The organism is Streptomyces sp. Ncost-T10-10d, from assembly GCF_900091955.1.
Lineage (GTDB): Bacteria > Actinomycetota > Actinomycetes > Streptomycetales > Streptomycetaceae > Streptomyces.
Genome location: NZ_FMDF01000160.1, coordinates 1 through 57455, shown reverse-complemented (window position 1 = coordinate 57455; position 57455 = coordinate 1). Strand labels below are relative to the sequence as shown.

The following is a 57455-nucleotide window of genomic DNA, read 5'->3' as shown; positions in this document are numbered from 1 at the left end:
AGCAGGTGCGGGCGTCGGTCCGCTGTGGACGGGTCTAGGCTGCGGCCACGGCGTCGGAGCCGTGCGCCGAAGGGCGGTCGGTGGAACGCCGAACTCGCCCTGGAATCAGCGGAATATGACGGAGGAGCGGTATGGGGGTCATGGCGGATCGGGGCAACGGGAACGACGAGCGGCGGCGAACGGCCGATCCGGCCGAGCTGGGGTCCGTTCTGGCGCGCTATCGGGAACGCCCGACGATGGGCAAACTCGGCCTGACCGTCGTTCCGGTCGTCGCCTTCCTGCTGTTCGGCGGCATACCCGACTCCATGCCGGGCACCGGGCACCTCGTATTCGACGTCATCTGCCTCCTGTTGTTCGTCTGGGGCGTGTACGAGCTGACCCACTCCCTCGCCTCGTGGCTGATCCTGCACGAGGACGGAATCGTCTACCGGGGCCGACGCAAGGTGCGGTGGGCGCACCGCTGGGAGGATTTCAAGGACGTCGTCCTCTCTCACGAGGTGACGTACGTGGGCGGGTCCTCCCGGCCCATCTCGGACAAGATCGTCGCGCGCCTGTGGACGGCGACCGGCCAGGGTGCCCGTGAACTGTCCGGCAACTACTTCCTGACCGACGTCGGGGCGGGCCTTCTGCGCACGTTCCTGCGCTCCCCGGGGAACCTGACGCCGATGTTCGGCGAAATCATCGACCGCGTCGTCGAGGCGCGTGTGCGGCACGACGTGCACGAACTGGCCACCGAGGGCGGCAAGGTCCGGTACGACCCCTTCGAGATCGGCGATACCTACCTGCACGTCAAGGGCGCCGCCGACGAGATCCCGTGGGACGAGGTCACCCGGCTGACCGTGGACGAGGAACAGGTCGCCATCACCATTCCTCACTTGCGGCGCCGCATGGAGGGCATCAAGCTCAAGGCGGACGGTCGCCGGGAGAACTACCGGGTCGGCGGGGACAACACCCTGTACATCGAGACCAAGGGCCTGAGCAACTGCCGGAAGGCGATCATCTGGTCCGTCATGTCCCACATCGCGGATTCCCTCGACACGGAATCGCGCTGACCGTGCCTATGGGCAAGGCCCGCACGGCGCGCGCGGACCAGCTGATCACGCCGGCACCCGCCCGTGCCGTGTAGGCGTGCGGCTCGCCACCACCGCGTTCTTCGTGCCGAAGCTCACCTTGTTCCTGTACTCCGGCTCGCGCCGGTACGTCGCAAGGGTCCGGACCCGTGCCGGGCCCCGGCGGCGGCCGGTCGTCCGGTGGAAGTCCAGCCGTCAGGTCCGCGCCACCGCTCCCGCGGTTCGGCGTCCGGCGGGTGAGGGCATTGTCGTCGGCGTGGGTGAGACCGGTGCGATGTCCGACCGGGTGGGCCGGTCACTCGGTCGATCACCAATCGGTCAGATCCACCACGTACGTGCAGTGCGGGTCGTCCGCGCCCGCGGATGTGCGCCACTCCTCGCCGAGCAGTGAGGGCAGAGCGGCCAGCAGGGCGGTCAGCGCGCCACCCGGGTGTACGTCGGCGGTGATCACGCCGGAAACATCCTCGCTGTCCAGATAGAGACGCAGCGGGCCTCCTTCCATGAACAGGAACCCGCGCAAACGCGCCGCGTGCCGCTCTTCGGCTGACGGATATGCCAAGCATCTCAGGAGAGTGAAGGACCAGTCGTCAGGCGTGAACGGAGCTGCCTCGACAGTCGTCGGATCCACGCGGAGCAGGGTCATCCCCATGGTCGAGCCCGACTCTGCTCCGAGGGTAAATGTGTGTTCCGGTGTGCGCGCTGCGCAGGATGCCGACAATGTCGTGAGCGGTGAGCAGTTCATCGCCCGGACGGAGAGGGATTTCATAGGCGGTCAGCCGGTCGGGGGCGCGTTCGCCGTTGTCACCGAGAGCGACGCGGACCGCTGCGGCTGCCGAGGGCGCGGGCAGAACCCCCCCGCACGTGCTGATCACCGACCAGAGGCGCGTAGACCAGGTGCAGCAGAAGGCCTGCGATATCAGCCTGCAGCTCCTCGATCTCTTCCGTGTCTTCACTCACCGTGTTACTCATTCACCCAGTTCGGGCACTTACGCACGCCATTGCAATATGCCGTGATCACGCCGACTACTTGCCCGCGCCCTGCGTCGTACCGTCCGTCGTCCGTCTTGCGCGCGTACCGGACCTTGACGATGATCTTCACCCTTCCGTACTGACGATTCGAGGCGTACCCCCACATCGACGGTGCGAAGGCCGGGGCCTTCAGTGACGGAGCCACTCCGCGACCTCGACCACGTCCCCGACGCTCACCACGCCCTCGCACACCACCGCGTTCTTCGCGCCGAAGCTCACCTTGTTCTTGTACTCCGGCTCGCGCCGGTACGTCGCGAGGGTCCGGACCGGTTCCGGGCCCGCGCGGCGGCCGGTCTCCTGGTCGACGAGCGGGACGTTGCACCGCATCGCCCGTACCGAGTAGGCGAGTTCCGCAGTGCCGATGGTCATCCGGCGTACCCGGTCCTCGAAGTGCGGTTCGTCGTTGCCGGTCAGGACGATGTTGGCGCGGAAGCGGTCCATCGGGACGGGCGCGGCGTCGCCCCGGGTGGCGATACGGGCGTTGAGGCCGTCCAGGGAGGCCGTCGAGGCGACCAGCACCGCGTGGGCGTCCGCGAAGTTGACCTTGCCGGGGGTCTCACCCCAGCCGTCCCGGTCGAAGCCGGGCGCCACCCGTACCAAGCGGGACTTCGCACCGAGCGCATCGGAGAACCATTCCGCCGCCGCGTCCCCCTGGTCGGCGGCCTGGCCGAGCGGGCGGTCGAACATGCTGACGTCGCGGCGCGGGCCGTCCCGGTCGACGTCCAGCAGCAGCGGCTCGACGCCCTCGGCGGACAGGGCCAAGGCCGCCCCGTCGTGCAGGACGTCGACCCTGATCGCGGCCATCGGCGGGTGCGTACGCTGGCTGCGGAATGCGCCGTCCGCCGCGTCCACGACCATGAACGTCCGGTCGTGCTCAAGGCCGGTCGCGCCGGCCCGCGCGGACTGGACCGTGATCCCGGCGCAGCCCTTGACCGGGTAGTAGGCGAGTTCTCGAACAGTGATCGTCACGATGTCCCCTCCGGGGCAGCCGCTTCGAGGTCCTCGACGCTGCCGGACATGATGGTGCGGATGTGTCGGGTGAGGTGCTCGGTGGGCCAGTCCCACCAGGCGACGGCAAGGAGCCGGGCAATGGTCTCGTCGTCGTACCGGGTACGGATCAGCCTGGCCGGATTGCCGCCGACGATGCCGTAGTCGGGTACGTCACCGACGACGACCGCGCCGGCGCCGATGATCGCGCCGTGCCCGATCCGTACCCCCGGCATCACCATGGAGTTGTAGCCGAACCAGACGTCGTTGCCGATGACCGTGTCACCCCGGCCCGGCAGCCCGGTCAGCAGATCGAAGTGCTCGGCCCAGGAGCCGCCCATGGTGGGGAACGGGAACGTGGACGGGCCGTCCATCCGGTGGTTGGCGCCGTTCATGATGAACCGCACTCCGGTCCCCAGCGCGCAGAACTTCCCGATGACGAGCTTCTCCGGGCCGTAGTGATACAGCACATTGCGGGTCTCGAACGTGGTCGCGTCGTCGGGGTCGTCGTAGTACGAGTAGTCGCCGACCTCGATCAGTTCGGACTTCACCAGGGGCTTCAGCTGGACGACCCGGGGCTGGCCGGGCATCGGGTGCAGAACGGTGGGGTCGGCGGGAACGGAACTCATGGCGCCCATCATCGCATTCACCTCGCATGATGTAAGTTCCTTTTAGGAACTCGCGCGATATCGAGAGAGGAACCTGCCGTGACGCTGGCGCAGTGGACCGAGGTCGACGACTACTTCAACGGCCTGCTGGTGGGCCCGGACGAAGCCCTGGACGCGGCCGTCGAGGCCAGCGACAAGGCCGGGCTGCCGGCGATCCAGGTCGCCGCCAACCAGGGCAAGCTGCTGAACCTGCTGGCCCGGCTCCAGGGGGCGCGCACCGTGCTGGAGATCGGCACCCTGGGCGGTTACAGCACCATCTGGCTGGCTCGCGCGCTGCCCGAGGGCGGCAAGGTCGTGACGCTGGAGGCCGATCCGGCGTACGCGGAGATCGCGCGGGCCAACATCGAGCGCGCCGGGCTCGCGCACGTCGTCGAGATCCGGGTCGGCCGCGCTCTCGATACGCTGCCGGAGCTCGCGGCGGAGGGGCGCGGGCCGTTCGACGTCGTGTTCATCGACGCCGACAAGCCGAGCAACCCCGACTACCTGGCCTGGTCCCTGAAGCTGACCCGGCCCGGCAGCCTGATCGTCGCCGACAACGTCGTGCGCGACGGAGAGGTGGTCGACGGCGGGAGTGACGACCCGAAGGTGCAAGGTGTGCGCCGGTTCACCGAACTCGTCGCGGCCGAGCCGAGGTTGAGTGCGACCGCTCTGCAGACCGTTGGCAGCAAGGGGTACGACGGGCTGATGATGGCGCTCGTCACCGACGGGCGATAGCAGCGGGCGGGCGGGAAAAGCGTTCGACGGGTGTGGTGGGGCCGGTCATGATCGGGTGCATGAGTTTGCACATGATCGACCCGGTTCGCGTCGGTACGGAACGGATGGTGGGAGGGCGGCTGCTGGGCTGGGCCGAGTGGGGGCCGCGGGACGGGGTGCCGGTGCTGCTGTCGCCCGGTGCGGCCACCAGCAGGCATCTCGGGTTCGGTGCCGATGTACTGGACGGGCTCGGTGTGCGGGTGATCTCCTTCGACCGTCCAGGACTGGGGGTCTCCTCGCCCTTGCCGGGCCGCACGTTCGACGACTTCGTCGACGACATCCGCGCGTTCGCCGGCCTGCGCGACCTGGGCCGGCCCCTGATGGTCGGCAACTCGCAGGGGGCGCCTTTCGCGCTGGCGTGCGCCGCCGCCGGAGTGGTCGGCGCGCTCGCGGTGGTCTCCGGCGCGGACGAGGTCGCGGCGCCGTGCTTCGCCGACGCGCTTCCGGGCGAACTGCGCCGCCTCGTGGACCTGGTCGTGTCCGAACCGTCCGCCGCCGAGCAGGTCTTCGCCGGGTTCACCCCGCAGGCGATGTGGGACATGGTCATGTCCGGCAGCCCGGAGTGCGACCTTGTCGTGTACCGGCAGCCCGCGTTCGCCGCCGCCTACCGGCGTGCCCTCGACGAAGCCTTCGCGCAGGGAGCGACCGGGTACGCCCGGGACACCGTCCTGGCCATGGGGCACTGGGGGATCGAACTGTCGGACATCGCCGTACCGGTGGACCTCTGGTACGGGGAGAAGGACACCGGCCACTCGCCCGACCAGGGAGCCGAACTGGCCTCGCGCATCCCGGGCGCGGTCCGGCATCTGGTGCCGGAGGCCGGCGGCGCGGTGCTCTGGACGCATGCCGAGCAGGTGCTGAGCACGCTGCTGGAGCGCGCCGCTGTCCGTTGAGGCGTCGGACGCAGAGAAGGACCCTCGCCTGTCACGTCCAGGCGAGGGTCCCCCCTTCATCCGCCTGCCCGGTGAAGGTTGAGAAGACGATCACGAGGCAGGACGTATCTGCGCCTCCCGGTCAAGGGGCGAGCAGCAGTACGTCGGCGCGCTCCTTGGCGGCCGCGTAACGCTTCGCCACGTCCTGCCAGTTGACGACGGCCCACATCGCCTCGATGAAGTCGACCTTCTGGTTCTTGTACTGGAGATAGAAGGCGTGCTCCCAGGCGTCGAAGACCAGGATCGGAACGGAGCCCTGGCCGACATTGCCCTGGTGGTCGTAGACCTGCTCGACGATCAGCTTTCCGCTCACCGGCTCGTACGCGAGGACGCCCCAGCCGGAGCCCTGCGTGGTGGCCGCGGCCTTCGTCAGCTGGGACTTGAAGCCGGCGAACGAGCCGAACGACTCGGTGATCGCGTCCGCGAGGTCGCCGACACCGTCCGCCGCGAGGGGCTCGCCGCCGCCGTCGCCGGTCATGTTGTGCCAGTAGATCGAGTGCAGGATGTGGCCGGAGAGGTGGAACGCGAGGTTCTTCTGGAGCCCGTTGATCGCTCCCCATGCCTCCTTGTCGCGCGCCTCCGCCAGCTGCTCCAGGGTGTCGTTCGCACCCTTCACATAGGCGGCGTGGTGCTTGTCGTGGTGGAGCTCGATGATCTGCGGATTGATGACCGGTTCGAGCGCCGCGTAGTCGTACGGGAGTTCCGGAAGCGTGTACGTGGCCATGTGGTCGAACCTTTCAGCTGCTGTCCTGTTGTTATTGCAACCTATATGCAAGAGCAGGCTAACAGCAGGAGGGGGGTGGAGGTGATCAGTCCTTCGGACTAGGACGCCGGGGCGAGAGGCGGGGCCGGCCCGGCTGTGGCGCGGCTCATGGGAGAACCTTCCGTGGGGATGGGGCGCCGGCGAGGGCGGGGCCGGTCACTTCGTTCAGCCGGTGCAGCCGGGCATAGGTTCCGCCGCGCAGGAGCAGGTCTTCGTGCGTTCCGTACTCGACGACCCGGCCACGGTCCAGCACCACGGTGGATGTGGCGTCGCGGACGGTGAACAGGTTGTGGGAGATGACGATGGTGGTCCGCCCGGCCATGAGCCGGCGCAGCGGTTCCATGATCCGGCGGCCCGACCGGGCGTCCAGGCCGGTGGTCGGTTCGTCCAGGAGCAGTACGGGTGCGTCCCTGATCATCGCGCGGGCGATCGCGAGGCGCTGGGCCTGCCCGCCGGACAGTGTTCGGCCACGCTGGCCCACCAGGGTGTCGTAGCCCTCGGGCAGCAGCTGGATGAAGTCGTGGGCGTCGGCGGCGCGGGCCGCCGCGACGATGTCCGCCTCCGCGGCGTCCGGACGGCCGTAGGCGATGTTCTCCCGTACGGTGCCGTGGAAGACCAGCGTCTCCTGGAGGACCACCGCGACGTTCTCGCGCAGCTCGGACAGCTGGAGGTCCCTCAGGTCGGTGCCGTCGAGGAGGATGGCGCCCCGGTCCGGGTCGTAGAAGCGCAGTTGAAGCTTCCCGACCGTGGATTTACCGGCACCGCTCGCGCCGACCAGTGCCAGCGTCGTGCCGGGCGTCACGTGGAACGACACGTCCAAGAGCGCCCACCGGGACGTACCCGGATAGCGGAAACAGACGCCGCGGAACTCGATGTCGCCCCGGGCGCGCCCGATCCGTCGGGCGTGGGCGGCGTCGACGACCTGGGGGCGCTGGTCGAGCAGCTCGATGATCCGCTCGGCGGAGGCGGACGCCGCGTAGAACGTGTTGGCGAGGTGGGACAGGTCGCGGATCGGACCGTAGAGATTGCCCAGCAGCGCGAGGAAGACCAGCAGCCCGCCCAGGGTGAGCTGACCCTGCGCCAACTTCCACGTGCCCAGGCCCATGACGGCCAGCCCGCCGGCCAGCTCGATGACGTCGACGATCGGGCCGTAGACGGCGCGGATGCGCGCCGAGGTCATCGCCGCGCGGAACTTGCCCACACTCTCGCGTTCGAACCGTCGATCCTCCGACTCCTGCCGGTTGTACGCCTGCACCAGGGCGATGTTGCCGAGTGACTCCTCGGCGATCGCGCTGATGGAGCCGCTGCGCCGCCGCCGCTCGCGCGATGCGGCCTTGATCAGCCGGGAGAAGCGCCGGGCCGCCCACCAGAAGAGCGGCACGATGACGAGCGCGAGGAGGGTCAGGTCCCACCGCAGGTAGAACAGCAGACCGAGGAAGACGCCCAACCGGATCACGTAGTACAGGCCGTCCGCCACCCCCGAGAGGAGGAACGTCTCGACCGCGTCGACATCGCCGGTGATACGCGACAGCAGGTCCCCCAGCCGTCGCCGTTCGAAGAACCCGAGTGAGAGGCCCTGGACGTGCCGGAACACATCCGACCGAAGGGCCAGCAGGAAATGCTCACTGACCCAGGTGGAGGTCACGTCGTCGGCGAATCCCAGAACGCCGGAGCAGATGACGAGCCCTGCGTATGCCAGGGCGATCCAGAGGAAGGGACGCAGATCGCGCGGAACGAGGACGTCGTCCACCACGACTTTGAACAGCCAGATCTCGGCCGCGTCGATGACGGGTCCGGCCATGCTGAAGACGAGTACCGGAACGAGCCAGTGCCGGCCGCCGCGTGTATAGGGCCAGAACCGCCGGAACGCCTCACGCGGTGCCACGGGCGGCGCGGCGGCGACGACTGCGTCGGGGTCATCGGCCACCGACAGCAGCCGCCGCAGCACATGAAGCGAGACACGCCTCATAAGACGCGTTCCTCAAAGATTGCCGGCCGGGCGGACCAAGAGCCCGGGCCCGCCCGGCCGTCCTGCGCGATCACCAGCGGTGATCGCGGTGGCCGCCGTGACCGTGGCCGTGACCGTGGTCGTGGTCGTGGCCGTGGTCGTGACCACGGTGGCCACGATGGTCCCTTCCGTTGTCGTCGAAGCGCCGCGACGTGTCCCTCATGTCGTGACCGCTTCTCGCGGGGATGAGATGACTGAAGATCGCCATGAGCTTCCCTCCTGAAGAGGCTTCCAGATGGAATACGCTCCGGAGTGCTCAGGGGATTGCCTGTTTCAGGAAATTTTCGTACCCGGGTCAGTCCACCGTCTTCGCCGCGCACTGATGCCGCGGTCCTGTGCCAGTCCTTCCACCGCGCCGGGGTTGCCCGGCGCAGGCAATCCCTGCGGGCCCGTGTTACGTAAGGAGTATGCGCAGGATTGGCATACCCCTGGAGCGGGTGCCCGACGAAGCGCTGCTGGCCGGGCTCATGACCGGCGACCCCGAGATCGCCGTGGCCTTCGTCCGGCGGTTCCAGCGTCGGGTCTTCGGCGTGGCCATCGCCGTGGTGGGTGATGTCCAGCTCGCCGAGGACATCGCCCAGCAGACCTTCGAGCGTGCCTGCCGACACGCTCAGGTCTACGACCCGCGCCGGGGATCGGTGCCCACCTGGCTGGCGGCCATCGCACACAACCTCGCGATCGACGCCGTACGCGCGCGCAAGGCCACTCCGGTCGACCCCGCAGACCTGGAGAACATGATGGAGACCATCACGGACACACCGGAGCGGCATGCACTCTCCACCGAGACCGCGGTGGAACTGCGCCGCGCGGTCGGCGCACTGCCACGGGAGCAGGCGCGGGCTCTGGTGATGGCAGGGATCTACGGGATGACGGCTCAGCAGGTCGCCGACATCGAGGAGATACCGCTCGGTACTGCCAAGACCCGGATAAGGACGGCCATGGGCAAGGTCCGGGCGTCGCTCGCGACGAGGCAGGTGGACCATGACTGACAACGGCGGGTTCAGCTGTGAGCAGCTCCGGGAGATCGGCGCGGAGCTGGCGCTCGGCGTGCTGCCCGCCGAGGACCGGGCCGGGGTGATGGACCACCTGGAGCACTGCCCGGCCTGCCGCGAATACGTCCACGAGCTGACGGCGGCGTCGGACGCGCTGCTGGATCTTGTACCCGGCAGCGAACCGCCGGTCGGCTTCGAGGACAGGGTGATCGACCGGCTCGGGCTCTCCTCCGGGCGACGGCCGCGCCGGCGCGTGCAGTGGCGGCGGTTCGCCCTCGCCGCGGCGGCAGCGGCAGCGGGCCTCGCCCTCGGTGGCGGCGGTTGGGTGCTGGGTGCGTCCGTCGGCCGTCCGGTCCCGGTCGCGCCCATCGTCGTCCCGGTGCAACCGCGGCTGCTCACCGCTCAACTCGCCCACGCGGGCCAGTCGTTCGGGCAGGTCTACCTCTACACCGGGTCCTCGCCCTGGTTGTACATGGCGGTGGACGCCGACGGGCACTCCGGCACCGTCCGCTGCCAGTTGCAGCGGGCCGACGGCTCCATCGTCAAGATCGGTTCCTTCACCCTCAATGACGACGGCTACGGCTCCTGGGGCGGGCCCTACCTCGCCGGCACATCACCGGTCACCGGCGTCCGCCTGCTCAACGCGGACGGCTCCCTGCTCGCAAGTGCCACCTTCAACCAGTTCCACAGCTGAGGGGCGGGGACCGGCGCCGGTGGTGCGTGTCCTCGGACCGGGAACGAGTGCTCATGCGCGGGCGTGCGTACGGGCCGCGGCGAGCCGGGCCAGGTGGTCCTCGTACGCCTTCGCATAGAACACCGCCCGTTCCGGGTCCGGTTCGACGACCTCTGCCGGGGCCGTCCAGGCAGCCGTGTCCAACTCCGCGCCGAAGCGCTGTGCCGCCGCGAGCACCGCGCCCCGCGCACCGACCTCGCCCTCCACGATCCGGACCGGCCGGCCCAGCACATCGGCGAACAGGCGCATCCAGGCAGGGGAGCGGGTGCCGCCGCCGCACAGGGCGAGGGTGCCGGTGAGGCCCGCGGCCTCCAGGCAGTGGCGGGCGGCGAAGCCGATGCCCTCGCAGACCGCGCGGATCAGATCCGCCGGGGTGGTCTCCAGCGACACGCCGGTCAGCTCGGCCCGCAGGCGCGGCTCGACGAACGGGGCGCGTTCGCCGGACGGGGCGAAATAGGGGAGCACGCGGACACCGTTCGCGCCGGGCGGAGTGGCGGCGAGGAGCGAGTCGACCTCCGCATGGCGTACGCCGGTGGTGGCCAGGATCCAGTCGAGGGCCGCGGTGCCGACCATCGCCGGCATGGCGCGCAGCCAGTGGCCCGGTCGGTCGGTGGAGATGTACAGACCCGCCGGCTCGCCGTCCAGATCGAGCCGCTCCGTGGCCACCAGCGCGGCCAGGCAGGTGCCGACGATCAGCAGACCGTCGCCGGGACGGGTGACGCCCGCCCCCAGGGCGGAGGCCGGCAGATCGTAAGGACCGTTGGATATCCGTACCCCGGAGGGGAGTTCGGCGGTGGCGACCGGATCGCTGACCGGGGCGAGGAGCGAAGCCCGGTGACCGAGGCCGAGTGCGGCCACGACATCCGAGGAGTACATACGGGTCATCGGGTCCAGGAACGGCATCGACGCATCGGAGACATCCGTGGCCCGGACCCCCGTCAGACGCTGGAACACCATGTCCTTGCAGTACAGGGCGGTCGTCGCCGCGTCGAGCGAGGCCGGGTCGTGACGGTCGAGCCAGGCCAGCACCGGGCCCGGACAGCCCGGGAACATCGCGCTGCCGGTGCGCCGGTAGACGGCTCCGAAGACACCGGACGCCAGCCAGGCGTCGACCAGTTCATGGGCTCGGCCGTCCATCCAGGAGATCGCCGTACGCACCGGCCGGCCCGCCGCGTCGACCAGCCAGACGCCGTCGCCCTGACCGGTGAGGCCGGCGAACGCGACCCCGTCGGTGCCCAGCGCGGCCAGGACCTCGCAGACCGCCCCGTACACCTCCTCCATGTCCTGCTCCACGAAACCGCCGCGGATCGTGAGCCCCACGGGGCGGGATTCGACGGCCAGCGTGCGGCCCTGCGGGTCGAAGGCCGCGGCCTTCACCACGGATGTGCCGGCATCGATGCCGATGTACCTCGTCATGGACAGGCTCCCCTCACAGTGCGTGGGCGAGAGGTTCGCCCCGCACGTAGCGCGCCACCTCGGCCGCAGCGATCCGGGCCGCCTTCTGCGCGACCGGCCGGCTGGCGCCCGCCACATGCGGGGTCATCAGCAGACGCGGGGTGCGGAAGAGCCGTGACGTGGGCGGGGGCGGCTCCTGCTCGTATGTGTCCAGCGCCGCGGCCCGCAACTGCCCCGAGTCCAGGGCGTCGCACAGCGCGTCCGTGTCCAGCAACCCGCCCCGGGCCGCGTTCACGAGGACCGCGCCACGCGGCAGCAGGGCCAGTTCGCGGGCGCCGATGAGATGCCGGGTCTCCGGGGTGAGCCGGGCGTGCAGGGTGAGGACGCGGGAGCGGTCCAGGAGCGCCTCCAGTGAGGTGGCGCGCATGCCGTGGACGTCGCCGCGCACATACGGGTCGTACACCTCGACCTCGGCGCCGAACGCGGAGAGTACCCGGGCCACCCGGCTGCCGACCGCGCCGTAACCGATCAGGCCGACGGGAGTGTCCTCCAGCTCCAGGCCGCAGTTCTCGTACGTGTAGTGGGAGGCGTCCCAGCGGCCGTCGACGGCGAGGGAGCGGTGGGCCTCGGGGATGCGGCGCAGGGCCGAGAGCATCAGCCCCACGGTGAACTCGGCGGTCGCCGCCGCATTGCGTCCGGGCGCGAAGCACACCCGCACACCCCGGGCCCGTGCCGCGGCTGCGTTCACATTGACCGGGCCGCCCCGGCAGACCACGACCAGCCGCAGATCGGGTGCGGCGGCCAGGACCCGTTCCGTGAACGGGCCCATCTGCGTCACGCACACCTCGACCCCGTCCAGGGCGCGGATCAGTGCGTCCTCGACGTCGCTCGCCTCGTCGACCTCGGCGACCTTGCCGAAGGGCTCCAGGGGCCAGGGGAGGGTGAGTTCGGTGAGATGGTGCTCCGGGCCGAGAGCGTGGTGGAGGGCCTCGGCGATCAGGGAGTTGCGGACGAAACGGTCACCGGCGACCAGAATCCTCGTCGCGGGGCGGACCGTCATGGGGCGGGTCATCGCAGAGCGTCTCCTGTCCGGGTGTCGAAGACATGGATGTGCCGGGGATCGGCGGTGATGCGTACGGTGTCGTCCCGGTCGAGCCGTGCCTCCGGACCGGTCGCGACGACCAGCGGCTTCGCCACGCCGTCGAGCGAGGGCGTGGCGATGCCGGATTCCAGCAGGGGTTCATGGGCGGCGACCCGGGCCCGTACACCCGCGTCGTCCAGGCGCAGGTCCTCCGGGCGGATGCCGAGCACCACCGCGCGCCCCGCCGCGGGCCGCTGCGGTACGGGGATGCGCACGGAGCCCGAGAGGCGGACCCCGCCCGCCCCGTCGGCCGTACCCGGCCCCCGCGTCCGGTGCAGGTCTTGCGCAGTGCGCGCAGGGTCGGTTCAGTCACCCGTCATCGCCGCCTCCCGCTCCGGGTTCCCGGCCGGTGCCGCAGACCTCGTAGGGCACCTTGTGCTCGTCGAGTTCGCGCAGTGCCCGGTCCGACGCCCCGTCGTCGACCAGCAGCAGATCGAAGCGGGAGAGCGGGGCGAGCCGGTGCAGGGCCACCCGGCCCAGCTTGGAGTGGTCGAGCAGCAGCACATTGCGGCTCGCCGAGTCGAGCATCGCCCGCTTGACGGAGACGATGTGCTGTTCCTGGTGGTAGGCGTAACCGCCGGACACGGCGGAGGTGGAGGTGAAACAGATGTCGACCTGGAGCGACTGGACCGCCTCCACGCACGAGACGCCGAGGAACGAGGAGTGCAGCGGGTCGAAGTCGCCGCCGAGGCCCATCAGATGGATGCCGCGCTCCTGCGACAGCAGGTTGATCGCTTCGAGGAAGTTGGTGACGACGGTCAGCGGAGTGATGGAGCGCAGCCTGCGCGCGATCTCCAGCGTGGACGTCGAATCGTCGAGCATCACCGCCATGCCCGGCTCGATGAGCCGCAGGGCCCGTTCGGCGACGGCGGCCTTCTCGGCGCGCATCGTCTTCAGCCGGTAGGAGACGTTCGACTCGAAGACGCCGGAGGGCTGGGCGGTGACACCGCCGCGGAACTTGCGGACGATGCCCTGTCGTTCCAGCTCGTCCAGATCGCGGTGGATGGTCATCAGGCTGACGTCGAAACGCTCTGCGAGTTCGGCGGCGCTCACCTCGCCCTGCGCGAGGACGTACTCGGCTATGGATGCCTGGCGTGGGGCGGGGCCCCGCTGCGGAACGTTGCTCACGTGCTGATCCTTCGTCCTGGACGTGCCGGCCGGTCGGCCTCGAACAGCAGCAGACTCTCAGGCGGCACGGAGAGCCGGACCGGACGGTCGGGTCTCAGGCCCACCGCCTCGGCGCGCGGGACGACGAGGGACAGCTGCTGCCCGCCGATCCTGACCGTGACCTCGGTGGCCCGGCCCAGCAGCTCGGTGACTGAGCAGCGGGGTGGCGGACGCGGCCGCCGCCGCGCCGATGGCGAGGAACCGTCGCCGGGCGTGCGCGTTCATGTCCATCCGTGACCTCCACGGTCCGGCGGGAGACGAGTGGGGGCGGTGCCCGTTCACACGTTGAGTCGACTGGTTAACAGAGCTTGGAACAATGGAAGTTGGCCGTCAATCCCTCGCGCAACGGAAATTCTCGGTGCAGAGTGAGAAGTTCACAGAGAGGGCCGATATGTGGATGGGTATCGATCTCGGCACGCAGAGCGTCCGTGCGGTGGTGGCAGGAGACCGCGGCGAGATACTCGGCAGCGGCTCCGCCCCGCTCGCGGGCAGACGCGACGGTGTTCGGCATGAGCAGCGGCCCCTCGACTGGTGGACGGCCGTGTGCGCGGCCAGCCGCCAGGCACTGCGCGACTGCCCCGCGCCGCGTGCGCTCGCCGTCTGCGCCACCTCCGGCACCGTTCTGCTCGGCGACCGGGAAGGACGGCCACTGACCCCGGGGGTGATGTACGACGACGGGCGCGCCGTGACCGAGGCGGCCAGGGCCCGGACCCCGCCCAGCTGGGCGTTGCCCAAGGCGATGTGGCTGCTGCGGGAGTACGGGCGAGGCGCGGGCGGCACCGTACGGGTCATGCATCAGGCCGATCTGGTCCTGGCGCGGCTCGCCGGGACCCCGCTGCCCACCGACTCCAGCCACGCCCTGAAGACCGGCTACGACCTGGAACGGGACGCCTGGCCGCACCGGAGGTTCGGAAAGCTCGGCCTGCCCGACGGGCTGTTCCCGGACGTGGTGCGGCCGGGCCGGCGGATCGGCGAGGTGGGACGGGCGGCGGCCGAGGAGACCGGGATTCCGGCGGGCACGCTCCTGGTGGCCGGGATGACGGACGGGTGCGCGGCGCAGATCGCCTCCGGCGGGCTCACCGTGGGCTCCTGGAATTCGGTGCTCGGCACGACGCTGGTCCTCAAGGGGGTCACCTCGTCGCCGGTCGCGGACCCGGCCGGGGTGGTCTACAACCACCGTGCCCCGGACGGCCGCTGGCTGCCCGGCGGTGCCTCCGGGGTCGGCGGCGGGACGCTGGCCGCTGCCTTCCCGGGCGGGGACCCGGCCCGCCTGGACGCGCTGGCCCGCGCACACGAACCGGCGCGCGTGGTGGCGTACCCCCTCGCCGGGACGGGCGAACGCTTTCCCTTCGTCGCGCCGGAGGCGACCGGCTTCCTGCTCGGCGAGCCCGGCTCGGACGCCGAGCACTGGGCGGCCCTGCTGACCGGGGTGGGCCTGGTCGAACGACTCTGTCTCGACTACCTCGACCTGCTCGGCGCCCAGCTGTACGGCCGGCTCACCTTCACCGGCGGCGCGGTCCGCAGCGGCTACTGGAGCCGGTTGCGCGCCGACATCCTGGGCCGGCCCGTGTACATCCCGCAGTACAGCGAACCGGCGCTCGGCATGGCCGTGCTCGCGGCATACGGGGCGCGGGCCACGGCCACGCTGCAGGAGGCGGCGGGGCGGATGGTGCGGCTGCGGCACGTGCTGCGCCCGCACCCGGTGCGTACCGCGTGGTACACCGAGTCGTACCTCACGCTGGTGGACGAACTGGAGCGACGCGGCTGGCTCCCCGGCCCGGTCGCCGCCCACGCCCGTACCCGAACGGAGAAGCCATGACCGCCCGTCCGAGCGCCACCCTGCTGCTCGCCCGCCACGGTCAGACCGTCTGGCATGCGGAGAACCGCTACGCCGGGGTCAGTGACATCGCCCTCACCGACGAAGGACGCCGCCAGGCCGGGCAACTGGGCGAGTGGGCGGCCCGGCACCCGGTCGACGCGATCTGTACGTCGACGCTCAGGCGCGCGATCGAGACGGCAGAGCCCGCGTGCCGCGCGCTCGGTCTCGTCCCCCGGCGCGAACACGACCTGCGCGAATGCGATTTCGGTGAGGTGGAGGGGCGCACCCTGGCGGAGTTCGCGGCCGAGCACCCGGAGCGGGCCCGGGAGTACCGCGCCGACCCGGTGACCCACCCCTTCCCGGGTGCCGAGGACCCCCGGTCGGCGGCGGCCCGGGGGGTGATGGCACTGCGCCGGATCGCGGACGGGCACCCGGGGCAGCGGGTGCTGGTCGTCGCGCACAACACACTGCTGCGGCTCGTGCTGTGCGAGCTGCTGTCGATTCCGCTGGGCGCCTACCGCCGGGTCTTCCCGCGGTTGCGGAACACGGCGGTGAGCGAGGTGCGGATCGGGGAGCAGGGCGGTGCGCTGCTCTCCCTCAATGTGCCGTGCGTACCGGACGTCAGCCCTTGACGGCGACGGACCGCCGCTGCCGTACGACACCGATGGCCGCCAGTACGACGGTCAGGACGCCGGACGCCATCAGCTGGTCACGGGTGTCCGGCTCACGCAGCATCAGGACGAAGATGCCGAGCATCGCCAGGAGCGCCACCACCGTCAGGACCGGGAAGAGCCACATCCGTACGACGAGCTTCTCAGGGGCCTCGCGCTCCAGCCGGTCGCGAAGGATCACCTGGGAGAGGGCGATGAAGATCCAGACGACGAGGATCACCGCGCCGATCATGTTGAGCAGCCACGGGAAGACGTCGTCGGGCCGCCAGTAGCTGAGCAGCACGCACAGGAAGCCGAACACGGACGAGACCAGGACGGCCGTGCGCGGGACGCCCGAGGAGATCCTGCCGAGCCGCTTCGGGCCCTGGCCACGGGCGACCAGCGAACAGGCCATGCGCGAGGCGCCGTAGATGTTGGCGTTCATCGCGGAGAGCAGGGCTACCAGGATGACCACGTTCATGATCTCCGCGGCGCCGCTGATGCCGAGGTGGTCCAGGGCCGCGTAGAACGGGCCGACCTCCACGACCTTCGGGTCGTCCCACGGGACCAGCGTGACGACGACCGCCATCGAGCCGACGTAGAAGAGCGCGATCCGCCACATCGCCGTCCGCACGGCCTTGGCGACACCCTGCACCGGGTTCTCGGACTCGGCCGCTGCGATGGTGACGGTCTCCAGACCGCCGTACGCGAAGACGGAGGCGAGCAGTCCGATCACCAGGCCCTCGGCACCGTTCGGCATGAAGCCGCCCTCGCCCTTGAGGTTGGTGGTGCCGGGGGCGTCCGTACCGGGCAGCACACCGAGGATCGCCAGCACACCCAGGACCAGGAAGAGCGTGATCGCCACGACCTTGAGGGCGGCGAACCAGAACTCGAACTCGCCGAACTTCTTCACCGAGGCCAGGTTCGTGCCCAGGAAGACCACCATGAACAGCGCGACCCAGGCCCACTCCGGCGTACCGGGCAGCCAGCCGGTGACGATCTTCGCCGCGCCGATGCCCTCCAGGCCGACGGCGACACAGAGCAGCACCCAGAACGCCCAGCCCACGGTGAACCCCGCCCACGGCCCTATCGCCCGCTCCGCATGGACGGAGAAGGAGCCGGAGGCCGGGTTCGCGGCCGACATCTCGCCGAGCATCCGCATCACGAGCATGACCAGCAGCCCGGAGACGGCGTACGCGATGATGATCGACGGGCCCGCGGCGGCGATGCCCGCGCCCGAGCCGACGAAGAGTCCGGCGCCGATGACGCCGCCGAGGGCGATCATCGAAAGATGGCGCTGCTTGAGGCCGTGGGTGAGCGCCGAATCGGTCCTGGCGTCGGAGACGGCGACCGGGGAGCCGGTGGGGGGAGACGCGGAATTCCGAGACATGGACAAGCTCTGTTCGGTAGGTGAGACGTGGGGGGACGTGCGCGCACAGTCTGAGCGCGCACCCCGTTCACAGGGAACCGCTGTCCGCTATACGGGCACGATGCTCACCGAAGGTGCGCACCCGGGCACGGGGTGACGGCCGGTGCGGTCGCCGGCCGGACCCTGAGCGGTTCCTGGACGGTTTTGGCAGGAACCTACAGTCTCTCCCGACGGCCTCTGCCGGCAAAATATGAGCCGATCCGTACCCACCTCAGTGACGAGCATCACGCCATCGTGTGATTGTGTCAGCCCTTTTGTTTGAACCCCACCAATGCCTCGACCACCGCTTTGTGGGCCACTGATGGTGATCGAGCGTTAACCCTTGGGCTAACGTCAGCCTCAGTCTGTCCCCACCTGCCCTCACCCCGCGGAGTCCCGATGAGCACTGCTGCCGCCGTCCCTGCCCGTACCGGAGCGGTCCTCGCCGACCTGCTGCCCGCCGCCCGGCACCGTTACGCCGTCGACACGGCCCTGGTCCTCGGTGGCGCCGCGCTCACCGGTATCGCCGCCCAGATCGCCGTCCCGGTCCCCGGCTCCCCGGTCCCGGTCACCGGCCAGACGTTCGCCGCGCTCCTCGTCGGCACCGCGCTGGGCGCCCGCCGCGGCTTCCTCTCCCTCGCCGTGTACGCGCTCGTCGGCATGGCGGGCGTGCCGTGGTTCGCGGGCGGCAGCTCCGGTGCGGGCGGCGCCTCGTTCGGCTACGTCCTCGGCATGCTGCTCGCCGCCACCGTGGTCGGCGGCCTCGCCCGTCGTGGCGGAGACCGCTCCGTCCTGCGCACCGCGGGCACGATGGTGGTCGGCTCCGCGATCATCTACGCGGTCGGCGTCCCGTACCTGGCGCTGTCCACCGGCATGTCGGCGAGCGCCGCGATCGCGGCCGGCCTGGTGCCGTTCCTGCTCGGCGACGCGCTGAAGGCGGCACTGGCGATGGGCGCGCTGCCCGCTTCCTGGAAGCTCATCGGCCGTCGCGGCTGATGCCGTAGCTCCCTCCGAAGAGGCTCGCCGGGTCGTGACGCGACACCAGACCGGCGAGCCTCTTCTGTGTCCGCGCGTCGTGGAAGCCGTCGGTGCGGTCTCCGCCGCCGAAGGAGAAGTTCAGCGAACGGCCCAGGGCGAGCGGGGCGAGCACAGCGGCCACCTCCGCGTAGAGGGCCCGTACAGACGCCACATCCGTGCCGTCGAGCGGCGACAGCAGCCGCAGCAGGAATCCGGCCTCGCGGTAGGGCACCGCGTTGTCGACGGCGGGCCGTACGGCCAGCGCGCCGCCCAGGTGGTTGAGCTGGACCACGGTCATCATCGGCGCCTTCGGCCCGGTCAGCTCCAGCGTGCGCACGGCACGCTCCGCGTCCAGATCGCCGAGCACCACGCTGTCGCCGTAGTAGGCGTGCGGGAACGGCGGGTCGCTGTGAATGGTGTGGCTGTCGGTGTACGGCATCTCCCGCAGCGAGTCCGCGAGCGCGGGCCCGATCGCCCGAAGCGGCGCGACCAGCCGCTCGCCCTCCGTCGCGCTGCCGGTGTACGCGACCCGCACCGAGATCACATACCGGCCGCGCATCGGCTCAGGCATCTGCGGGACGTCGGGGAACCGCAGAGCGGACAGCGATGACGTCAGTGCGTCGGGGACGGTCCGGGTCCACTCCAGATAACGGTGGAGCACCTCGGCGGCCGTCACGCCGTCCCGGTCCCCGTCTCCGTCGTGGCCTCCGTCTCCGTCGAAGGCGATGGAGCCGCCGTACAGCCGCCCGGCCTCGACCAGCCCGATCTCCATGCCGGTCACGACACCGAGCCGGTGCCCGCCGCCGCGCAGCGCCCAGAAGAGATCGGGCTCGCTGTCGGGGGATACATGGCGCAGTACGCCGTCGGCGGTCACCACGTCGAGTGCGCGCACATGGTCGGCGGCGTACCCGAACTCCCTGGCCAGTACGCCCAGACCGCCGCCGAGGGTGTAGGAGACGGCGCCGACACCCGGGGAGGAGCCGTTCAGCGGGGCGAGTCCGTGCGGTGCGGCGGCCTCGATGACCCGGCCCCAGGTGACGCCCGCGCCGATCCGGGCGGTGCGGCGCACCGGGTCGACCTGGACGGAGTCCATCCGGCGGGTGCTGATCAGTACCCCGCCCTCGACGGCCCCGGGCAGCCCGTGACCGGTGGCGTGGACGTGGACCGGGAGGCCGCGCCCGGCGGCGTCGGACACGGCGGTCCGTACGTCATCGGCGTGGGCGGCCTCGACGACGAGGCCGGGACGGATGGCGAAACCGGTCTGAAAGCCGGTCTCGAAACCGGCCGGGACATCGGCAGGGACCTGGGCAGGGGCAAAAGACATGAGAAGGCTCTCCGTTCGCTCGCTCGGTGGCGGTGCGACGGAGAGCCTTCCCGGTAAACCTGACATCCGCCGTCAGGTATTGCTGGGGGATTCCACAGCGGTGCGGTTCTTGCGGTTCCGGACCTCACGGACCAGCGAGATCGCCACCACAATGGCCGCGACGAGCAGCGAGAGCAGCACCTGCTCGCGTCCGCTGTCGTCGGTCAGCATGTAGACGAGGACGAACGAGATCATCGCGATGGTCGCCCAGGTGAGGTACGGGAAGAGCCACATCCGTACGACCAGCTTCTCCGGCTGCTCGCGCAGGATGATGCCCCGCATCCGCAGCTGGGTGAAGCAGATGACCAGCCAGACGAAGAGGGCGACCGCACCGGAGGAGTTCAGCAGGAACTGGAAGACGGTGTCGGGCCACTGGTAGTTGAAGAACACGGCGACGAAGCCGAAGACGACGGAGGACAGGATCGCCGCCTGCGGCACGCCCCGCTTGTTCGTCCGGGCGAACGCCTTCGGCGCGTCCCCGCGGCCGCCGAGCGAGAAGGCCATCCGCGAGGCGGTGTAGAGGCCTGAGTTCAGGCAGGACAGCACAGCCGTCAGCACGATGACGTCCATCACCTGACCGGCGTGCGGGATGCCGATGGAGTTGAGCGCGGCCACATAGCTGCCCTCCTCCAGGATCGAGGCGTCGTTCCACGGCAGCAGGGTGAGCACGATGAAGATCGAGCCCAGGTAGAAGACGGCGATCCGCCAGATCACGCTGTTGGTGGCCTTCTGGACGGCGCGCTGCGGGTTCTCGGACTCGCCGGCGGCGAGGGTGACGATCTCGCTGCCCATGAAGGAGAAGACGACCATCAGCACACCGGTGAGGATGGCGCCGGGTCCCTTGGGGAAGAACCCGCCGGTGTCGGTGAGATGCGCGAGCCCCGAGCCGGGGTTGTCCGAGCCGGGCAGCAGCCCGAAGACGGCGAGCAGTCCGACGACCACGAACGCACCGATCGCCACGACCTTGATCCCGGCGAACCAGAACTCGAACTCGCCGTACGACCCGACCGAGACCAGGTTCGTCGCGGTCAGTACGACCATCACGATCAGCGCCCACGCCCACTGCGGGACGCCCGGCACCCAGCCCTCCAGGATCTTGGCACCCGCCGTGGCTTCGACGGCGAGCACCACGACCCAGAAGAACCAGTACAGCCAGCCGATCGAGAAGCCGGCCCAGCGACCCAGCGCCTGGTCGGCGTAGGCGGAGAAGGAGCCCGAGCTGGGACGGGCCGCGGCCATCTCGCCGAGCATCCGCATCACGAAGACGACCATCAGGCCGACCAGCGCGTACGACAGGAGGATGGCCGGTCCCGCAGCGGCGATGCCTGCGCCGGAGCCCACGAAGAGGCCCGCGCCGATGACACCGCCGATGGCGATCATCGAGAGATGGCGGTTCTTGAGGCCTGCCTGGAGACCGTCGGAGGAGCCCGGTGCGTCCGGTCCGTTCGACCGGTCCGGCTTGCCGGGCTGGTGACCCGGTCCTGCCAGAGTCGTCTGCGACGTCATGGATCGAATCCTTACGTTCTCGGATCACGCGGTGCGTGTCCGGCTGCCGAAGTGGGGTGCGGCAGCGAGTGATGCATTGAAGCTCGCCGAGCGGCGCAAGCGGAACCCCTTATTCCGAATCGTTGACCGGATCGTTGCCCGAGTGGCGTTGCACACACAGGGCCCGCACATGGAGCCCACACGCACGTTTCGCCCGGTCCAGCGGGTCCGGCCGGACCCGGCCGGAGGGTCCCGACCCCGATGGCGCTTACCCGGCGATGCTCGTGCCACACTCGGAACATGCGCGTGTACCTCGGCTCGGACCATGCCGGCTATGAACTCAAGAACCACCTCGTCGAGTGGCTCACGGCCCAGGGCCACGAGGCCGTCGACTGTGGCCCCCACATCTACGACGCCCAGGACGACTACCCGCCGTTCTGCCTGCGTGCCGCCGAGAAGACGGCCGCGGACCCGGACAGCCTCGGCATCGTGATCGGCGGCTCCGGCAACGGCGAGCAGATCGCCGCGAACAAGGTCAAGGGCGTGCGCGCCGCACTCGCCTGGAGCGAGCAGACCGCCGCGCTCGGCCGCGAGCACAACAACGCCAATGTGGTCGCCATCGGCGGCCGGATGCACTCGGTGGACGAGTCCACCAAGTTCGTCGAGATCTTCCTCGCCACTCCGTACTCGGGTGAGGAACGTCACACCCGTCGCATCGAGATGCTGACGGCGTACGAGACGACGGGCGAGCTCCCCCCGATCCCGGCCCACCACCCGCAGCAGGGCTGACCGGCCTCCACCTGTGCCGCCGGTGTTCCCGGCGGCACAGTCATTTCCCCGCGTCACCCCGTCGCCGCGTCCCTACGTCACCGAGGAGAGCCGCAGCCGTGCCCGAGGGACACACGATCCACCGCCTCGCGGCGGACCACCGGGACAGGTTCGCCGGACGGCCGGTGCGGGTGAGCAGCCCGCAGGGCAAGTTCTCCGACAGCGCCGTCCTGCTGGACGGCCGCACGCTCACCGGTGTCGACGCCCACGGCAAGCACCTCTTCCTCGGTTTCGAGGACGCCGGCTGGGTCCACATCCACCTGGGCCTCTTCGGCAAGCTCGGCTTCGGTACGACCCCCGCCCCGCCGCCCACCGACACCGTCCGGCTGCGCCTGGTGACCGACCGCCACCACGCGGATCTGCGCGGCCCCACCACGTGCGCGCTGATCACCGACCCCGAGAAGCGCGCGATACATGACCGCCTCGGCCCGGACCCGCTGCGGACCGACGAGGACGGCGAGCGGGCCTGGCGGCGGATCTCCCGCAGCCGTATCACCGTCGCGGCCCTGCTGATGGACCAGAAGGTCATCTCAGGGGTCGGCAACGTGTACCGCGCGGAGGTGCTGTTCCGGCACGGGATCGACCCGTACCGCCTGGGCAGGGACCTCACGCGGGCGGAGTGGGACGCGGTCTGGGCCGACCTGGTGGTGCTGATGCGCGAAGGTGTACGGAACAACCGGATCGACACGGTCCGCCCCGAGCACATGCCGGAGGCGATGGGGCGTCTGCCGCGCGTCGACGACCACGGCGGCGAGGTGTACGTGTACCGCAGGGCCCGGCAGGCCTGTCACATCTGCGGCGGCGAGATCCGCACCGCCGACCTCGCCGCCCGCAACCTCTTCTGGTGCCCGGGCTGCCAGCGCGCTTAGCGCGGCACATTCCAGCCCGTCCGGCGTTCGAGGAGAACGCGGCCGGGGCGGAGGCCCGAGGCGGAGTTCCGCGCCCCCTAGAACCCCCGCGGCAACCACGGCGCCGCGTCCGACGAGAACGCCAGCGACGCCTCCGCCAGCGCGCCCGCCCTCAGCTCCCGTACCCGCCCGGCCAGGGCCAACGAGCTCAGCGACTCGCCGCCCAGATACGCCGAGCCCAACTCCCGTACCGAAAGTGCGAGATCGGCTGCGTCATCGGTCCGCCGGCACGACGCGACCCCCTTCGCGTCACCCGTGAGCCGCCAACGCCCCGCATTCCAGGGGCAGAACGCGTCCTCGACCTCGAACACCACATCCACCGGTGCCCGATATGCCCGCGCCTCCAGCGCCGCCCCCAGCTCCACCAGCCGCACGTGCAGACAGTCCCGGATCAGGATGTTGCACCGCCGCACGTCCGACACCAGGTGCAGCACCGCGTCGTCGACCGGCCGGTTGCGCGCGTCGACCGTCGAGGTCAGATCGATCTCGAAGAGGAACCGCCACAGCGCCGCGTACGCCGCCGGGTCGAGCGCGGCCAGGTCGTTCACCTTCACCTGGCCCTTGGGACCGGACGGCTCCCACTCGGGCTTGATGTGGTACGTCACATAGCCGACGATCTGGCCGTTCAGCTCCGCCAGCACGCACTGCTGCGCCGAACCACCCTGCCGGGAACTCACCGGGTCGACCATCGGCTTCCGCTCCCAGCCGGGCCCATGGGCCGGCGTGCCGGGGCGGCCGGCCACCAACTGCTCGTACACGCCCTCGCACGCGGCCATCGCCTCGTCCGGCTTCGCGTGGCGCAGCCGCACGTCGTCCGTGCCCTGCGGCACCGTCAGCCGCACCCGGTCCGTGTCGATCGTCAGGGACATCTGGCGCGAGGCGGCGCCGTATCCGAACCGGCCGTAGATCACCGGCTCGGACGCCGTCAGGACGGCGATCGGCTCACCCAGCGCCCGGATGTCGTCGAGCTGCCGACGCATCATCGAGGTCAGCAGCCCGCGCCTGCGGTGGGTGGACGCGACACTCACCATCGTGATCCCGGCGGCGGGCACCAGCGCCCCGCCCGGCACGGCGACCCGGAAGCTGAACGCCCCGGCCGTGGCGACGACATCGGTGCCGTCCCAGATTCCGATCGACCGCTCGTGCTCGGTCAACTGCTCGTCCAGCTCGCGCTGCTCGGGGGGCTCTGCGACACCGCCGAATGCGAGCTCCAGACACTCGAACCATTCGTTCCATTCGGACGGTCGCAACACGCGAAGCTCTGTAGTCATGGGCCATGCCTATCAGGGGCAAGGCCGCCGGTCGACCCGATTTCGAACGCATTGTCACGGGGTCCCCCTGCACCGGAGGCGGCCGGGTAGATAAGGTCCCCGCAATGGCCCGTCGCGCAGGAGCAGACTCGTACCCGGCCCGATTTCGGAAATCGGCGCACCGGGCACGCATCGCGCTGCGCAAATCCGGTGTCGACTACTTCCGCGGCGACGGATCGGACTGGATCGCACTGGCCGGTCTGCTGCTCACCATTCCGGCCATCACCTGCGCCACCCTGCTGAATCCGGTGTGGTGCTCACCGGCCGCGCTCGTCCTGCCGATCGTCGCGGGCGGTCTGCTGCTGCGGCCCGCGAGTCTGCTGGGTCTGTACGCGACCGCCGCCACCGCCCTGATCGTGGAGTCGCTCGCACTGGGCCCGTACGAGGACGGCCCGGCCCGGGTGACACCCGGCATCGTCCTGGTGGTCGCGGCCTGCGGCTTCTTCGGGCTGGTCCTCGCCCAGTTCCGGGCCAGGGTCGGTGTGCCGTGGCGACGCGGCGGCACCATGCTCTTCGACCTGCGCGAACGCATCAGGGTGCAGAGCGCCCTGCCCCGGCTGCCGCAGGGCTGGCACCGCGAGATGGCGCTGCGCCCGGCGGGCGGTCAGTCCTTCTCCGGTGACTTCGTCGTCGCCGCCCGTACCAACGGCGGACGGACCCTGGAGGCCGTACTCACCGACGTCTCCGGCAAGGGCATGGACGCGGGCTCCCGCGCCCTGCTGCTGTCCGGCGCCTTCGGCGGCCTCCTCGGTTCGCTGCCCCCGCACGGCTTCCTCCCGGCGGCCAACGGTTATCTGCTGCGCCAGGACTGGGACGAGGGTTTCGCCACCTCGATCCATCTGGTCCTGGACCTCGAATCGGGCGACTACGAACTCCTCTCGGCGGGGCACCCGCCGGCCCTGCAGCTCCACTCGGGCAGCGGCCAGTGGGAGGAGAAGGTCGCGGAGGGCCCGCTGCTCGGGGTGTACGACGGGGCGCAGTTCGACGCGGTGAAGGGCTCGTTGGCACCGGGCGACGTGCTGATGCTGTTCACGGACGGCCTGGTGGAGGCGTCCGACCGCGATATCGCGGAGGGCATCGACCGGCTGACCGGTGAGGCCGACCGCTATGTCGCCACCGGTTTCGAGGGCGCGGCCTGGCATCTGATCGAGGCATGCGCCAAGGACGTCAACGACGACCGGGCACTGCTGCTGTTGTCACGCAAATCCTGAACCGTACGCAAACGGGCTGAACCGGGCATACGTCAACGAGAATTGATCCATCACCGGAACGTGGGCGTCGGTGTGTCCGGGTACGAGACGGGCCCCCGTACCCGGACGCGCCGTCCGTCGTCTCAGGCCGGGACCGACACCTGCCCGGCGTCGCTGCCGCTGTCACTGTCCTCACCCCGGCCCCGCCCGCCCGGCAGGACGCGGACCAGCCAGTGCGACCTTCCGGCGGCCAGCGGTGCGAGGACCGCGAGGACGAGTACGTATCCGGCGATGAACGGGGAGAGCCGTTCGTCCAGCCCGGCGGCTGCTGCCATCGTGGCGAGGATCAGGGCGAACTCGCCACGGGCCACCAGTGTGGTGGAGATGTTCGCCGTGGCCTGCGGGCCGAACGCGTACACCTTGGCGGCGGCAAGTCCGGCGAGGACATTCATGACGAGGGTCACCGCGACGGCGGCCAGCACCGGCCACAGGACGGTCGGCAGATCGCCCGGGTTGATGGAGAGGCCGAAGGCGAAGAAGAAGATCGCTCCGAAGGCGTCACGCAGCGGGTGGACCAGCTTGAGGATGCGCGTGCCGGAGGACGTACTGCCGAGCATCAGACCGACCATGAAGGCGCCGATCGCGTCCGCGACCCCGAACCACTCCGAGACGCCCGCCACGAAGACCGCGGCGCCGAGGAAGGAGATGACGAGGAGCTCGTCGTCGCGGGTGTTGATCAGCTTGCCGATGACCTTGGTGCCGAACCGGGCGGCCAGGGCGAGCAGCAGCAGGAAGCCGAAGGCCTTGCCGCCGTCGACCGCCGCGGCGGAGAGGCTGTCGGCGCCCGAGAGGATCGGCTGGAGGGCGGCCAGATAGAGGGCGAGGAACACGTCCTCGACGACGATGATGCCGAGGATCGGTGTGGTCTCCGGATTGCCGATACGGCCCAGGTCGACCAGGACCTTGGTGACGATGGCCGACGACGAGATGCCGAGCACACCGGCGAGGACCAGCGCTTCGGACGTGCCCCAGCCCAGCGCGAAGCCGAAGCCGAGCCCGGCGCCGACGTTCAGGGCGAGATAGGTGCCACCGGCGAGCGCCATCTTGCGGCCGCCGGCCTTGAGGTCGTCGAGATGGAATTCGAGGCCGAGGTAGAAGAGCAGCAGCACCAGGCCGAGTGCCGAGAGCATCTCCAGGTCGTGCGGGTCGGCGACGAGCACGATGCCGGGCGTGTGCGGGCCGAGCAGGATTCCGGCCAGGATGAACAGGGGAATGGTCGGCAGTCCGATGCGGCTGCCGACGCGGGCGAGAACGGCGGCGGCGAGGAAGGCGCCGCCCATGGCGATGAGCGTGTCTGCGTGTCCGATGAGCCTGTCCTTCGATAGGTCAAGAGTGCGTCAAGAAATCGTCAGTAATTAGTTTACCGAATGATTGACGTTGCAAGTGTGGCCACCCCGGCAGCACCCTGAGGTCCCCCCACCCCCGGTAGCACCTGGGGTTTGCCCCACCCCCGGTAGCACCTGGGGTTTTCCCCACCCCCGATCCGCCAGCAGCCGCCATGGTCCGGACCTGCTCGTGATCCGTACGTTCGATGTACCGGCCGGACAACCGGTCGGCGAGCAACGAAAGGCGGACACCATGGGGCTGCGACGCACCAAGCAGGGCGCGCAGGACAGGCAGTACACGGCGGACGTCCACCAGGGGCCCCGCCCCTCGGACCTCGCCGTGGAACTGCGAGGCGTCCGCAGGCAGTACGGCCGCGGCGGCTCCGCCGTCCACGCTCTGAGGGGCATCGACCTCGCCCTCCCGCGCGCCAGTTTCACCGCCGTCATGGGCCCCTCCGGCTCCGGAAAGTCGACCTTCCTGCAGTGCGCGGCCGGGCTGGACCGCCCCACCGAGGGCTCCGTACGCCTCGGCGGCACCGAGATCACCGGCATGAGCGAGAACCAGCTCACCGAACTGCGCCGCACCCGCCTCGGCTTCGTCTTCCAGGCCTTCAACCTGCTCCCGTCCCTCACGGTCGAGCAGAACGTCGTCCTGCCCATGCGCCTGGCCGGACAGCGCACCGGCTCCGCCCGCAGCCGCCGTGAGGCCACCGAGATGCTCACCAGGGTCGGCCTCGGCGACAAGGGCGAGCGCCGCCCCGGCCAGCTCTCCGGCGGCCAGCAACAGCGCGTCGCCGTCGCCCGTGCCCTGGTCACCCGCCCTGATGTGGTCTTCGCCGACGAACCGACCGGCGCCCTCGACACCACCACCGCCGCCGAGATCCTCGCCCTGCTCCGGCACGCGGTGGACAGCCTCGGCGCCACGGTCGTCATGGTCACCCACGACCCGGCAGCCGCCGCCTACGCCGACCGGGTGCTCTTCCTCGCCGACGGCGCGATCGCGGACAGCCTGCCGCGGGCCGGCGCCGCACAGATCGCCGCCCGGATGACCGCACTGACCGCCCGGACGGCCCCCGCCTATGCCGGAGCAGCAGCCTGATGTTCACCCCGCACGTCCCGAACGGCCTCGCCCGCGCGGCCGTTCGCTTCAAGCCCTCGTCGTTCGTCGGAACCTTCGTCGCGCTGCTGCTGGCCGCGGCGATCGTCTCCGCCTGCGGCATCCTGCTGGAGACCGGCCTGCGCGCCTCGGTACCCGCGGACCGCTACGCGAAGGCACCCGTGGTGGTCGCCGCCGACCAGCAGGTCCACATGACGGTCGGCAGCGGCGAGGAAGCGTACGACGCCGCCACCCCCGTACCGGACACCGCGCGGCTCCCCGAATCCCTGGTGGGCAAGGCCGCCTCGGCCCCCGGCGCGGCCGCTGCGATCGGGGACGTCAGCTACTCCGTACGGCAGGACGACACGCTCCTCACCGCTCACGGCTGGGGCTCCACCGCCCTCACCGGCGCGCGACTGCTCACCGGCGAGGCGCCCGGGACCGGCGAAGTCGTCGTCCCCACCGGCACCGATGCCCGGGTCGGCGAGGAGATCATCCTCGACACCCCCGCGGGCGTACGGGAGTTCCGTGTCGCGGGCACCACCGCCACCGAAGCCACCGTCTGGTTCGCCGACCGGCAGGCCGTACAGCTCTCCGGCCACCCCGGCAGGGTCGACGCCATCGCCGTGCTCGCCGCCCGCTCCACCCCCACCGGCACCCTCGCCGACCAGGTACGCGAGGCCGTCGGCCACACCGCCGGGGCCCAGGTCCACACCGGTGACGGCCGGGGCGCCGCCGAGGACGCGGAACTCACGGGCGCCAAGGAAGGCCTCGTCGGCCTCGGCGGCTCCTTCGGCGGCATCGCCACCATGGTCGCCGTTTTCACCGCCGCCGGTACGGTCGCCCTCTCCGTCGGCCAGCGCAGCCGCGAGTTCGCCCTGCTGCGCGCCATCGGCGCCACCCCGCGCCAGTTGCGCCGCACCATCGCCACCGAGTCCCTGCTCGTCGCCCCGCTCGCCGGAGCGCTCGGCTGTCTGCCCGGAATCGCCCTGGCCCACTGGTGGTTCGGGCGGCTCCAGGACATGGGCGCCATCCCCGAAGCCGTCGCGCTGCGGGTGTCCTGGCTGCCGCTGACCGTCACCGTGGCCGCCACGATGCTCACCGCGCTGGGCGCCGGATACTTCGCCGCCCGCCGGCCGTCGAAGACCAAACCGGGGCTGGCTCTCGCCCAGTCCGCGGTGGAACGCCCCCCGTTCGGCTGGATCCGCACCCCGCTCGGCATCGCCGCCCTCGCCGGCGGCGTGGCCTTCGCAGGGGTCGCCGCGTCCACGAGCGGCGAGGACGCGGCGAACGCCGCACTCGGCGTCGTCATGTTCTTCATGCTCGCGGTCGGCCTGCTCGGCCCGCTGATCGCGCGGATCTGCGCCGCCGTCATCGGTTTTCCGCTGCGCGCCACCGGCGCGTCGGGCTCGCTGGCCGCCGCCAACTCCCGGACGAACTCGCGCCGCCTGGCCTCCGCGATCACCCCGATCGTGCTGGCCATGGCCTTCTCCTGCACGCTCGTGTTCATGCACACCAGCGAGGAACGGGTGATCGCACACCAGCAGCGCGACGCCGTCACCGCCGACCACATCGTCTCCGCCCCGGCCGGACTCGCCTCCGACGCGACCGAACGGGCCGCCGCCACACCCGGCGTCAAGACCGCCGTCGGGCTGCTCCGCAGTTCCGTTCTGGTGCCCACCGGATCGGGCGGGGACGCGCGGCTCCAGAGCACTTCAGCCCAGGGGATCACCGGCTCCGGCCACGACCTCGCCAAGGTCCAGGACCTCGACGTCCGGACCGGATCGCTGACCGGCCTGCGCCCCGGCACCGTCGCCATCGACACCACCCTCGCCGGATCCGCGAAGCTCGGCACGGGCGACCGGCTGGCCCTGCGTCTCCCGGACGGCACCGAGGCGACTCCGAAGATCGTCGCCGTCTACGGCCGCGGCCTGGGCACCGGTCTGGTCACACTGCCCGCCGCCGACCTCAGCACCCATGTCACCTCGCCGTACGTCTCCGAACTGCTGGTACGGGCCACACCCGCCGCCGCACAGAAGCTCGCCGCGCTCGGCACCGTCACCGACCGGACCGGCTACGCCGCCGCTCAGGACCAGAACCGTGAGATCAACGCCTGGGCCAACACCACCATGGCCGCGGTCCTCGGCGGATTCGCCGCCGTCGCCGCGGTCAACACCCTGGTGATGACCGTCCTGGACCGCCGCCGCGAACTGACCATGCTCCGCCTCGTCGGTTCCACCCGCCGCCAGGTCATGGGCATGATCCGCTGGGAGGCGCTGCTCGTCACGGTCGCCGGCGCCGCGATCGGTACCGGCATCGCACTGGCCACACTGGTCCCGATGGTGAAGGGACTCACGGGCGAATCGCCTTACATCCCGCCGACGTTGTACGGGTCCTTCCTCGCCGCGACCATCGGACTCGGCCTGGCCGCCGTGACGGTCCCGGCCCGGGCCGCCCTGCGTGGGACGGCCGAGCGTCCGTAGAGTCGGGCCATGCCCACCCCACGCGCACCGCTGACCCTGGCCGAAGTCGAGGCGATCGCCCGCGAGGCCCACGCCGACCAGCAGGACAAAGCGGGACGCCCGTACACCGAACATCTCGCCGCGGTCGCCGAGGGCGTACGGAGCAGAGGCGGCAGCGACGGACAGATCGCCGCGGCCTGGCTGCACGACGCCGTCGAGGACGACGCACTGTCGGAGGAGTGGCTGGCCGCCGCCGCGCTGCCCCAGGAGGTCAAGGACATGGTCCTCGCCGTCACCAAACGTGACGGCGAGGACCTCGGTGCGTACACCCGGCGCATCCTCGACACCCCGGGCGCCCTGCTGATCAAGGAGTCCGACCTGGCACACAACGCCGACCCGGCCCGCCTCGCCGTGCTGGAACCGGCGACCCGTACCCGACTGGCCGAGAAGTATGCGCAGGTACGGGGGCTGCTGGGGCTCACCCCGGGCGAATCGCCCGTCGAGCAATCGGTTCAAGCCAACACGGTGAAGGACTGATCCACTCGGATCAGAGCCTGGACGCGGCGCGCCGGAACGCCCAGTTCATGTCCGGCTCGGTCACCGGGCGCAGCACCCGCCGTACCGGCGGCGTACACATCAGCGTCACCGCACCGGCGGCGACCAGTGAGACGAGGACCAGGCCGCCGGGCGACGAGAGCCATGCGTAGCTGTCGAACACCCCGGCGTATTCGGCGCCCTTGATCAGGAATCCGTGGAGCAGATAGCCACAGATCGTTCCGGCGCCGAGCACGGTGAACCACATGTGGCGACCCGGCACCCAGGACAGGAACCCGATGGTGAGCAGCAGCGCGCAGCCGAACATCGCCAGTGTCATCACGGCACCGGACCACCACGGGGCGCCCATCTCGGGCGCGCTGTTGCTGCGGTAGAACCAGCCCAGCTCCATCCGCGGCGCCGCCCAGTACGCGAACAGCAGGGCCCCGGCGAACAGCGGGAGCGCGAGCATCCGCACCTCACGCCGGCGGACCAGCTGGAAATGCTCGGGCTTCAGCCGGAGTCCCAGCACGAAGAACGGCAGGAACTGCAGAACACGCTGGAGATCGAGATCGTCGCCGATCGCGGGGGAGAAAGAGGCGAGCACGGCGATGACGAGCGCCACGGGCAGCGGATGGCGCAGCGCCTGCCACAGCGGTGTGGTGATCCGCCAGATGAACAGCGCGATCAGGAACCAGGTGAGATACCAGGGGTCGGTCAGGCTGATCGGCTGATCGGGCGAGTTGTCCGCGTACCGCTTGAACAGCGAATACGCCGTCTCGAACACCACATAGGGCACGGCGACGCCGGTGACCAGGCGTTTTACCTTGGCGGCGGACATGTCGAACGAGCGGGAGAAATAGCCGGAGACGATGATGAACGCCGGCATGTGAAAGGTGTACGCCACCATGTACAGCGCACGGGCGGTCCGGCTGCCGTCCATCACCGGTTCCCACGCGTGCGCCACCGCGACGAGCACGATGGCCAGATATTTGACGTTGTCGAAGTAGGCGTCACGCTTCTTCGCCGGTGCAGCGGCCGGAGGCTTGTTCGCCACAGGTCCGGGCGGTGCCGCGGTGGCAGTCATCGTCCCTTGGTGTCTGGGCTCCGACTCCCGGGTCGCCGATGGGAGCGGGGCCCTCTGAAATACGTTCGGAGCGTGGAACATCTAAAGCACCTTAGACGCCGCGATTGCAATTCGTAAAACAGCCCACGGATATTGCATGTCCGCGTCCAATCAAAAGCGAAACCACCAAAAACCGCCCACTATGCCCTGCTTCATCCCCCTTAAATGGGGCATATCGACAGGTGGCTGAGGGAGGTGAATTTCGTCGCACCGGATCCTTGGAATTGCATGTGAATGAAGTGTGTGGATATGGAAACCATCACAGTCGCAAGCTGTTGTGATTATTTGATTCACAGTCCACTCACAGCTGTGCAAAGTCTTGGCGGGGCCTTGTGCCACCCCCTTGTGCGGCCGTGCGCCCCGGGGCGCACGCGGGGCGCAAGGATGGCGCGATCCCGTCCGTTCGATCCGTCACCTGGCAGCGACCACAGGGGAGTTGGTGGCACGATGGAGGGAACGGAGGAGTGCTCGGCCGCACACCTCCGGGCCGGCAAGGCGGACCGACCAAGGGTGTGATCAGTCGTGGCCATTTCACTGTCTGTGGTGCTTCTGTTGGCGATCGTCCTGGTGGTCCTGATCCGAGGCGGCTCCATCAAGGCCGGACCCGCGATCGTCGCGGCGCTCTTCGGCTTCTTCCTGGCATCGACCGGCATGGCTCCGTCGATAAACAGGTTCATGAACTCGATAGCGGAGACCATCAATCAGATCCGCTTCTGATCCGGCCGGCGCCGGCGCTCCGGCGCGAGAGGCCCGGCAGGACCCGGGCGGGGCGCAGCCGGAACGCAAAGGGCCCGGTCCGACGAGGAATTCGTCGGACCGGGCCCAAGCGTGGAGCGGGCGACGGGAATCGAACCCGCGTAGCTAGTTTGGAAGACTAGGGCTCTACCATTGAGCTACGCCCGCAAGCATCGCACCGCAGGTCCGGGGACCGGCGGCAACGAGAAGCATCGTAGCGGGTCGCGGGCGGTGCCCGCACACCCGATTGCGGTCACCCGGTGTCGCGTTCGGTGCCGCCCGCGCAAAGCGGCTGATGCACTGCCCGTCTGCATGTACCCTACGTGTCGCACCGACGGGGTGTGGCGCAGCTTGGTAGCGCGTCCGCTTTGGGAGCGGAAGGTCGTCGGTTCGAATCCGGCCACCCCGACCATCGGCAAGATCGCAGACCACCGGCAAGATCGCATTGTGGGAGTCCGTCGCCTTGCCGTTACTATGCAAAATGCGTGCCCGTGTGTCTGATGTACCGGGCTCGGTCCGCGAAGCCGCCTCCCGTGCGGCGGAGCAGAACCCCTAGAAGTCAGCCACAAGGAGACCGAACCGTGAAGAGCGCCGTGGAGACCCTGAACCCGACCCGGGTTCGGCTCACTGTCGAGGTGCCCTTCGAGGAGCTCAAGGACAGCCTCGACGCGGCGTACAAGAAGATCAACCAGCAGGTCACGGTGAAGGGCTTCCGCAAGGGCAAGATCCCCGCCCGGGTCATCGACCAGCGGTTCGGCCGTGGTGCGGTGCTGGAGGAGGCCGTCAACGACGCCCTCCCGAAGTTCTACACCGAGGCTGTCAACGAGGGTGAGCTCAACGTCCTCGGTCAGCCCGAGGTCGACATCACCGAGCTGAAGGACGGCGAGCTGCTGGCCTTCACCGCCGAGGTTGACGTACGCCCCGAGATCGAGATTCCGGACTACTCCGGCATCGAGGTCACCGTCGACGCCCTCGAGGTCAGCGACGAGGACGTCGAGAAGGCCGTGGAGCAGCTCCGCGAGCGCTTCGCCTCCACCAACCCGGTCGAGCGCGCCGCCGCCGAGGGCGACGTCGTGACGATCGACCTGCAGGCCAAGGTCGACGGCGAGGTCCTGGAGGACGGCGTGGCCGAGGGTGTCTCGTACACCATCGGTTCCGGCGAGCTCCTCGACGGCATCGACGCCGCCGTCACCGGCCTGGAGGCAGGTGGCGAGGCCACCTTCACCTCCGAGCTGAAGGGCGGCTCGGCCGAGGGCAAGGAGGCCGAGGTCACCGTCAAGGTCACCGCCGTCGCCGCCCGTGAGCTCCCCGAGCTGGACGACGAGTTCGCCCAGATGGCGAGCGAGTTCGACACCCTCGACGAGCTGAAGGCGGACAGCCGCAAGCGCCTCGAGAACACCAAGCAGTTCGACCAGGCCACCCAGGCCCAGGAGCGCGTCCTCGACGAGCTGCTGAAGCTGGCCGAGGTCCCGATCCCGGAGAAGCTGCTCGCGGACGAGGTCCAGACCCGCAAGCACAACCTGGAGCACCACCAGCTCGGTCAGATGGGTCTGACCCTCGACAAGTACCTGGAGATCCAGGGCAAGACGGTCGAGGAGTTCGAGGCCGAGACCTCCGAGCAGGCGATCAAGGGCATCAAGACCCAGTTCATCCTGGACGAGATCGTCAACAAGGAGAAGCTGAACGTCAACCAGGAGGAGCTCACCGAGCACCTCATGCGGCGCGCCGCTTCCTCCGGCATGAGTCCCGACCAGTTCGCCCAGGCCGTCGTCGAGGGCGGCCAGGTGCCGATGCTCGTCGGCGAGGTCGCGCGCGGCAAGGCGCTGGCCGTGGTCGTCGAGGCCGCCAAGGTCGTCGACACCAACGGTGAGGTCGTCGAGCTGGAAGACGATGAAGAGGCAGTGGAGGAGGCCATCGAGACGGTCGAGGCCGCCGATGGTGCCGCCGAGGCCGTTGCCGAGGTCACCGAGGAGAAGACCGAGGCCTGAGCCTCGCGCTGAACCCGTACGACGGGCTCCGGACGCAGTGCGTTCGGAGCCCGTCGTCGTATGGCGTACGGTGCCCCACAACCCTTGTGCGGACTACGGAGCTTGCGCTCCCAGCGAACAGTTGCGGAAGCGGGATGGCGTTGTCCCACCTGCGCGTTAGGGTCCATGAATAGGAAGGGCAGGGGAGTCCCCGCCCACCCGGTACGAAGACGCTGAGACGGCCGGAGCCGTCAGAGACGAGCAGGTGGATACGTGACGAATCTGATGCCCTACGCCGCCGGAGAGCCGTCCCTCGGTGGAGGCCTCGGTGACCAGGTCTACAGCCGACTGCTCGGCGAGCGCATCATCTTCCTCGGTCAGCAGGTCGACGATGAGATCGCCAACAAGATCACGGCGCAGCTGCTTCTCCTTGCCGCCGAGCCGGACAAGGACATCTACCTCTACATCAACAGCCCCGGCGGTTCGGTGACGGCCGGCATGGCGGTCTACGACACCATGCAGTACATCCCGAACGACGTGGTCACCATCGGTATGGGCATGGCGGCCTCGATGGGCCAGTTCCTGCTCACCGGAGGCACCGCGGGCAAGCGCTTCGCGCTCCCGAACACCGACATCCTCATGCACCAGGGTTCGGCCGGCATCGGCGGTACTGCCTCGGACATCAAGATCCAGGCCCAGTACCTGCTGCGCACCAAGCAGCGGATGGCGGAGATCACCGCCCGCCACTCCGGCCAGACGGTCGAGACGATCATTCGCGACGGCGACCGCGACCGCTGGTACACCGCGGAGGAGGCCAAGGAGTACGGCCTCATCGACGAGATCATCACGATCGCATCGGGCGTTCCGGGCGGCGGCGGCACCGGCGCCTGATCCGGTACCCACCGGATCCGGTTCCACCGCCCCGCGCACCTCTCGTACGCCGAGACACCCAGCCACAGAACGCCACCAGGATGGTGAACACCCACATGAACAACTTCCCCGGCGCCTCCGCGAGCGGCCTCTACACCGGCCCGCAGGTGGACAACCGCTACATCGTGCCGCGCTTCGTGGAGCGCACCTCGCAGGGCGTGCGTGAGTACGACCCGTACGCGAAGCTCTTCGAGGAGCGCGTGATCTTCCTCGGCGTGCAGATCGACGACGCCTCCGCCAACGACGTCATGGCGCAGCTGCTGTGCCTGGAGTCGATGGACCCGGACCGGGACATCTCGATCTACATCAACAGCCCCGGCGGCTCGTTCACCGCGCTCACCGCGATCTACGACACGATGCAGTTCGTGAAGCCGGACATCCAGACGGTCTGCATGGGACAGGCGGCCTCCGCCGCGGCCGTGCTGCTCGCCGCGGGTACGCCCGGCAAGCGGATGGCGCTGCCCAACGCCCGTGTACTGATCCACCAGCCGTCCTCGCAGACCGGCCGTGAGCAGCTCTCCGACCTGGAGATCGCGGCCAACGAGATCCTGCGGATGCGCACCCAGCTGGAGGAGATGCTGGCCAAGCACTCCACCACGCCGATCGACAAGATCCGCGACGACATCGAGCGCGACAAGATCCTGACCGCCGAGGACGCCCTCGCCTACGGTCTCGTCGACCAGATCGTGTCGACCCGCAAGCAGGCGGCCACGGCCGTCTGACGTCGGTCTTCACCCCTTGGCACGGCGAGTTCACACCGCATCGGCTGTGTGAACCGTGCCAAGGGGGGCCCGAACGGGGGGCAAGGCAAGGTACCGTCGGATAGAGGCACCAGGAGCCGCTGAACCAAGCTGCTCCCAGGCGAAGGGGAAGCACCTCGTGGCACGCATCGGTGATGGCGGCGACCTGCTCAAGTGCTCGTTCTGCGGAAAGAGCCAGAAGCAGGTGAAGAAGCTCATCGCGGGACCCGGTGTGTACATCTGCGACGAGTGCATCGATCTCTGCAACGAGATCATCGAGGAGGAACTCGCGGAGACCTCCGAGGTGCGGTGGGAGGAACTCCCCAAGCCGCGCGAGATCTACGAGTTCCTCGAGGGGTACGTCGTCGGGCAGGAGCCCGCGAAGAAGGCCCTCTCGGTCGCTGTGTACAACCACTACAAGCGGGTCCAGGCGGGCGAGAACGGCGGCGCGCAGGGCCGGGACGACGCCATCGAGCTGGCCAAGTCCAACATCCTGCTGCTGGGCCCCACGGGCTCCGGCAAGACGCTTCTCGCGCAGACCCTGGCCCGTATGCTCAACGTCCCGTTCGCCATCGCCGACGCGACGGCGCTGACGGAGGCCGGCTATGTCGGCGAGGACGTCGAGAACATCCTGCTGAAGCTGATCCAGGCCGCGGACTACGACGTCAAGAAGGCCGAGACCGGGATCATCTACATCGACGAGATCGACAAGGTCGCCCGCAAGAGCGAGAACCCGTCGATCACCCGCGATGTCTCCGGCGAGGGCGTCCAGCAGGCCCTGTTGAAGATCCTGGAGGGCACCACCGCCTCCGTACCGCCGCAGGGCGGCCGGAAGCACCCGCACCAGGAGTTCATCCAGATCGACACGACGAACGTGCTGTTCATCGTGGGCGGTGCCTTCTCCGGTCTGGAGAGGATCATCGAGTCGCGGGCGGGTGCCAAGGGCATCGGCTTCGGCGCGACGATCCGCTCCAAGCGGGAGATCGAGGCGAGCGACCAGTTCCAGGAGGTCATGCCCGAGGACCTGGTGAAGTTCGGGATGATCCCGGAGTTCATCGGCCGGCTGCCCGTCCTCACCTCGGTCCACAACCTCGACCGTGAGGCGCTGCTGCAGATCCTCGTCGAGCCGCGCAACGCGCTGGTGAAGCAGTATCAACGACTGTTCGAACTCGACGGTGTCGAGCTGGACTTCGACCGCCCGGCCCTGGAGGCCATCGCCGACCAGGCGATCCTCCGCGGCACCGGTGCGCGTGGCCTGCGGGCCATCATGGAAGAGGTCCTCCAGTCCGTGATGTACGAGGTGCCGTCCCGCAAGGACGTCGCCCGCGTCGTCATCACGGCGGACGTCGTGCGCAACAACGTGAACCCGACCCTGGTCCCGCGCGAGCCGCGGACGATCGGGAACAACGACGGCGGGCGGCACGAGAAGTCCGCGTAGCGGTACGCAAACGGAAGGGGCGCCCGGCCAAGTGAACTGGCCGGGCGCCCCTTTCCCGTTCCGTGCTCGTTACTTGGCCTCGACGCGGATCTCGTTGCGGAGATCCGTCGTGATCTTGACCGCGGTGTCCTTGTCCACGCTCCCCATGGTGTCGCCGGGGGACACCATCGCCATGGTGCTGTAGTCCGACCAGGCGCAGAACCAGTCGGTCTTCGGCTTCTTGGTCTTGAGGTTCTCGCCCGTGGCGGCCTGGCATTTCATGATGCCGTTGAAGTCGGAGGGAGACACCTGCTCCGGCTCGCCGACAAGTTGGGTCTTCTTCCCCGAGTTCTCGGACGCGCTCTTCTTCAGAGAGGCGAAGAACTTGTCCAGCGCCTTGGCCGGATCGCTGATCTTGCCGTACGCACCGAGATAAGTGATGCTCTTCGCCGTCAGGGCGTCGGACGGCATGGTGCTCGGATCGCTGGGGTCGTACTTGCTGAGATCCGCCGTCGAGTAGATCCCGGTGACGGTCTTGCCGTTCTCGATGCCGCTGGACGTCAGTTCCTTCGTGGTCTTGTCGTCCTGCTTCGCGCCCGAGGCGTCATCGCCGAAGCGGTTGTACTTGCCCAGCACCTTCGCCGGCGTGGTCAGCTTGTGCGGCCCGTCGTCGCTGAGCCCGTCGCTGCCCCCGCCCGACGTCAGGAAGTACACCCCGCCCCCGATGACCGCCAGCGCCACGACGACGCCGCCGATGATCAGGCCGGTCTTCTTCTTCGGCTGGGCCGGGGGGAACGGGGGCTGGCCGCCGTACTGCGGGCCGCCGTACGGGGGCGTGGGCGGCTGCTGGCCGTACGGGCCCGGCTGCTGGGCCTGGGGGTAGCCGTAGCCCGGCTGGGGCTGCTGCTGCGGCGGGACACCCTGGGGGGCCTGCTGGGGGTACCCGTAACCGGGCTGGCCCTGCGGAGGCTGGCCGCCGTACGGGCCCGGCTGCTGGCCGTACGGGCCGGGCTGGCCCTGCGGAGGCTGGCCACCGTACGGGCCCGGCTGGCCCTGCGGCGGCTGGCCACCGTACGGTCCGGGCTGGCCCTGCGGAGGCTGCCCGCCGTACGGGCCCGGCTGGTTGTAGCTCATCTGCGGTGTCCCCTGTTCGGAAGTGCTCATCGGAATGCTTATGCGTTCCGAACATCCTGACGGAAGGTCCACCCGTGTGGACCACTGGGAGGCGCACCGTTACTGAACAATCCCGTTTCAGTGCACGACTGTGACGGCCCTAAACTGTCCCCCGTGACCGAGAACACTCAGCAGACGCCAGCCAGCAACCCCGAACTGCCGACCCAGTACGCACCGGCCGAGGTAGAGGGGAAGCTGTATGAGCGCTGGGTAGAACGTGGTTACTTCGAAGCCGACGAGCACAGCGAGAAGCCGCCGTACTCCATCGTCATCCCGCCGCCGAACGTCACGGGCAGCCTGCACCTGGGGCACGCCTTCGAGCACACGCTGATCGACGCCCTCGTCCGCCGCAAGCGCATGCAGGGCTTCGAGGCGCTGTACCAGCCCGGAATGGACCACGCCGGCATCGCCACCCAGAACGTCGTCGAGCGTGAGCTCGGCAAGGAGGGCAAGTCCCGCCACGACCTGGGCCGCGAGGCGTTCGTCGAGCGCGTCTGGAAGTGGAAGAACGAGTCCGGCGGCCAGATCTCCGGCCAGATGCGCCGGCTCGGCGAGGGCGTCGCCTGGTCCCGTGAGCGCTTCACCATGGACGAGGGCCTGTCCACCGCCGTCCAGACCGTCTTCAAGAAGATGTACGACGACGGGCTGATCTACCGCGCCGAGCGCATCATCAACTGGTGCCCGCGCTGTCTGACCGCGATCTCGGACATCGAGGTCGAGTACCAGGACGACGACGGCGAGCTCGTCTCCATGACGTACGGGGAGGGCGACGACACCATCGTCGTCGCCACGACCCGCGCCGAGACGATGCTCGGTGACACCGCGGTCGCCGTCCACCCCGACGACGAGCGCTACAAGCACCTGATCGGCAGGCAGATCAAGCTGCCGCTGACCGACCGCACGATCCCCGTCGTCGCCGACCACCACGTCGACCCGGAGTTCGGCACCGGCGCCGTGAAGGTCACGCCCGCCCACGACCCGAACGACTTCGAGATCGGCAAGCGCCACGACCTGCCGTTCCTCACGGTCATGGACGAGCGCGCGGTCATCACCGTCCCCGGTCCGTTCGAGGGACTCGACCGCCTGGAGGCCCGGTCCGCCATCGTCGGCGCGCTGCGCGCCGAGGGCCGGATCGTCGCCGAGAAGCGTCCGTACCTCCACTCCGTCGGCCACTGTTCGCGCTGCAAGACCACCATCGAGCCGCGCCTGTCCCTCCAGTGGTGGGTCAAGGTCGCCCCGCTCGCCAAGGCGGCCGGTGACGCCGTGCGCGACGGCAGCGTCAAGATCCACCCGCAGGAGATGGAGAAGCGGTACTTCGACTGGGTCGACAACCTCCACGACTGGACGATCTCGCGCCAGCTCTGGTGGGGTCACCGCATCCCCGTCTGGTACGGCCCGAACGGCGAGGTCGTCTGCGTCGGACCGGACGACGAGGTCCCCACGGGCGAGGGCTGGACGCAGGACAGCGATGTCCTGGACACCTGGTTCTCCTCCGGCCTGTGGCCGTTCTCCACGCTCGGCTGGCCGGAGCGGACCGACAGCCTCGCGAAGTTCTATCCGAACTCCGTCCTGGTCACCGGCTACGACATCCTCTTCTTCTGGGTCGCCCGGATGATGATGTTCGGCCTGTACGTCAACGACGGTGTCCCGCCCTTCGAGACCATCGTTCTGCACGGCATGGTCCGTGACGAGTTCGGCAAGAAGATGTCGAAGTCGTTCGGCAATGTCGTCAACCCGCTGGACTGGATGGACAAGTACGGGTCCGACGCGCTGCGCTTCACCCTGGCGCGCGGTGCCAACCCGGGCACCGACGTCCCGATCGGCGAGGAGTGGGTCCAGGGTTCCGCCAAGTTCGCCAACAAGATCTGGAACGCCACCCGCTTCGCCCTGATGAACGGCGCCACGATCGAGGGCGAACTGCCGTCCGCCGACGAGATGTCCGTGACCGAGCGCTGGATCCTGTCCCGGCTGAACAAGACCGTCGCCGAAGTCGACGCGTACTACGACGACTTCCAGTTCTCCAAGCTCAGCGAGGCACTGCGGCACTTCGCCTGGGACGAGGTCTTCGACTGGTACGTCGAGCTGTCCAAGACCACGTTCTTCGCGGGCGGCAAGCCGGCCGAGGTCTCGGGCCGGGTCCTCGGTGAGGTCCTCGACGTGATGCTGCGGCTGCTGCACCCGGTCGTCCCGTTCGTCACGGAGACACTCTGGACCGCGCTCACGGGCCGGGAATCCGTCGTCATCGCCGACTGGCCGACCGACTCCGGCTTCCGCGACGATGCGGCCGAGAAGGAGATCGAGCTCGTCCAGCAGGTCGTCACCGAGGTCCGCCGGTTCCGCTCCGACCAGGGCCTGCAGCCCGGCCAGAAGGTCCCGGCCGAGCTCACCCTGACCGGCACGGCGCTCGCCCCGCACGAGGCGGCCATCCGCCAGCTGCTGCGCCTGCAGCCCGCCGGTGACGGCTTCCACGCCACCGCGTCGCTGCCGGTCGCGGGGGCCACTGTCGCCCTCGACCTGTCCGGCACGATCGACGTCGAGGCCGAGCGCAAGCGCCTGACGAAGGACCTGGGCGCTGCCGAGAAGGAGAAGGCCCAGGCCAACGGCAAGCTCTCCAACGAGGCGTTCCTCGGCAAGGCCCCGGACAACGTGGTCGACAAGATCCGTGTCCGGCTCGCCAAGGCCGAGGCGGACATCGAGCGGATCACCAACCAGCTGGCGAACCTGCCGCAGGGCTGATCACCCGCCGAGCGCGAAGCCCCCGTACTCCCGCTGCCGGGAGCACGGGGGCTTCGCCCGTCCCCGCGCACGGTCAGGACTCCGCCGACCGGGCGCTGCGCGCGATGTCCGTGTCCATCCGTAGACTGGCCCCGTGAGTGAGCCCCGCCCTTCCGACCGGCACGACGCCTCCGATCCCGACGAGACCTTCGCGGAGATCGTCGACGAAGCGACCCAGCGCGACCCCGACCTGGCGGTGATCGAGGCCGGGAGCCGTACCCTGCGCACCCGCTCGGGACCGCCGCAGGGCCAGGACGTCCCCGTCCGCCCCGCCGACCCCGAGGTGGACAAGGCGCTTCGCGCGGTGGAGCAGGAGCTCGCCGGACGCTGGGGCGAGACCAAGCTGGAGCCGTCCGTCGCGCGCATCGCCGCGCTGATGGATGTGCTCGGCGAGCCGCAGCGCGCGTACCCCTCGATCCACATCACCGGGACCAACGGCAAGACGAGCACGGCCCGCATGATCGAGGCGCTGCTCGGCGCCTTCGACCTGCGCACCGGCCGCTACACCTCGCCGCACGTCCAGTCGATCACCGAGCGGATCAGCCTGGACGGTGCCCCGATGGACCCGGAGCGGTTCATCGAGGCGTACCAGGACATCAAGCCGTACGTGGAGATGGTCGACGCCCAGCAGCCCTACCGGCTCTCCTTCTTCGAGGTGCTGACGGGCATGGCGTACGCGGCCTTCGCCGACACGCCGGTCGATGTCGCCGTCGTGGAGGTCGGCATGGGCGGCAGCTGGGACGCGACGAACGTCATCGACGCCTCGGTCGCCGTCGTCACCCCCATTTCGCTCGACCACACCGACCGGCTCGGCGACACGCACGCCGAGATCGCCGGTGAGAAGGCCGGGATCATCAAGCAGGGCGCCACGGTCATCCTGGCGCAGCAGCCGGTGGACGCCGCGCAGGTCATGCTGAAGAAGGCCGTCGAGGTCGATGCCACGGTCGCCCGTGAGGGCATGGAGTTCGGTGTCGTCTCCCGCGAGATCGCCGTCGGCGGACAGCTGCTGACGCTGCGCGGCCTCGGTGGCGAGTATGAGGAGGTCTTCCTCCCGTTGTACGGCGCCCACCAGGCGCACAACGCGGCGGTGGCGCTCGCCGCAGTGGAGGCTTTCTTCGGGATCGGCGCCGAGCAGCCCGGCTCGCTCGACATCGACACGGTCCGCCGGGCCTTCGCCTCGGTGATCTCCCCGGGCCGCCTCGAAGTGGTCCGCAGCAGCCCGACCGTCGTCCTGGACGCGGCCCACAACCCGGCGGGCGCCCGCGCCACCGCCGACGGGCTCTCCGAGGCGTTCGGCTTCTCCCGGCTGATCGGTGTGGTCGGTGCCAGCGGCGACAAGGACGTCAAGGGGCTGCTCGAAGCCTTCGAGCCGATCTTCGCCGAGGTCGTCATCACCCAGAACTCCAGCGGCCGCGCGATGGACGCCGACGAACTGGCCGCCGTCGCGGTCGAGGTCTTCGGCAACGACCGCGTCCAGGTCGAACCGCGCCTGGACGACGCGCTGGAGGCGGCGATCACCCTCGCCGAGGAGGAGGACGAATATGCGGGCGCCGGCGTCCTGGTGACCGGTTCCGTGATCACGGTCGGCGAGGCCCGACTGCTCCTGGGAAGGCACTGACCCGTGCGTACGCTCTGTGCATCGACGCTGATCGGCGAGTTCTTCGTGATCGGCTTCGCCGGACTCGTCGCGATGAAGTCCGACGACCTGACGAACACCACGGTCTGGACGGTCTGCGGCATCGGCATGCTGCTGTCCGTGCTGCTCTGCGGGATGATCACCCGCCCCGGCGGGATACAGCTCGGTTGGGCGCTGCAGATCGCCCTGGTGCTGAGCGGTTTCGTCGTCCCGATGATGTTCATCCTCGGCCTGGTCTTCGGCGGCCTGTGGTGGGCCTCCGTGCACTACGGCCGCAAGATCGACGAGGCGAAGGCCCGTTGGGCGGCCGCGCAGGAGGCGGCCGAGGCCCCGGCCGGTGGCTGATCCGGCACCCCGTGGCCTTGGGACCGACCGGCAACTGAGGGGCGGCGTCGCGGGGCTGGGCACGCACATCTGCCGCGTTGTCGTCAATCACCAACGCTCCGCGTTGCCTCAATCCTCCGCCTTGCAGCTGCACGCACCCAGCCCCGCTCCTTCTCCCACCCCCCAATTGCCGGTCGGTCCAACCCGGCCGCAGGCCAGTCCCCGTACCCCTGTAGCCTCGCTTCACCGCACCCGCATGCCTGCAAGGAGCCGCACACCATGACCCAGCGCACCCTCGTTCTCCTCAAGCCCGACGCCGTCCGGCGCGGACTCGTCGGCGAGATCGTCGGGCGGATCGAGCGCAAGGCCGGCTGGCGGATCACCGCGCTGGAGCTGCGCACCCTCGACCGCGCCACGCTGGAGCAGCACTACGCCGAACACGTCGGCCGCCCGTTCTACGAGCCGCTCGTCGAGTTCATGCAGTCCGGCCCGATCGTGGCGCTGGTCGCCGAGGGCGAGCGGGTCATCGAGGGCATCCGTACGCTGGCCGGCCCCACCGACCCGATCGCCGCCGCGCCCGGCTCCATCCGTGGTGACTTCGGCACGATCACGCGGGAGAACCTCATCCACGCCTCGGACTCCGAGGAGTCCGCAGAGCGAGAGCTGAAGCTTTTCTTCCCGGGGCTTTCCTGACCCCGGATCAGCCGAACAGCGCTCATGACCCGGGGCGACCGAATTAATTCGGTCGCCCTTCGGCATAGGGTTCCGGATCGCGGGAACGCATCACTCCGACGTAACGTCACCATGAGTGGAACGGCCACCCGTTCCGCCCACAAAGGCGAAGGACCCTCGCGCGGTGTCCGTGCACACGGCACTACGATGGAATCTTCCACGCCCACAGCGCTCACCTCGCCGACCAGAACAAGCCATCATCGCTTTCTTGGAAGGCCCGACGCATCCTCATGGGGAACAAGGGGAACTCAATGTCGTTCATCGGCCGTGACATGGCTATCGACCTCGGGACTGCCAACACGCTGGTGTACGTCAGGGGGCGCGGCATCGTTCTGAACGAGCCGTCCGTCGTGGCCATCAACACCAACACCGGCGGCATCCTGGCGGTCGGCTCCGAGGCCAAGAAGATGATCGGGCGTACACCGGGCAACATCGTTGCCGTACGGCCCCTGAAGGACGGCGTGATCGCCGACTTCGAGATCACCGAGCGGATGCTCCGCTACTTCATCCTGAAGATCCACAAGCGTCGCTACCTGGCCCGCCCGCGGGTCGTCGTCTGCGTGCCCTCCGGCATCACCGGGGTCGAGCGACGCGCCGTCATCGAGGCATCGACGCAGGCCGGCGCGCGCCAGGTGCACATCATCGAGGAGCCCATGGCGGCGGCCATCGGATCGGGTCTGCCGGTCCACGAGGCCACCGGCAACATGGTGGTCGACATCGGTGGCGGCACCACCGAGGTCGCGGTCATCTCGCTCGGCGGAATCGTCACTGCCCAGTCGATCCGGGTCGCCGGCGACGAGCTGGACAACGCGATCATCCAGCACATCAAGAAGGAGTACTCGCTCCTCCTCGGCGAGCGCACCGCCGAACAGATCAAGATCACGATCGGTTCGGCGTACGACATGGACAAGGACGAGCACACCGAGATCCGCGGCCGGGACCTGGTCTCCGGGTTGCCCAAGACCGTGGTCGTCTCGGCTGCCGAGGTCCGCAAGGCCATCGAGGAGCCGGTCAACGCTATCGTCGACGCGGTGAAGACCACGCTCGACAAGTGCCCGCCGGAGCTCTCCGGCGATGTCATGGACCGCGGCATCGTCCTCACCGGCGGCGGCGCGCTGCTGCGCGGACTGGACGAGCGGCTGCGGCGCGAGACCGGTATGCCGATCCACATCGCCGAGGACCCGCTGGACTCGGTGGCGCTCGGGTCCGGCAAGTGTGTCGAGGAGTTCGAGGCGCTCCAGCAGGTGCTGGACGCCCAGCCCCGCAGGTAGCCGGCCCGGCCCGGCCCACACATAAACAACACATCAGTCTGCTGTGCGGACCACTGCCGCTCCGTACGGCCGATCGTTGATATACAGGCACGAACATTCCGACGAGGAAGGCACGGCCGCCGCACGTGAGGGACACACGAGAGAGCCGGCTGCTCCTGGTGCTGCTGATCGCCATCGCATTCGCATTGATCACGGTGGACATCCGCGGCGGCGAGGAGTCACCGGTGGACGGCGCCCGGCGGGCCGCCGCCACGGTCTTCGGGCCGGTTGAGAACGGCGTCGCGGCAGCCGTCGACCCGGTGGGCAACGCCATAGGGGCGGTGCGCGACTCCGGTGCACGGCACAACCGGATCGCCGAGCTGGAGCAGCAGAACGCCGCGCTCAAGACGGAGCTCGGCAGCGACGACCAGAACCGCAACCGGGTCCGCGAGCTGGACCGGATGCTGAAGAAGTCGGCCGCCGGACAGTACGGCATCAAGGCCGCCGAGGTCATCGCCATAGGAGCGGCCCAGGGCTTCTCCTGGACGGTCACCATCGACGCGGGCTCCAACGACGGCATCAAGCGCGACATGACCGTCATCAACGGCGACGGTCTCGTCGGCCGGATCACCACCGTCGGCCCGGACACCGCCACGGTGCTCCTGGCCAACGACCCCGACTTCACTGTCGGCACACGTATGGAGAAGACCGACGAACTGGGCTTCGCCACCGGCCAGGGCTCCCAGCCGCTGTCCGTCCAGTTCCTCAACGGCAAGGCCAAGGTGAAGAAGGGCGATCGTCTCGTCACCTTCGGCTCCAGCAAGAACAAGCCGTTCGTGCCCGGCGTCCCGGTCGGCGAGGTCGTCCGTGTCGACCCGTCAGGCGGCGGCCTGACGCGTACCGTCTATGTCCGCCCGTACGTCGGGTTCACCAAGCTCGACATCGTCGGCATCGTCGTCCAGGCCCCGCGCGAGGACCCCCGCGACATGGTCCTCCCGAAGGCGCCCGCCAAGCCCGCCAAACCCAAGCCCACCCCGACCGTCACCGTCACGATCTCTCCCAACGGCGACATCGTCGACACCGACGGCAACGTCGTCGGGAACGTCAGCGAGAGCCCGGACCCCAGCGGAAGCCCGAACCCGAGCGGCGGCCCGAACAGCACACCGAGCGCCGGCAACGCGGTAGACGAGCAGAGGTAGAGCTGATTCCCATGCGCTTGAACCGGACTCTGCTCTCCATCGTCCTGGTCGTGGTCGCCCTCGTCGTCCAGGTCTCCGTGCTCGCCCGACTCCAGCTTCCCGGCGCCGTGCCCGACCTGCTGCTCCTCGTCGTCCTCGGACTCGCCTTCGTGTACGGGCATGTCAGTGGCGCCCTCATCGGCTTCGGCGCGGGACTCCTCGCCGACCTGGCACCACCCGCCGACCACGCAGCCGGACGCTACGCACTGGTCCTCTGCGTCATCGGCTACTTCGCCGGACTGGTCAAGCCGGAGAACGGGCAGCTCAAGTCGGCCTTCGTGCCGATGGTCGCGGTGGTCGCCGCGGCGATCGGCTCGACGCTGCTGTACGCGCTCGTCGGCGCGCTCGTCGGGGACACGGCGGCCCGTCATGTGGGCCTCGGCAGCCTGCTGTTCACCGCCGCCGTCTACGACCTGCTCCTCGCGCCGTTCGTCGTTCCCCTGATCATGGCGATCGCCAGACGCACGGTGAACGATCCGCTCGCCGACTCCTCCGGCGGCGGCGACGTCGCCGCGGGCTGGCTGGCCTCCGGCACCGGACTGCGGATCGGCGGCCAGCGCGGCGGACTGCGCGTCAAGGTCGCCCGCAACCGAGCGGCACGCGCCGGACGGATCAAGGGAGTCAAGCGACTGTGAGGCCGCATCACAGCGGGGACACCCCCCGTACCTCCGGCCCGACCACCACCGGGGGCGCCCCGTGAGCAATATCCCCGAGACCGGCCGGACCCAGCGGGTCCAGATCCGACTCGTCGTCATCCAGGTCCTCGTCTTCTCCCTGTTGTTCACCCTCGGCGGGCGCCTCTGGTACCTCCAGATCCGCAACGGCCAGGAGTACAGCGACGAGGCGAGGAACAACCACGTCCAGCAGGTCGTCCAGCCCGCCGCACGCGGCTCCATCCTCGATGCGCGCGGCGTGCCCCTCGCCGACAACGAGACCCGCCTGGTCGTCTCCGCCAGCCGCACCGAGCTGATGAAGATGGCGGACGACGGCAAGGGCGTCCTGACCCGGCTCGCCGATGTCCTCGGCATGAAGCCCAAAGAGGTCTTCGACAAGGTCCGGCTCTGCGACGCGAAGACCCCGCAGCCCTGCTGGAACGGTTCGCCGTACCAGCCGATCCCCGTCACGGACGAGGCCACCACCCAGCAGGCCCTCCAGATCCGCGAACGCGCCGAGGACTTCCCCGGCATCACCGCCGAGCCGACCGCCGTACGCCGCTACCCCGCACCCGGCAAGGCCAACACCGCCCAGGTCCTCGGCTATCTCTCACCCGTCACCGACGAAGAGATCACCAAGGCCCAGGACACCGACTCGCCGTACCTGCGCTCCGACCAGGTCGGCCGCTCCGGCCTGGAGCGCACCTACGACAAGGAACTGCGCGGCAAGGCCGGTGTCACCCGCTACGAGGTCGACAACCTAGGCCGGGTCATCGGCCAGGCGAAGAACGACGAGGCTAAGCCCGGCTCCAGCGTCGTCACCTCCGTCGACGCCCGGGTCCAGGCCGTCGCCGAATACGAGCTCAACGAGGCCATGAAGACGGCCCGTCAGGCGTTCGACAAGAACACCGGCGAGAACTACAAGGCCGACTCCGGCGCCGTCGTCGTCATGGAGGCCAAGACCGGCCGGGTCGTCGCGATGGCCTCCCTGCCGGACTACGACCCCAACGCCTGGGTCGGTGGCATCTCCGCCAAGGACTACGCCAAGCTCACCGGCAAGAAGTCCAATTTCCCGCTGCTGAACCGGGCCATCCAGGGCCAGGCCGCCCCCGGCTCGATCTTCAAGGTCATCTCCTCGACCGCCGCGGTCAACGCCGGGTACCCCTTCGACGGCGAATACCCCTGCCCCAGCTCGTACAACGTCGGCGGGCAGACCTTCAAGAACTTCGAGTCCCAGGGCTACGGCTCCATCACCATCGGCCGGGCCCTCGAAGTCTCCTGCGACACCGTGTACTACGGCATCGCGCACAAGGAGTGGTTGAAGGACGGCGGCATCAACCCGAAGAAGCACCCCAAGGACTGGTTCTACAAGACCGCCCACCAGTTCGGCCTCGGCAAGGAGACCGGCATCGACCTCCCCAACGAGGTCACCGGCCGCGTCCCCGACCGCAAGTGGAAGCAGGACTTCTACAAGGCGAACAAGGACGCCTGGTGCAAGCAGGGCAAGAAGGACGGCTCGTACGTCGAGAAGATCGCGTACGAGAACTGCCTCGAAGGCAACAAGATGCGCGCCGGTGACTCCGTCAACTACTCGATCGGCCAGGGCGACACCCTCGTCACCCCGATACAGATGGCCACCATCTACGCAGCCATCTCCAACGGCGGCACGCTCTACAACCCCACCGTCGGCAAGGCGATCGTCAGCGGCGACGGCAAGACCGTCGAGGAGATCAAGCCCAAGTCGCACGGCAAGCTGCCCTTCACGCGCAAGACCCGTAACGAGATCGACAGCGCCCTCGCGGGAGTCGCGACCCGTGGTTCGGCCGCCTGGCGATTCGGCGGCTGGCCGCAGGACAAGATCCCGATGCACGCCAAGACGGGCACGGCCGAGGTCTACGGCAAGCAGACGACCTCGTGGTTCGCCACGTACACCAAGGACTACTCGATCGTCATGACGATCTCCCAGGGTGGTACGGGCTCCGGCGCCTCCGGGCCCGCCGTGCGCAACATCTACGACGCGCTCTACGGACTCGACGACTCCGGCAAGCAGGACCTCAAGAAGGCGCTGCTGCCCACCCCGCAGAAGTCCCTGCCGAAGATCCAGCACGACGGCTCGATCGACGCCCCGGAGATCAAGCCGTACGACCCGAACTCGCAGAAGACCCCGGAGGAACAGACCCTCGCGGCAGTGCTCGGGAGGCGCGACTGATGGCCGGCTTCTCCGTCTCGCGGTACGCCCCCGAGCGCTCCGCCTGGGGCAAACTCATCGCCCGCGACTCCCTCGTACGCAAACTCGACTGGCCGCTGCTCGGGTCCGCGATCGCGCTCTCCTTCATCGGCTCGCTGCTGGTCTACTCGGCGACCCGGGGCCGAGACTCGCTCACGCACGGTGACCCGTACTACTTCCTCTTCCGGCACGCGCTCAACACCGGAATCGGCTTCGCCCTGATGGTCGGCACCATCTGGCTCGGCCACCGCACCCTGCGCGGAGCCGTCCCGATCCTCTACGGCCTCTCGGTGCTTCTCGTACTGGCGGTCCTCACCCCGCTCGGCGCCACCGTCAACGGGGCGCACGCCTGGATCATCATCGGCGGCGGCTTCTCGCTCCAGCCGTCCGAGTTCACCAAGATCACCATCATCCTGATCATGGCGATGCTGCTCGCCGAGCGCGTCGACGCGGGCGACCAGCTCCACCCCGACCACCGGACCGTCGCCAAGGCCCTCGGCCTCGCGGCCGTTCCGATGGCCGTCGTCATGGGGATGCCGGACCTCGGTTCGGTGATGGTCATGGCCGTCATCGTGCTCGGTGTGCTCCTCGCCTCCGGCGCTTCGAACCGCTGGGTCTTCGGCCTCCTCGGCGCGGGCACGGCCGGCGCCGTCGCCATCTGGCAGCTCGGCCTGCTCGACGACTACCAGATCGCCCGCTTCGCCGCCTTCGCCAACCCCGCGCTCGACCCGGCGGGCGTCGGCTACAACACCAACCAGGCACGCATCGCGATCGGCTCCGGCGGCCTCACCGGAACCGGCCTCTTCCAGGGCACCCAGACCACTGGCCAGTTCGTCCCCGAGCAGCAGACCGACTTCGTCTTCACCGTCGCGGGCGAGGAGCTCGGCTTCCTCGGCGCCGGGCTGATCCTCGTCCTGCTCGGCGTCGTCCTGTGGCGCGCCTGCCGGATCGCCCGCGAGACGACCGAGCTGTACGGCACGATCGTCGCCGCCGGAATCATCGCCTGGTTCGCCTTCCAGGCGTTCGAGAACATCGGGATGACGCTCGGCATCATGCCGGTCGCAGGGCTTCCACTGCCGTTCGTCTCGTACGGAGGGTCCTCGATGTTCGCCGTCTGGGTGGCCGTCGGGCTGCTCCAGTCGATCAGGGTGCAGCGGCCGATAAGCGCCTGAGCCGGGACGGGAGCACTGCCCATTCGCGTGCAACACGTCTAGATTCGGGTCATGGCGGACTCGAAGCGTGAGATCGAGCGGAAGTACGAAGCCACCGCGGAAACCCGGCTCCCCGACCTGAGCCGGGTGGCCGGGGTCTCGGCCGTCGCTCACCGGGGCGTCAGCGAACTGGACGCCGTCTACTACGACACCGAGGATCTCCGGCTCATGGCCGGCTCCCTCACCCTGCGCCGCCGCACCGGCGGGAGCGACGCCGGCTGGCATCTCAAATTCCCGGTCGCCTCCGGTATCCGGGACGAGTTCCGGGAACCGCTGTCCGACACCCTGCCGCGCTCCCTCGCCGGTCTGCTCCGCTCCCGGGTCCGGATGAGCGAACTGGTCCCCGTCGTACGGCTGCGCACCGCCCGTGACGTCCACCACCTGCTCGACGCCGAGGGCGCGCTGCTCGCCGAGGTCAGTATCGACACGGCGCGGGCCGAACGGCTGACGGGCGGCAGCGGTACGGCCGCCTGGACCGAGATCGAGGTCGAACTCGCCGACGACGGCGACCCCGCCCTCCTCGACGCCGTCGAAAGCCGGCTGCGCAAGGCCGGTGTCCATCCGTCCGCATCGCCGTCCAAGCTGGCCAGGGCGCTCGCCGAGACCGCGCCTGAGCGGGAGCGTAAGCGGAAGCGGGACAAGGGCGCGCGCGGGAAGGCCGGGCAACCCACCGCGGGCGACCACGTCCTCGCGTACATCCGCCACCAGAGCGAGGCGATCGTCGACCTCGACCCCGCCGTACGACGCGACCTCCCCGACTCCGTGCACCAGATGCGGGTCGCCACCCGCAGACTGCGCAGCGCGCTGCGGACGTACCGGAAGATCCTCGACCGGAGCGTCACCGACCCGGTCGGCGACGAGTTGAAATGGCTGGCGGCCGAGCTCGGTATCGACCGCGACCAGGAGGTTCTCGACGCCCGCCTGCGTTCCGGCCTCGCCGACCTGCCCCGCACCCTGGTCCTCGGCCCCGTCCGCAGCCGGCTGCGGATCTGGTCGGTGGCCCGCCGGGGCGGTTCCCGTCGCCGGACCGTCGCCGTACTCGACGGGAAGCGGTATCTGGCACTCCTGGAGAGCCTCGACGCCCTGCTTGCCGCGCCGCCGCTGCTGCCTGCCGCGTCCCACGCCCCCGAGCAGGCGCTGCCCCGCGCCGTATTGAAGGAGTACGAGCGCCTCGCGACCCGCGTCGGCCACGCCCTGGAGCTCCGGTCCGGCCACGACCGGGACCTCGCCATGCACGACGCCCGCAAGGCCGCCAAGCGCGCCCGTTACGCGGCGGAGGCGGCCCGGACCGCGCTCGGGAAGCCGGCCGAGCGGATCGCCGAACGGATGAAGACCGTGCAGACCCTCCTCGGCGACCACCAGGACAGCGTGGTGGCCCGCGACGCCCTGCGCGCCCTGGCCGTCCAGGCGCACGCGGCGGGGGAGCCGGCATTCACCTGGGGACTGCTGTACGGGCGCGAGGAGGCGGCCGCCACCGCCCGGGAGCGGGAGCTGCCGCAGGTGTGGGAGCGGGCGTCGCAGCCGCGCGTGCGGGCGGCTCTGGAAGGCTGAGCATCGGGTTAGGCTTGGTGGTCACCCTTGCCGGCTCTCGAAAGTTCGCGATGTCTGTCGATTCGGTCTTCCCACAGCTCGAAGCTCTGCTCCCGCATGTGCAGAAGCCCATCCAGTACGTCGGCGGTGAGCTGAACTCCACCGTCAAGCCGTGGGACGAATGCGACGTCCGCTGGGCACTGATGTACCCGGACGCATACGAGGTCGGACTCCCCAACCAGGGCGTCATGATCCTGTACGAGGTGCTCAACGAGCGCCAGGGCGTCCTCGCCGAGCGCACCTACAGCGTGTGGCCGGACCTCGAAGAGCTGATGCGGGAGCACAAGGTCCCGCAGTTCACCGTGGACAGCCACCGCCCCGTGAAGGCGTTCGACGTCTTCGGGCTGAGCTTCTCCACCGAGCTCGGCTACACCAACATGCTCACCGCCCTGGATCTCGCGGGCATTCCGCTGGACGCCAAGGACCGCACCGTCGACGACCCGATCGTGCTGGCCGGCGGCCACGCCGCGTTCAACCCCGAGCCGATCGCGGAGTTCATCGACTGCGCGGTCATCGGCGACGGCGAGCAGGCCGTCCTGGAGATCACCGAGATCATCCGCGCCTGGAAGGCCGAGGGCCGCCCCGGCGGCCGCGAAGAGGTGCTGTTCCGCCTCGCGAAGACGGGTGGCGTCTACGTCCCGGGCTTCTACGACGTGGAGTACCTCCCGGACGGGCGCATCGGCCGTGTCGTGCCCAACAAGTCGGGCGTGCCGTGGCGGGTGTCCAAGCACACCGTGATGGACCTCGACGAGTGGCCTTACCCGAAGCAGCCCCTCGTTCCCCTCGCCGAGACCGTCCATGAGCGGATGTCCGTCGAGATCTTCCGCGGCTGCACCCGCGGCTGCCGTTTCTGCCAGGCCGGCATGATCACGCGCCCCGTGCGGGAGCGAAGCATCACCGGCATCGGCGAAATGGTCGAGAAGGGCCTCAAGGCGACCGGCTTCGAAGAAGTCGGTCTGCTCTCGCTCTCCTCCGCGGACCACACCGAGATCGGCGAGATCGCCAAGGGCCTCGCCGACCGGTACACCGAGGACAAGATCGGCCTCTCGCTGCCCTCCACCCGCGTCGACGCGTTCAACGTGGACCTGGCCAACGAGCTGACCCGTAACGGCCGTCGCTCCGGACTCACCTTCGCCCCCGAGGGCGGCTCCGAGCGCATGCGCAAGGTCATCAACAAGATGGTCTCGGAAGAGGACCTCATCCGTACCGTCGCCACCGCGTACGGCAACGGCTGGCGCCAGGTGAAGCTGTACTTCATGTGCGGTCTGCCCACCGAGACCGACGAGGACGTCCTCCAGATCGGCGACATGGCGGTCAATGTGATCGCCAAGGGCCGCGAGGTCTCCGGCCAGAACGACATCCGCTGCACCGTCTCCATCGGCGGCTTCGTGCCCAAGCCGCACACGCCGTTCCAGTGGGCCCCGCAGCTCAGCGCCGAGGAGACCGACGCCCGGCTGGCCAAGCTCCGTGACAAGATCCGCGGCGACAAGAAGTACGGCCGCTCCATCGGCTTCCGCTACCACGACGGCAAGCCCGGCATCGTCGAGGGCCTGCTCTCGCGCGGCGACCGCCGCATCGGCTCCGTCATCCGCGCGGTCTACGAGTCCGGCGGCCGCTTCGACGGCTGGCGCGAGCACTTCAGCTACGACCGCTGGATGTCCGCCGCCGAGAAGACGCTGCCCGACTACGGCGTGGACGTCGACTGGTACACCACCCGTGAGCGGACCTACGAGGAAGTTCTGCCCTGGGACCACCTGGACTCCGGTCTCGACAAGGACTGGCTCTGGGAGGACTGGCAGGACTCGCTCGACGAGACCGAGGTCGAGGACTGCCGCTGGACCCCGTGCTTCGACTGCGGCGTCTGCCCGCAGATGGACACCAGCATCCAGATCGGCCCGACCGGCAAGAAGCTCCTGCCGCTCTCGGTCGTGAAGTAGGCCGAAGCCCTTCCGGGTGACGGCTCGGTGACGAAGGCCCGGTCCGGGAAACCCCGGACCGGGCCTTCGCGTCATGTACGGCATGGACTACGGCAAGCACCAGGCCCCCGCGCCCTACGAAGCCGGCGAGGGCTGTCTGACCACCCTGATCAGGATTCCGGTCCGGATCGTGGTGCTGGCGATCGTTCTGCCCGTCCGCATGATCTGGGACGCCCTGGTGGCGGGAGCCCGCGCCGCCGACCGCATCCTGCTGCGCCCCTTGGGCCGGGCCCTGTCCTGGCTGCTGGCGACGCTGGTGGTGATCCCTGCGGTCTGGCTGTACGAGGCTGTGTTCACCCCGTTGGGACATGCGCTGTTGTGGCTGGCCGCAGCGGTTTTCGTCCGGCCGTGGGTCGCGCTCTGGCGGTATGTTCTGGTGCCGGCGGTGCGGTACGGGCTTGTGGTGCCGGTGGTGTGGCTGTACGAGGCGGTGCTCACCCCGCTCGGCCACGGGCTGCGCCGGGCGTACCGCGAACTGCTCGCCCCTGCCGGGCGGGGGATCGCCGCAGCGGTCGGCTGGGTGCTCACCGCCCTGTTCGTCTGGCCGGTGGTCGGCCTGTGGCGGTACGTCCTGGTGCCCCTCGCGCTCGCCGCCTCCTGGCTGGCGGAGCATCTGATCGTACGGCCGCTGGCCTGGGCCTACCGGGAGCTGCTCACTCCGCTCGGCCACGGCATCACCTGGCTGCTCGAACTGCTGGCGCGCGGGATCGCGGCCGTCGGGAGCGGTCTGCGGACGGCGGTGGTGTGGCTGGTCGTGACGCTGCTCGTCGCACCGCTGGCCTGGCTGTACCGGCGGGTCCTCGCCCCGGTCGGCCGGGAGATCGCCGCCGCCTTCGGCGTCGCCTGGCGCATCGCCGGGTACATCTCGCGGGCCGTCGGCCGGGCCATCGCCTGGCTGGCGTGGCATCTGATCGGGGCGCCGGTGACCTGGGTCTATCGCACGGTGTGCAAGCCGGTGGGGCATTTCGTGCGGGATGCCGTCTGGGCCCCCGCCAAACGGGCCGCCGTCGAGGCGGGACGCGCGGGCCGGGCGGCGCTGCGCACGGCGCGCGAGACCGTGGCCCGGGCACGCCGTGACGCATGGCGGGCACTGGTCGGCGGGCCGGGGGTGCCCGAGCCCCGGGAACCGGGGAGCCCCCTTGCGCGTACTCTGGGTAGTACAACGACTGTGCCCAGCGCGGCGCCCGAACCAGAGATCTCCTCGCTCGGAGAGAAAAACGCCGAGCGGGGGTGAGCCGGACCGGACACCCCGGGCCACCCGCATTTCGAGGGCGGCGTGCCACCGCGTCCGCCCCGCATCGAGGAGAAGAACCACTGGGCAAGCGACAGCCCGAAGGCCCGCCGCCCGCACCGGCAGTGCAGCGCATCCGACTGCGCTACACGAAGCGCGGCCGCCTCCGGTTCACCAGCCACCGTGACTTCCAGCGTGCCTTCGAGCGGGCACTGCGCCGCTCCGAGGTCCCCATGGCCTACTCGGCGGGCTTCACCCCGCACCCGAAGGTGTCGTACGCCAATGCCGCCCCCACCGGTACGGGCAGCGAGGCCGAGTTCCTGGAGATCGCCCTCACCGAGGCCCGGGATCCGGCCGTCCTGCGCGAGCTGCTCAACGCCTCGCTCCCGGACGGTCTCGACATCACCGACGCCGTGGAGGCCCGCACCTCGGGTCTCGCCGACCGGCTGACCGCCTCCGTCTGGGAGCTGCGTCTCGACGGTGTCCCCACCGAGGAGGCCGTCAAGGCCGTGGCCGCTTTCAACGGGGCCACGACCGTCGAGGTCCAGCGCCGGGCGAAGAACGGCATGCGGACCTTCGACGCCCGCGCCGCCGTGGTCGACCTGCAGGCCCTTGATCCACAGCCTGATAGGCCCGGGGACAAGCCCTGTGCGATACTGCGGCTGGTTGTTCGGCACGTGACACCTGCTGTGCGACCTGACGACGTCCTGTCCGGTCTCCGCGTTGTGGCCGACCTGGCGCCGCCGGTCCCCGCAGCGGTGACCAGGCTGGCGCAGGGGCTCTTCGACGAGGAGTCCGGCACGGTGACCGACCCGCTCGCGCCCGACCGCGAGGCAGCCCCGGCCGCTCCACCCATGGCCACCGGGACCGCCGTCGCGACGGCGCCGGAAGGTGCAGGTTCCGCGTAAGGCGGTCGTTGCAGCGCAGTCCTTCGACTCGGGAGCCACCTGGGTCGGGCCGCGCGATGACCCATAAGACTTTCGCCAGGCCGTACGCACATCGCTTACGGAACCGGCGAGCCAGACATTGAGTTCCCGTGCGGCGCCCGCGCCCCGGACGGCGGTCCCGCGTACATCACGCGGGCTGCGCCGGACCGGAATCAGACGCGGCGCCCGGGAGCCTGACGGGAGAACCGCCCGCATGCCCCAGTCCAACGAACCCGGCACGACCGGGAACGCCGAAGAGAACAACGCACCCGGAGACAAGCTGCCGCCGCGCCGCAGGCGCCGCGCCGCGTCCCGCCCGGCCGGCCCGCCGGTGGCGGACGTACAGGATGTCGCCGCCGTGGCCATACCGGCCGATGACGCCGCAGTGTCCGACAACACCGCCACCGACGCCGAGAGCGCTCCGGCGGCAGAAGCCGCGCCGCCCGCGCGTACCCGTCGTCGTGCGGTGCGCAAGGCGACCGCTCCGGCGGTGCGCCGCAGGCCG

General features: G+C 69.6%; 50 protein-coding genes and 2 tRNA genes. 34 read left to right on the top strand and 18 right to left on the bottom strand.

What is annotated here, in order from left to right; all coding sequences use genetic code 11:
- Window positions 1-140 precede the first annotated feature (140 nt).
- Window positions 141-1052, top strand: a complete 912-nt coding sequence (locus GA0115254_RS29065) for a hypothetical protein (RefSeq protein WP_141720933.1) — start codon at window positions 141-143, stop codon at window positions 1050-1052.
- A 325-nt stretch (window positions 1053-1377) separates the two neighbouring features.
- Here the strand turns inward: GA0115254_RS29065 and GA0115254_RS44770 are convergent, their stop codons facing one another.
- The 3 genes from GA0115254_RS44770 to GA0115254_RS29045 form a co-directional block, all read right to left on the bottom strand.
- The gene (locus tag GA0115254_RS44770) at window positions 1378-1629 is read right to left on the bottom strand and encodes a hypothetical protein (protein ID WP_176740337.1); all 252 of its coding nucleotides are present in this window, start codon (window positions 1627-1629) and stop codon (window positions 1378-1380) included.
- A 599-nt stretch (window positions 1630-2228) separates the two neighbouring features.
- A complete protein-coding gene (locus GA0115254_RS29050) occupies window positions 2229-3068 on the bottom strand; it encodes an MOSC domain-containing protein (protein WP_093898244.1) in 840 nt (279 codons plus the stop codon).
- Entirely contained in the window at window positions 3065-3715 is a 651-nt protein-coding gene (locus tag GA0115254_RS29045) for a CatB-related O-acetyltransferase (RefSeq protein WP_093898290.1), read from the bottom strand. Before GA0115254_RS29045 ends, GA0115254_RS29050 begins: the two co-directional genes overlap by 4 nt.
- 78 nt (window positions 3716-3793) lie before the next feature.
- On the opposite strand from GA0115254_RS29045, the gene GA0115254_RS29040 reads away from it, so the two are divergent.
- Both GA0115254_RS29040 and GA0115254_RS29035 read left to right on the top strand, forming a co-directional pair.
- Window positions 3794-4468 carry an O-methyltransferase gene (locus GA0115254_RS29040; RefSeq protein WP_176740336.1) on the top strand — a complete coding sequence of 225 codons (675 nt, stop codon included), beginning with the start codon at window positions 3794-3796 and terminating at the stop codon, window positions 4466-4468.
- Between the two features lie 59 nt (window positions 4469-4527).
- On the top strand, window positions 4528-5400 hold the full coding sequence (locus tag GA0115254_RS29035; protein WP_218105590.1) for an alpha/beta fold hydrolase: 873 nt from the start codon (window positions 4528-4530) through the stop codon (window positions 5398-5400).
- Between the two features lie 121 nt (window positions 5401-5521).
- On the opposite strand, the gene GA0115254_RS29030 is transcribed toward GA0115254_RS29035, so the two are convergent.
- Window positions 5522-6163 (bottom strand): superoxide dismutase, encoded by a 642-nt coding sequence (locus GA0115254_RS29030; RefSeq protein WP_093898243.1) that lies wholly within the window; start codon window positions 6161-6163, stop codon window positions 5522-5524.
- 145 nt (window positions 6164-6308) lie between these two features.
- Window positions 6309-8171: an ABC transporter ATP-binding protein gene (locus tag GA0115254_RS29025; RefSeq protein ID WP_093898242.1), complete on the bottom strand. Its 1863-nt coding sequence runs from the start codon at window positions 8169-8171 to the stop codon at window positions 6309-6311.
- A 446-nt stretch (window positions 8172-8617) separates the two neighbouring features.
- On the opposite strand from GA0115254_RS29025, the gene GA0115254_RS29020 reads away from it, so the two are divergent.
- Both GA0115254_RS29020 and GA0115254_RS29015 read left to right on the top strand, forming a co-directional pair.
- A complete protein-coding gene (locus GA0115254_RS29020; RefSeq protein ID WP_093898241.1) occupies window positions 8618-9199 on the top strand; it encodes an RNA polymerase sigma factor in 582 nt (193 codons plus the stop codon).
- Window positions 9192-9896 (top strand): anti-sigma factor family protein, encoded by a 705-nt coding sequence (locus tag GA0115254_RS29015; protein ID WP_093898240.1) that lies wholly within the window; start codon window positions 9192-9194, stop codon window positions 9894-9896. Before GA0115254_RS29020 ends, GA0115254_RS29015 begins: the two co-directional genes overlap by 8 nt.
- Window positions 9897-9947: 51 nt before the next feature.
- Here the strand turns inward: GA0115254_RS29015 and GA0115254_RS29010 are convergent, their stop codons facing one another.
- From GA0115254_RS29010 to GA0115254_RS28990, 5 genes are read right to left on the bottom strand one after another with little or no spacing between them, the layout of a single operon-like run.
- Complete coding sequence (locus tag GA0115254_RS29010; protein ID WP_093898239.1) at window positions 9948-11351, bottom strand: FGGY-family carbohydrate kinase; 1404 nt, start codon at window positions 11349-11351, stop codon at window positions 9948-9950.
- 13 nt (window positions 11352-11364) lie between these two features.
- Entirely contained in the window at window positions 11365-12402 is a 1038-nt protein-coding gene (locus GA0115254_RS29005; RefSeq protein ID WP_370740963.1) for an NAD(P)-dependent oxidoreductase, read from the bottom strand.
- Window positions 12399-12749, bottom strand: a complete 351-nt coding sequence (locus GA0115254_RS29000) for a TOBE domain-containing protein (protein ID WP_093898238.1) — start codon at window positions 12747-12749, stop codon at window positions 12399-12401. Before GA0115254_RS29000 ends, GA0115254_RS29005 begins: the two co-directional genes overlap by 4 nt.
- Before the next feature lie 31 nt (window positions 12750-12780).
- On the bottom strand, window positions 12781-13599 hold the full coding sequence (locus GA0115254_RS28995; RefSeq protein ID WP_256102834.1) for a DeoR/GlpR family DNA-binding transcription regulator: 819 nt from the start codon (window positions 13597-13599) through the stop codon (window positions 12781-12783).
- Entirely contained in the window at window positions 13596-13733 is a 138-nt protein-coding gene (locus tag GA0115254_RS28990) for a hypothetical protein (RefSeq protein ID WP_256102836.1), read from the bottom strand. The genes GA0115254_RS28995 and GA0115254_RS28990 overlap by 4 nt, the downstream gene beginning before the upstream one ends.
- Window positions 13734-14029: 296 nt before the next feature.
- Here GA0115254_RS28990 and GA0115254_RS28985 point away from each other — a divergent pair, with 296 nt between their 5' ends.
- Together GA0115254_RS28985 and GA0115254_RS28980 are read left to right on the top strand one after the other, a co-directional pair.
- Window positions 14030-15457 (top strand): FGGY-family carbohydrate kinase, encoded by a 1428-nt coding sequence (locus GA0115254_RS28985; protein WP_093898285.1) that lies wholly within the window; start codon window positions 14030-14032, stop codon window positions 15455-15457.
- The gene (locus GA0115254_RS28980; RefSeq protein ID WP_093898236.1) at window positions 15454-16089 is read left to right on the top strand and encodes a histidine phosphatase family protein; all 636 of its coding nucleotides are present in this window, start codon (window positions 15454-15456) and stop codon (window positions 16087-16089) included. Before GA0115254_RS28985 ends, GA0115254_RS28980 begins: the two co-directional genes overlap by 4 nt.
- Here GA0115254_RS28980 and GA0115254_RS28975 read toward each other — a convergent pair.
- A complete protein-coding gene (locus GA0115254_RS28975; protein WP_093898235.1) occupies window positions 16079-17497 on the bottom strand; it encodes an amino acid permease in 1419 nt (472 codons plus the stop codon). The genes GA0115254_RS28980 and GA0115254_RS28975 overlap by 11 nt on opposite strands.
- A gap of 417 nt (window positions 17498-17914) precedes the next feature.
- Here GA0115254_RS28975 and GA0115254_RS28970 point away from each other — a divergent pair, with 417 nt between their 5' ends.
- Window positions 17915-18511, top strand: coding sequence for a biotin transporter BioY (locus GA0115254_RS28970; RefSeq protein WP_093898234.1), 597 nt, complete (start codon window positions 17915-17917; stop codon window positions 18509-18511).
- On the opposite strand, the gene GA0115254_RS28965 is transcribed toward GA0115254_RS28970, so the two are convergent.
- Together GA0115254_RS28965 and GA0115254_RS28960 are read right to left on the bottom strand one after the other, a co-directional pair.
- Window positions 18492-19856, bottom strand: a complete 1365-nt coding sequence (locus tag GA0115254_RS28965; RefSeq protein WP_093898233.1) for an FAD-binding oxidoreductase — start codon at window positions 19854-19856, stop codon at window positions 18492-18494. The two genes, GA0115254_RS28970 and GA0115254_RS28965, sit on opposite strands and share 20 nt — an antisense overlap.
- Before the next feature lie 72 nt (window positions 19857-19928).
- Complete coding sequence (locus GA0115254_RS28960) at window positions 19929-21401, bottom strand: amino acid permease (protein WP_093898232.1); 1473 nt, start codon at window positions 21399-21401, stop codon at window positions 19929-19931.
- Between the two features lie 279 nt (window positions 21402-21680).
- Here GA0115254_RS28960 and GA0115254_RS28955 point away from each other — a divergent pair, with 279 nt between their 5' ends.
- Together GA0115254_RS28955 and GA0115254_RS28950 are read left to right on the top strand one after the other, a co-directional pair.
- Window positions 21681-22169, top strand: a complete 489-nt coding sequence (locus GA0115254_RS28955) for a ribose-5-phosphate isomerase (protein ID WP_093898231.1) — start codon at window positions 21681-21683, stop codon at window positions 22167-22169.
- Window positions 22170-22267: 98 nt separating this feature from the next.
- Entirely contained in the window at window positions 22268-23077 is an 810-nt protein-coding gene (locus GA0115254_RS28950) for an Fpg/Nei family DNA glycosylase (protein WP_093898230.1), read from the top strand.
- Between the two features lie 77 nt (window positions 23078-23154).
- Here the strand turns inward: GA0115254_RS28950 and GA0115254_RS28945 are convergent, their stop codons facing one another.
- Window positions 23155-24387, bottom strand: a complete 1233-nt coding sequence (locus GA0115254_RS28945; protein WP_093898229.1) for a GNAT family N-acetyltransferase — start codon at window positions 24385-24387, stop codon at window positions 23155-23157.
- A 104-nt stretch (window positions 24388-24491) separates the two neighbouring features.
- Here GA0115254_RS28945 and GA0115254_RS28940 point away from each other — a divergent pair, with 104 nt between their 5' ends.
- Window positions 24492-25637 (top strand): PP2C family protein-serine/threonine phosphatase, encoded by a 1146-nt coding sequence (locus GA0115254_RS28940; RefSeq protein WP_093898228.1) that lies wholly within the window; start codon window positions 24492-24494, stop codon window positions 25635-25637.
- Window positions 25638-25759: 122 nt separating this feature from the next.
- Here GA0115254_RS28940 and GA0115254_RS28935 read toward each other — a convergent pair whose 3' ends face one another.
- Window positions 25760-26956 carry a cation:proton antiporter gene (locus GA0115254_RS28935; protein WP_093898227.1) on the bottom strand — a complete coding sequence of 399 codons (1197 nt, stop codon included), beginning with the start codon at window positions 26954-26956 and terminating at the stop codon, window positions 25760-25762.
- A gap of 298 nt (window positions 26957-27254) precedes the next feature.
- Between GA0115254_RS28935 and GA0115254_RS28930 the strand changes: the two genes are divergently transcribed.
- From GA0115254_RS28930 to GA0115254_RS28920, 3 genes are read left to right on the top strand one after another with little or no spacing between them, the layout of a single operon-like run.
- A complete protein-coding gene (locus tag GA0115254_RS28930; RefSeq protein ID WP_093898284.1) occupies window positions 27255-28100 on the top strand; it encodes an ABC transporter ATP-binding protein in 846 nt (281 codons plus the stop codon).
- Window positions 28100-30580 (top strand): FtsX-like permease family protein, encoded by a 2481-nt coding sequence (locus GA0115254_RS28925; RefSeq protein ID WP_093898226.1) that lies wholly within the window; start codon window positions 28100-28102, stop codon window positions 30578-30580. Before GA0115254_RS28930 ends, GA0115254_RS28925 begins: the two co-directional genes overlap by 1 nt.
- A gap of 9 nt (window positions 30581-30589) precedes the next feature.
- Window positions 30590-31096, top strand: coding sequence for an HD domain-containing protein (locus GA0115254_RS28920; RefSeq protein WP_093898225.1), 507 nt, complete (start codon window positions 30590-30592; stop codon window positions 31094-31096).
- A 10-nt stretch (window positions 31097-31106) separates the two neighbouring features.
- Here the strand turns inward: GA0115254_RS28920 and GA0115254_RS28915 are convergent, their stop codons facing one another.
- Window positions 31107-32261, bottom strand: coding sequence for an acyltransferase family protein (locus tag GA0115254_RS28915; RefSeq protein WP_093898224.1), 1155 nt, complete (start codon window positions 32259-32261; stop codon window positions 31107-31109).
- A gap of 480 nt (window positions 32262-32741) precedes the next feature.
- Here GA0115254_RS28915 and GA0115254_RS28910 point away from each other — a divergent pair, with 480 nt between their 5' ends.
- Window positions 32742-32936 (top strand): hypothetical protein, encoded by a 195-nt coding sequence (locus GA0115254_RS28910; protein WP_093898223.1) that lies wholly within the window; start codon window positions 32742-32744, stop codon window positions 32934-32936.
- A 112-nt stretch (window positions 32937-33048) separates the two neighbouring features.
- Here GA0115254_RS28910 and GA0115254_RS28905 read toward each other — a convergent pair.
- A tRNA-Gly gene (locus GA0115254_RS28905) sits at window positions 33049-33122 on the bottom strand.
- Window positions 33123-33289: 167 nt separating this feature from the next.
- Here GA0115254_RS28905 and GA0115254_RS28900 point away from each other — a divergent pair.
- From GA0115254_RS28900 to clpX, 5 genes are all read left to right on the top strand, one after another.
- Window positions 33290-33366, top strand: a tRNA-Pro gene (locus GA0115254_RS28900).
- Between the two features lie 169 nt (window positions 33367-33535).
- A complete protein-coding gene (tig, locus tag GA0115254_RS28895) occupies window positions 33536-34942 on the top strand; it encodes a trigger factor (protein WP_176740335.1) in 1407 nt (468 codons plus the stop codon).
- 264 nt (window positions 34943-35206) lie between these two features.
- Window positions 35207-35812, top strand: a complete 606-nt coding sequence (locus tag GA0115254_RS28890; RefSeq protein WP_176729207.1) for an ATP-dependent Clp protease proteolytic subunit — start codon at window positions 35207-35209, stop codon at window positions 35810-35812.
- 80 nt (window positions 35813-35892) lie between these two features.
- Window positions 35893-36573: an ATP-dependent Clp protease proteolytic subunit gene (locus tag GA0115254_RS28885; RefSeq protein ID WP_093898221.1), complete on the top strand. Its 681-nt coding sequence runs from the start codon at window positions 35893-35895 to the stop codon at window positions 36571-36573.
- A gap of 157 nt (window positions 36574-36730) precedes the next feature.
- Entirely contained in the window at window positions 36731-38029 is a 1299-nt protein-coding gene (gene clpX / locus GA0115254_RS28880; RefSeq protein WP_093898220.1) for an ATP-dependent Clp protease ATP-binding subunit ClpX, read from the top strand.
- A gap of 69 nt (window positions 38030-38098) precedes the next feature.
- Here the strand turns inward: clpX and GA0115254_RS28875 are convergent, their stop codons facing one another.
- A complete protein-coding gene (locus GA0115254_RS28875) occupies window positions 38099-39142 on the bottom strand; it encodes a hypothetical protein (protein ID WP_093898283.1) in 1044 nt (347 codons plus the stop codon).
- A 153-nt stretch (window positions 39143-39295) separates the two neighbouring features.
- Between GA0115254_RS28875 and GA0115254_RS28870 the strand changes: the two genes are divergently transcribed.
- The 14 genes from GA0115254_RS28870 to GA0115254_RS28805 form a co-directional block, all read left to right on the top strand.
- Window positions 39296-41917 (top strand): valine--tRNA ligase, encoded by a 2622-nt coding sequence (locus GA0115254_RS28870; RefSeq protein WP_093898219.1) that lies wholly within the window; start codon window positions 39296-39298, stop codon window positions 41915-41917.
- 133 nt (window positions 41918-42050) lie between these two features.
- Window positions 42051-43574 carry a bifunctional tetrahydrofolate synthase/dihydrofolate synthase gene (locus GA0115254_RS28865; RefSeq protein ID WP_093898218.1) on the top strand — a complete coding sequence of 508 codons (1524 nt, stop codon included), beginning with the start codon at window positions 42051-42053 and terminating at the stop codon, window positions 43572-43574.
- A 3-nt stretch (window positions 43575-43577) separates the two neighbouring features.
- Window positions 43578-43937 carry a DUF4233 domain-containing protein gene (locus tag GA0115254_RS28860; RefSeq protein ID WP_093898217.1) on the top strand — a complete coding sequence of 120 codons (360 nt, stop codon included), beginning with the start codon at window positions 43578-43580 and terminating at the stop codon, window positions 43935-43937.
- Between the two features lie 258 nt (window positions 43938-44195).
- Entirely contained in the window at window positions 44196-44609 is a 414-nt protein-coding gene (gene ndk, locus GA0115254_RS28855) for a nucleoside-diphosphate kinase (protein ID WP_093898216.1), read from the top strand.
- Window positions 44610-44899: 290 nt separating this feature from the next.
- Window positions 44900-45919, top strand: coding sequence for a rod shape-determining protein (locus GA0115254_RS28850; RefSeq protein ID WP_037698738.1), 1020 nt, complete (start codon window positions 44900-44902; stop codon window positions 45917-45919).
- 125 nt (window positions 45920-46044) lie between these two features.
- Window positions 46045-47097, top strand: a complete 1053-nt coding sequence (gene mreC / locus GA0115254_RS28845; RefSeq protein WP_093898215.1) for a rod shape-determining protein MreC — start codon at window positions 46045-46047, stop codon at window positions 47095-47097.
- An 11-nt stretch (window positions 47098-47108) separates the two neighbouring features.
- Window positions 47109-47771, top strand: a complete 663-nt coding sequence (gene mreD / locus GA0115254_RS28840) for a rod shape-determining protein MreD (protein WP_093898214.1) — start codon at window positions 47109-47111, stop codon at window positions 47769-47771.
- Window positions 47772-47832: 61 nt separating this feature from the next.
- Window positions 47833-49998 carry a penicillin-binding protein 2 gene (gene mrdA / locus GA0115254_RS28835; RefSeq protein WP_093898213.1) on the top strand — a complete coding sequence of 722 codons (2166 nt, stop codon included), beginning with the start codon at window positions 47833-47835 and terminating at the stop codon, window positions 49996-49998.
- Window positions 49998-51188: a rod shape-determining protein RodA gene (gene rodA / locus GA0115254_RS28830; RefSeq protein ID WP_093898212.1), complete on the top strand. Its 1191-nt coding sequence runs from the start codon at window positions 49998-50000 to the stop codon at window positions 51186-51188. The genes mrdA and rodA overlap by 1 nt, the downstream gene beginning before the upstream one ends.
- Before the next feature lie 51 nt (window positions 51189-51239).
- Window positions 51240-52778: a CYTH and CHAD domain-containing protein gene (locus GA0115254_RS28825; protein ID WP_093898211.1), complete on the top strand. Its 1539-nt coding sequence runs from the start codon at window positions 51240-51242 to the stop codon at window positions 52776-52778.
- A 50-nt stretch (window positions 52779-52828) separates the two neighbouring features.
- On the top strand, window positions 52829-54754 hold the full coding sequence (locus GA0115254_RS28820) for a TIGR03960 family B12-binding radical SAM protein (protein WP_093898210.1): 1926 nt from the start codon (window positions 52829-52831) through the stop codon (window positions 54752-54754).
- An 82-nt stretch (window positions 54755-54836) separates the two neighbouring features.
- Window positions 54837-56027 (top strand): hypothetical protein, encoded by a 1191-nt coding sequence (locus GA0115254_RS28815; protein WP_093898282.1) that lies wholly within the window; start codon window positions 54837-54839, stop codon window positions 56025-56027.
- A 122-nt stretch (window positions 56028-56149) separates the two neighbouring features.
- Window positions 56150-56932 carry a TIGR03936 family radical SAM-associated protein gene (locus GA0115254_RS28810; protein WP_093898209.1) on the top strand — a complete coding sequence of 261 codons (783 nt, stop codon included), beginning with the start codon at window positions 56150-56152 and terminating at the stop codon, window positions 56930-56932.
- A gap of 232 nt (window positions 56933-57164) precedes the next feature.
- Window positions 57165-57455 (top strand): hypothetical protein (locus GA0115254_RS28805; RefSeq protein ID WP_141720931.1); only part of this gene is annotated, 291 nt, incomplete at its 3' end.

Coding starts and splice junctions, on each gene's coding strand:
- GA0115254_RS29065 (WP_141720933.1), top strand. CDS start 141: ATGGCGGATCGGGGCAACGGGAACGACGAGCGGCGGCGAACGGCCGAT.
- GA0115254_RS29045 (WP_093898290.1), bottom strand. CDS start 3,715: ATGAGTTCCGTTCCCGCCGACCCCACCGTTCTGCACCCGATGCCCGGC.
- GA0115254_RS29035 (WP_218105590.1), top strand. CDS start 4,528: ATGAGTTTGCACATGATCGACCCGGTTCGCGTCGGTACGGAACGGATG.
- GA0115254_RS29030 (WP_093898243.1), bottom strand. CDS start 6,163: ATGGCCACGTACACGCTTCCGGAACTCCCGTACGACTACGCGGCGCTC.
- GA0115254_RS29025 (WP_093898242.1), bottom strand. CDS start 8,171: ATGAGGCGTGTCTCGCTTCATGTGCTGCGGCGGCTGCTGTCGGTGGCC.
- GA0115254_RS29020 (WP_093898241.1), top strand. CDS start 8,618: ATGCGCAGGATTGGCATACCCCTGGAGCGGGTGCCCGACGAAGCGCTG.
- GA0115254_RS29015 (WP_093898240.1), top strand. CDS start 9,192: ATGACTGACAACGGCGGGTTCAGCTGTGAGCAGCTCCGGGAGATCGGC.
- GA0115254_RS29010 (WP_093898239.1), bottom strand. CDS start 11,351: ATGACGAGGTACATCGGCATCGATGCCGGCACATCCGTGGTGAAGGCC.
- GA0115254_RS29005 (WP_370740963.1), bottom strand. CDS start 12,402: ATGACCCGCCCCATGACGGTCCGCCCCGCGACGAGGATTCTGGTCGCC.
- GA0115254_RS28985 (WP_093898285.1), top strand. CDS start 14,030: ATGTGGATGGGTATCGATCTCGGCACGCAGAGCGTCCGTGCGGTGGTG.
- GA0115254_RS28980 (WP_093898236.1), top strand. CDS start 15,454: ATGACCGCCCGTCCGAGCGCCACCCTGCTGCTCGCCCGCCACGGTCAG.
- GA0115254_RS28975 (WP_093898235.1), bottom strand. CDS start 17,497: ATGTCTCGGAATTCCGCGTCTCCCCCCACCGGCTCCCCGGTCGCCGTC.
- GA0115254_RS28970 (WP_093898234.1), top strand. CDS start 17,915: ATGAGCACTGCTGCCGCCGTCCCTGCCCGTACCGGAGCGGTCCTCGCC.
- GA0115254_RS28965 (WP_093898233.1), bottom strand. CDS start 19,856: ATGTCTTTTGCCCCTGCCCAGGTCCCTGCCGATGTCCCGGCCGGTTTC.
- GA0115254_RS28960 (WP_093898232.1), bottom strand. CDS start 21,401: ATGACGTCGCAGACGACTCTGGCAGGACCGGGTCACCAGCCCGGCAAG.
- GA0115254_RS28955 (WP_093898231.1), top strand. CDS start 21,681: ATGCGCGTGTACCTCGGCTCGGACCATGCCGGCTATGAACTCAAGAAC.
- GA0115254_RS28945 (WP_093898229.1), bottom strand. CDS start 24,387: ATGACTACAGAGCTTCGCGTGTTGCGACCGTCCGAATGGAACGAATGG.
- GA0115254_RS28940 (WP_093898228.1), top strand. CDS start 24,492: ATGGCCCGTCGCGCAGGAGCAGACTCGTACCCGGCCCGATTTCGGAAA.
- GA0115254_RS28935 (WP_093898227.1), bottom strand. CDS start 26,956: ATGGGCGGCGCCTTCCTCGCCGCCGCCGTTCTCGCCCGCGTCGGCAGC.
- GA0115254_RS28930 (WP_093898284.1), top strand. CDS start 27,255: ATGGGGCTGCGACGCACCAAGCAGGGCGCGCAGGACAGGCAGTACACG.
- GA0115254_RS28925 (WP_093898226.1), top strand. CDS start 28,100: ATGTTCACCCCGCACGTCCCGAACGGCCTCGCCCGCGCGGCCGTTCGC.
- GA0115254_RS28920 (WP_093898225.1), top strand. CDS start 30,590: ATGCCCACCCCACGCGCACCGCTGACCCTGGCCGAAGTCGAGGCGATC.
- GA0115254_RS28915 (WP_093898224.1), bottom strand. CDS start 32,261: ATGTTCCACGCTCCGAACGTATTTCAGAGGGCCCCGCTCCCATCGGCG.
- GA0115254_RS28890 (WP_176729207.1), top strand. CDS start 35,207: ATGCCCTACGCCGCCGGAGAGCCGTCCCTCGGTGGAGGCCTCGGTGAC.
- GA0115254_RS28885 (WP_093898221.1), top strand. CDS start 35,893: ATGGTGAACACCCACATGAACAACTTCCCCGGCGCCTCCGCGAGCGGC.
- GA0115254_RS28875 (WP_093898283.1), bottom strand. CDS start 39,142: ATGAGCTACAACCAGCCGGGCCCGTACGGCGGGCAGCCTCCGCAGGGC.
- ndk (WP_093898216.1), top strand. CDS start 44,196: ATGACCCAGCGCACCCTCGTTCTCCTCAAGCCCGACGCCGTCCGGCGC.
- GA0115254_RS28850 (WP_037698738.1), top strand. CDS start 44,900: ATGTCGTTCATCGGCCGTGACATGGCTATCGACCTCGGGACTGCCAAC.
- mreD (WP_093898214.1), top strand. CDS start 47,109: ATGCGCTTGAACCGGACTCTGCTCTCCATCGTCCTGGTCGTGGTCGCC.
- rodA (WP_093898212.1), top strand. CDS start 49,998: ATGGCCGGCTTCTCCGTCTCGCGGTACGCCCCCGAGCGCTCCGCCTGG.
- GA0115254_RS28825 (WP_093898211.1), top strand. CDS start 51,240: ATGGCGGACTCGAAGCGTGAGATCGAGCGGAAGTACGAAGCCACCGCG.
- GA0115254_RS28820 (WP_093898210.1), top strand. CDS start 52,829: ATGTCTGTCGATTCGGTCTTCCCACAGCTCGAAGCTCTGCTCCCGCAT.
- GA0115254_RS28815 (WP_093898282.1), top strand. CDS start 54,837: ATGGACTACGGCAAGCACCAGGCCCCCGCGCCCTACGAAGCCGGCGAG.